Consider the following 40,405-nt stretch of genomic DNA (forward strand, 5'->3'; position numbering starts at 1 on the left):
ACGGTCCGCAGCCGTCGGCGTTCCGAGCGGTAGGCCGCCCGGTCCCCCTCGGGCCGATGTCCCCGGGGGGCCTGCCGCTCCCGCAGGGCGGCCCGCTGTTCCTGCACCTCCGCGCGGAGCGCGACCCGCCGGTCCTCGATGTCGTCCTGGACCTCGTCCGTGCCGGTGACACGGAGGGTGCGGTACGCCATCGCCAGCAGGAACGCCGTGGTGGCGAGGGTGATGACGATGGCGGTGAGCGCGATGGCCTGGGGCAGCGGGTCGGTCACCCGGGAGAGCTCCACCCCCGGGTACAGCAGCGGTGCGGCCCCGGCGGCCCCGCTCGCGCTCAGCATCAGCAGATTGATGCCGTTGCCGAGGATCACCGCGCCGATCAGAATGCGGCTGAGGGCGCGCATCAGCAGCAGTACGCCGCCCACGGCGCACAGCACCCCGGCGGTCACCAGCAGACTGAGGCTGACGGTCATCGGCCCGCCCCCTGCCCGGCGGCCTCCCGCGCCGCGGCCTCCCGTTCGATCTGGCGGTCCACCCGGGCGCCGAGCGCCCGCACGATGTCCAGGACCACCCCGAGCACCAGCAGATACACCCCGGCGTCGAAGACGACCGGTGTCCCGATGTGAAAGTCGCCGATGAGCGGCAGCCGTCCGTCGTAGGAGAGGGCGCGCAGGGCCGTGCCGTCGGCGTACCCGAGCAGCGCCACCGTCGTGGAGAGGAGGAGGCCGAGCCCGGTGACGAGCCCCGGGTGCCAGGGGGCCGCCGCACCGAACTCGAACCGCCCGCCCGCCAGATAGCGCACCGTCACCGCCACGCCCGCCACCAGTCCGCCGACGAACCCTCCGCCCGGCAGATTCTCCGCGCAGAACAGCAGATAGACCGAGAGGACGAGGATGGGGTGGAAGACCAGCCGGGCCACCACCTCGAAGACCACCGACCGGTATTCGGGGGCGAGGGTGCGGCCTGCGGCGAGCCAGGTGCGTTCGGGCGCGTTGTCCTCGGGGGCGGAGACGGGGGTGAGCGCCTGGGAGCCGTACGACCAGGCGGTACGCCCGCCCGGCGCACCGGCCCCGGGCACGGGCGCGGGGACGGGCACGGAGACGGGCACGGAGACGGCGTCGTCGGCTCCGGTCCTGCGGTGGAAGTAGATCAGACTGGTCACCCCCACGGCGGCGACGGCGAGAACGGCCGACTCGCCGAGGGTGTCCCAGGCCCGGTACTCGACCAGAATCGTCGCCACCACGTTCTTCAGACCGTGCCGCGCGGTCTCCTCCACCAGCGCCTCGCCCGCGGGGACCGCCCGCCGGGCCGCGGCCACCACCCACAGGGTGAAGGCGACCGCCGCCGCGGCGGCCAGGGCCAGCGGCACCCGTACCCGCAGCCGCCAGCGGCTGATGTTCTCCTGGAAGTACACCGGCATCCGCCGCATGACCAGCACGAACACCAGCAGTGAGACCGTCTCCACACAGAACTGGGTGAGCGCCAGATCGGGCGTGCCGTGGGCGACGAAGAGCAGGGCCGTGCCGTACCCGGTCAGCCCCGCCATCACCACCGCCTTCATCCGCCGGCTCACCTGGAGACAGAGCAGTGCCGCGGCGCAGGTCAGCAGGGCGATCGCGGCTTGGGCGGGCGAGTCCCAGAGCCGGGGCGGGGCCGCGCCGCGCCACGGCCGGTCCACAGCCAGCACGGCGAGCTGTCCGCCGAGCATCACCAGCAGCACGGTGGACAGATAGAGCGAGAGCGAGCCGCGCTGGAAGAAGCCGGTGACCTGGAGTGCCAGCCGTTCGAGCCCCAGCAGCACCAGGCCGAAGACCCGGTCGGCGGTCGGCAACGCCGTTCTCCGGGACAGCCGGATCACCGGGTCCCGGGCCAGGAACAGCGCCAGGCCGCCCGCCCAGGCGGCCCCGGAGAGCAGCAGCGCCGTGCCGAGGCCGTGCCAGAGGGAGAGCCGGTAGGGGTGCGCGGGGGCCGGGAAGGCGTCGGCGTACGCCCCCAGCAGCCCGTTCAGCCAACTGACGCCGGGGCCGAGGATCACACAGCCCGCCGCGAGCAGCGCGGGCGGGCCGAGGAAGGCCCAGTCGACGCGGTGTACGGGGGTGTCCGCCAGGCCGGGTTTACGGGCGAACGCCCCCCAGAGGAAGCGGAGGGTGTACGCGGTGGTGAGCGCCGATCCGGCGACGACGACGGCCAGGGTCCACCGGTCGGCCGGGCTGCCGTGGGCCAGCGCCGTGAACGCCGCTTCCTTGGCGGCGAAGCCGAGCAGCGGCGGCAGCCCCGCCATCGACGCCCCGGCGACGGCGGCGACCACGGCGACCCGGGGGAGCGCTCTGCCGACTCCGGACAGCTCGCGCAGATCCCGGGTGCCCGCCGCGTGGTCGACGATCCCGGTGACCAGGAACAGCGGCGCCTTGAAGAGCGCGTGCGCGAGGATCATCGCCAGGGCGGCCAGCGCGATGTCCCGGTCTCCGGCGCCGGCCAGGACGGTGAGAAAGCCGAGCTGGCTGACCGTGCCGTAGGCGAGCACCAGTTTGAGGTCGCCCAGCCGCAGCGCCCGCCAGCCGCCCAGCAGCATGGTGAGCGCGCCGAGGACGAGCAGCATGGGCCGCCACGGCGGCGCGTCGGCGTACGCGGGGGCCAGCCGGGCGATGAGATAGACGCCCGCCTTGACCATCGCGGCGGCGTGCAGATAGGCGCTGACGGGCGTGGGCGCCGCCATGGCGTTCGGCAGCCAGAGGCTGAACGGCCAGATCGCCGACTTCGACAGCGCGCCGACCAGGATGAGCGCGATGGCCGTCGACACGGCCGTGGAGGGGGCGGGCGGGTCGGCGACCAGGGCGGAGATCCGGTAGGTGCCCGCCGCGTGCCCCAGCATCAGAAAGCCGACGAGCATGACCAGTCCGCCGAAGGCGGTGACGGTCAGCGCCTGGAGCGCCGAGCGCCGGCTCTGTCTGCGCTCGCTGCCGTGGCCGATCAGCAGATAGGAGAAGACCGTGGTCAGCTCCCAGAACACATAGAGCAGGATCAGGTCGTCGGCCAGGACCAGTCCGAGCATGGCTCCGGCGAACGCCAGCAGATGCCCCGCGAACCGTCCCAGCAGCGGGTCGCCGGCGGCGAAGTACCGTACGCAGTAGACGAGCACCAGCGCGCCCACCCCGGCGGCCAGCAGCACCATGAGCAGTGACAGCGCGTCCAGGCGCAGCGCGAGCCAGACGTCGTACGCGGGCAGCCAGGCGAGGATCCACTCCACCGACCGGCCGGCCGCGGCCCCGCTCCAGTGCGCGGCGGCCCACCCGGTGGCGGCGAGGGGCGGCAGCGCCAGTACGAGGAAGGCGCGGGGTCCGAGTCGGCGGACGAGCGGACCCGCGCAGGCGGCGAGCAGGAAGTGACTGAGGATCAGCGCTGCCATACGGCCCCGGACGCCGGTCCGCCGGCGGCGGTCACCACACTTCGGACAGAAGGCACGCGGTATTGCTATAGGCATTCCGGTCCGCCGCACGCTCCGGCACGCCGATGGGCCCCCGACCGGAGCCCGGGCGACCCCCCGCCGGCCCATCGCCGTGAGCATGCCCGCGGCGCGCTTTCGGCCGGACCCGCATCCCGCTCTCGGTGCCGGTACCGGCGGGGGCTCGCTCAGAGGAGGCTTCTGGCCTCCTCCGCTGTGGGGATGGTCCCCAGAGTGCCTTCGTGGAGATCGCCGAAGACCTCGATCCGCAGCGACTGGTCGATGCCGCCCACCCTGACCGGGTCGAAGCCCGCCGTCCGGATGAGGCCGGCCACCGCGTCACCGGCCTCGGTGTCGTCGGCTGCGTAGAAGCCGACCGCACGGTGCGGGGTGCGGTGGGCCGCGGTGGTCAGGGAGTCGGCCATGAGGGTGCCGAAGGCTTTGACGGGCCGGGCGCCCGGGGGCAGCAGCCCGGCGATGACCGTCCCGGACGATTCGTTCTTCGGGATGGTCTTGGTGAAGCCCCCCTTGCCGTCGGGGGCGATCGGGTTGGAGGGGTCGACGACGATGGTGCCGTTGAGGCGGTCGCCGTAGTGGGCGATGAGTTCCTTGATGGTGTCGAACCACACCGAGAGGATGAGGATGTCCGCGCGTTCGACCGCGTCGTCGGTGCTCACCGCGGTGGCCCGCTCGCCCAGGCGTCCGGCCAGCTCCTGGGCCTTCTCGATGTCGCGGCCTGCGAGCAGCAGGGGCTCGCCCCCGTCGGCCAGGCCCGACGCCAGGCGCGATCCGATGGCGCCGAGGCCCACAATCGCTGTCGTCACGATGTCATCTCCGGATGGGAGGGGAAGGCTGCCGTCCAGAGCCAGTAGACCGGCTCCTCAGGCCGGGTGCACACGGACGACGGCCATCCGGGAGGGGCCCCTGGCGACGGCCCGGCTTCCCCGTGAACGACTCGGGTCCCCCTGGTCACCTCGCGCAACGGCCGCCGGGAGGCCGCCCGGAGCCGTGGGACGCCCCGGAAATCCGTGGCCGACGCACCGGGAGTGCGGGTATGGTCCGGTCACCCGGACAGCCGCACCCGCAGCTGCCATGTCCCGAGGGCGATCCATGACCAGCTGGCACGCGACAACGGCCCGGCGGCGCCCCGCCGGCCCCCGGGAGCTGGACCTCGCCCACGGGCCGAACCGGTGACCCTGGCCGCGTCACACCTGCCCGGGCAGCCGATCCGCCGCCCGGTCCCCGACGGGGACCGCGCCATCAGGGTCGCGAGGGACCGGGGCGTCCGGCACGACGGCGCGGGCCCCGCCCTCCGCGCCGAGGGCGGGGCGGAGTTCGTCAGCCGGTATATCCGCTCCCGCGGACAGCCGGGCGGACCGCCCTTGGGCTCCGGAGAGCCGGCTGAGGATCCCGAAGTGTCCAACGCCCGTACCGCCGACGGGATCCAGGCGGCCCACGCGCTCCGCTGACCCGGGACACCGGCGAACGCGCGGCGGCCGGCGACGCGTCATGGCGACGCCGTCGCCCGCGCCGTGCCCATGACGGCTCCTACGGGCCGGTCCTCCAGCAGGGAGGCCCCGCGCGGCGTGCCCGTGCTCCGGGACGAGCCCACCACACCACTGGGACGGCGCGGCGATCTGTCCCGCGCCGTACGAACCGCGATTCAGGGAGGAAACATGTCCGCGTTGATCAGCGTCGACGGCCTGGTGAAAGAGTTCAGAAAGGTCAAACCCCACGAAGGCAGGCTGGGGTCGCTACGCACCCTCTTCACCCGCCGGTACGAGGTGAACCGGGCGGTCGACGGCGTCTCCTTCGCCATCGACGAGGGTGAACTCGTGGGCTATCTGGGGCCGAACGGCGCCGGCAAGAGCACCACCATCAAGATGATGACCGGCATCGTCATGCCGACCGGGGGCACCGTCCGGATATCCGGCCTCGACCCCTGGCGGGAACGCCCGTGCAACGCGGCGCAGATGGGCGTCGTCTTCGGCCAGCGCACCCAGCTCTGGTGGGACCTGCCGCTGCGGGAGTCGTTCCGGCTCGTCGGCGCGATCTACGGGGTGTCGCCCGCGGACTACCGCGAGAGCCTGGAGCGGTTCGTCGACCTCCTGGATCTGGGGGAGTTCATCGACCGTCCGGTCCGCCAGCTCAGCCTGGGCCAGCGGATGCGCGGTGACATCGCCGCCGCCATGCTCCACCGGCCCCGGGTGGTCTATCTGGACGAGCCGACCATCGGCCTGGACGTGGTCGCGAAGGACCGGATGCGCACCTTCGTCGAGGAGACGAGCCGGGCCGGCGAGACGACGATCGTGCTGACCACGCACGATCTCGCCGATGTCGAGCGGCTCTGCCCCCGGGTCATCCTGATCGACCACGGCCGGGTCCTGTACGACGGGGACGTCCAGGGCCTCAAGGCGACCTACGCCACCCACCGGGAACTCGTCGTCCATCTCGCCCCCGACGAAAGCACCGGCCGGACACCCGCCGTCCGGGCCGCGGACGTTCTCGGGGCCGAGATCGTCTCGCAGGAACAGGGAGTGGCGCGCATCCGGTTCGAGGCGTCCCGGATCGCGGTCCAGCACCTCATCGCGTCGGTGAACCAGAACTATCCGGTGCGCGACCTGTCCATCGTCGAACCCGATCTGGAGGGCGTGGTCCGCCGGATCTACAGTGAGGGCCTCACCCCGTGACCGCATCGGCTCCCGGACTGCGGCGGATCGTCGTCGCCCGGATGAAAACAGCGATGACGTACCGTCAGAACGTCTTGCTGCTCCAAGTGATCGTCATCCTCAACATCTTCATCCTCTCCCGCCTGTGGACCACGCTCTTCGAGGGCCGGGACACGGTCGCCGGCATGACGCTCCACACCTTTCTGCTCTACATCACCGTCGTGAATCTCCAGAGCTGGGTGTTCACCGATCTCACGGTGAACGAGTACACCTATCAGCGGGTCCGGACCGGGGAGGTCGTCTTCGACCTGATGCGGCCGATCGGATTCGTGCCGCAGATGCTGGCGCACATGGCCGGGTCCCATCTGTTCATGGTGCTCTCGGTCGTGGTCGCGCTGCCGGTCGTCCTCGTCGTGGGAACACTGGGCGCACCGGCCTCCCCCGCCGCACTCGCGCTCTACGCGCCGTCGCTGGTCTTCGGATACGTCATCTCGGTGCTGCTGGCGGTGCTGACGTCGATGGTGGCGTTCTGGACGGTGGAGACCAGCGGGTTCACCATGCTCTACCGGCTGATCAACCAGTTCTTCGCGGGCACGATGCTCCCGGTCTCCCTCTTTCCCGAGCCGCTGCGGATCCTCGCCGGGCTGCTGCCTTTCCAGAGCACGGGATACATCCCCGCGACCATCTACGTGGGGCGGACCGAGGGCGACGCGGCGCTGCGGGCGCTGGCGGTCCAGGGTCTGTGGATCCTGATCCTCGCCCTGGCCACCACGGCGGTCTGGCACCGCGCCCGGCGACGCGTCGCCGTCCAAGGAGGGTGAAGGGTGAACCGACCGTTCAAGGAATCACTGTCGCTGTACTGGACGCTCCAGAAGGCCGCGCTGCGGGCGGAGACCGGCTACCGGTTCAACTTCGTGCTGCTGGTCGTCATGGGCATCGTCTACCAGGGCAGCGGAATCGCCTTCGTCTGGGTGATCCTGAGCCAGTTCGACTCGATCGGCTCATGGACCTTCTCGGATGTGGCGTTCCTCTACTCGCTGCGGCTCCTGGCGCACGCCGTCTGGATCGTCCCCTTCAACCAGGTGTACGCACTGGACGAACTGGTCCGTGAGGGACGCTTCGACGTCTATCTGCTGCGTCCGCTGAATCCGCTGCTCCAGGTCATCACCGGCCGGGTGCGGATGAACATCCTCGGCGATGTCATCACCGCCGTGACCATGTTCGGCTTCGCGGTGACGGCGGCGGACGTCGACTGGACCCCGGCGAAGGCGCTCTATCTCGTCCTCGCGGTGCTCGGCGGCGCGGCGGCGGAGGGCGCGGTGGTGCTGCTGGTCTCGGCGCTCTCGTTCCGCTTCCTCCACACCTGGTCGGCGCACTTCCTGGTGGACAACGTCTTCCTGCTCTTCGGCTCCTATCCGCTGCATATCTTCGGCACGGCGACGACCTGGATCCTCACCTGGACGGTGCCCGTGGCGTTCGTGGCCTATGTGCCCGCGAGCGTCCTTCTGGGCCGGACCGGTGATCTGTCCGTCTCCCCCGTCCTGGCCTGGGCCGCGCCGGCGATCGGCTTCCTCTGGATGTACGCCGCGTACCGGATCTGGGTCCGGCAGATGCGCCACTACCAGAGCACCGGCACCTGATCCCGGGGCCGTCCACGGCGTGCCGCCGGGGGCGGCGGCATCGGCCGGTCCGTGCCGGGACCCTGCGTACAGCGGTCCCGGCACGGCCGGGGCGCCGCCACCGGCGCCCCGGCATCTCGCCCCGGGCGGACCACGGAGGAGACGGGGGCCGAAGACCGTATCAGCGGCGCGCTCGCACCCCGACGTGAACCAGCCGGAGTAGGGACGGCACTTCCGGCACTCACGAACCTTCCGGATCAGCGAGTCGGCCGATACCCGCTTGACATGTACCGCCAGCACCGGCGACGAGAGCAGCCGCACCTCACTGTGCCCGGCGGGTCACTGGCTGGAATCACCGTCCGGTCCGAAGTGCCCGATTGACGGGTGATCATGCGTCGGTTTGACTTGCCCACCAGCCGCGCTCCCACTCAGCCCGACCTGATGAGACCGAGCATGCCCACATCCCCCATAGGGCCTGCCGGAGCAGCATTTCTGCACGTCAGCTCACCGTCCACGGAATCAGTGAGAAGCGGAGACATCACGCATGAGCCCTGGTGCAGGAGCACAGCCAGCGACCCTCGACCCGGAGATCACGGGAATCCGGACGCTGGGGCACGCCAACCGAATAGCCACCTGGGACACCGAGTTACGGTACGACGGCCGGATCAGGGTCCCCATGGGGGTGAAGATCAAGCAGGTCAAGTACTCGTACACCGGCAACGGAATCCTGGACATCACCGCCGTCGAGTTCAAGCGCGGACAGGGCGGGATCAGCCAGGAGTACGAGGTCATCGATCTGACCTTCCTCGACGACGCGGATCTGATCACCTTCACCCTGCGCGGTGACCTCAACCTCGACGCCGACGCCCGGCCGGCCTATGGCCGCAAGTACCGCGTCAAGATCGAGGTCACCCTCGACAGCGGGGACATCCGCACCGTGGAGCCCGAGATCGAGGTCCTCAACGGGGCCTGGCAGAAGTCCGATCCCGAACTCACCGGCCGGCCCTTCGTCCGGCTTCCCTGGGACAACGCCTGGGGGCTGACCAGCGGCAACAGCCAGGCGGGCTACGGCCTGGTCACCGACAGCGGCCGGATTCCCGGCGAGAGGTTCATCATCGACCTGGTGAATCTGCGCCAGGGCACCGCGGGCGTCCCCAGCAACAACAGCGACCACGTCTACTACCAGTTCGTGCACGAGGACGGCACTCCTTCGCACTACACCCCGACCCCGCAGATTCACAAGGCGGTGGGACACAGCGGCAGCGGGGTGGCGAACAAGGAGCTTCTGCCGCCCATCGATCTGCGACAGCTCGGCGACAAGACGGGCTACTACCGCTTCCTCGTCTGGCCGCAGTCCAACGATCCGGACGGCTCCCCGAGCAGGCTGGGCTGGGACCCCGACAAGCTGGAGGACGCCTTCCAGATCGGCAGCGTCTACTACCGCTACCAGGCGCCCAAGGCCATCGACACCAGGCCCCGGGCCACCGTCAAGACCACGACGCTCACCGCCACCGCCGGGCAGGATCGGTGGATCTACCCGCCGTTCGTCGTCCGCAACACCGGTCAGAGCACCATCGGCACCCAGCGGATCGTCTTCTCCGCTCCGGAGGGGCTGCGTTTCCTGGAAGACCAGGTGGCTTTCACCCGGTGGTCGGACGAGACTCAGGAGATCGTCAGCGCCGGTGCGCTGTCGGCCGACGGGCGCACCCTGACCTGCCATGCCGTGCCCCTCAACCTCGAACCCAGCGGGCCGGGACGGGACGCCTGGGTCGCGCTGTACCCGGCGATGGGGGTCGACAAGACGGCCACGGGCGAGCTTCAGGTGGGCATCTCGCTGGGCCTGCCGGCCTTCGCCGGCGGCCAGGACACCGTCGTCATCGAGCCGGGGGCCTGACCTCCGGCAAGGCGAGTGGCGGGGGTGCCGCCGCCGTACGCGTCGGCACCCCCGTACGTCCTGTACGTCCTGTACGTCCCGCACGGCGAGCAGCGAGAATCCCAGGAGCCCTCGTATGGACAAGTCGGTCTTCAAGGCCGTGATACGGCGCGTGCGGGCCCGGGAGGCCGGACCGGCGCCGCACATCGTGGCGTTGATACCCGCCCACAACGAGGCGGAGCGCATCGCCGCCGCCATAGCGGCGCTGCACCGCCAGGAGCAACCGCCGCACCGTATCGTCGTGGTCGCCGACAACTGCTCCGACGGGACCGGGACGATCGCCGAGGCGAACGGCGCGACCGTCCTGGAGTCGCGGGACAACCCGCATAAAAAGGCCGGCGCCCTCAACCAGGCCCTGGAGCGGCTCCTCCCCGGACTCGACGGCACGGACCTGGTCCTCGTCCAGGACGCCGACACCGTGCTCTCCCCCGCCTTCCTGGCCAGCGCCATCGAGGCGATGGACCGCACCGTGGGAGCCGTCGGCGGCATCTTCTACGGGGAGCGCGGGGGTGGCCTGCTCGGGGCCCTTCAGCGCATCGAGTTCCACCGCTACGCAAGGGAGATCGCCCGCCGCGGCTATCGCGCCGACGTCCTCACCGGCACCGCCACCCTGTTCCGCGTCTCAACCCTGCGGGAGGTCGAGAACGCCCGGCGGGCGGGCCGGATCGGCGGCGGCTCCTCGTACTACTCGCTGGCCTCCCTCACCGAGGACGACGAGATGACCAAGGCCGTGCGGACCCTCGGCTACCGCACCGTCTCGCCGCCGGGCTGTGCGGTCGTCACCGAGGTCATGAACACCCTGCCCAAACTCTGGCACCAGCGGCTGCGCTGGCAGCGCGGCGCGCTGGAGAATCTGCGCGACTACGGCTGGACCAAGGTGACGGCCCCTTACATCATCCGCCAGGGCCTGATGGGGCTGTCCGTCCTCTGCCTCGCCCTCTATCTCGTCTTCACCGTGTGGATGTTCACCCGGGGCCGCCCGGAGTTCACCCCGTTCTGGATCGCCGTCGGCCTCGTCTTCGTGGCGGAGAAGGTGGTCACCGCGCGCGGCGCGGGCTGGAAGTCCCAGCTTCTCGCGGGAAGCCTCGCCGTCGAGCTCGCCTACGACATGTTCCAGCACGCCGTCTATCTCCGCTCCCTCTGGGACATGCTCGGGCGCCGGGAGGAGCAGTGGCGCGCCACCTGAGCCGCTGAGCCCGCGACGCGCACAGGGCCTGCCAGAACTCGGTGAACAGAGGGGGAACGTGTACGCAGGAGTACCGCCGCTCGGCGCGCTGGGCGCGGGCGGGGCGTCCGCGCTGTCGGTCAGATCGTCGGGCCCGGGATCGCGGTCGGGCTTCCAGACACTCGCCACCGTCGTCGCGGCGACCACGCTGATCATGGCGGGGGCGTCCGTGTGCAAGCTTCTGCCCCGGCGGCGCATCGAGCATGTGCTGAGCGCGGTGCCCGTGCCGCCCCGCCGGAGCCACCGGAGCCGTCCGCCCTCGCACCGTCCGCAGGAGCGGTGGGCGACGGTCCCCTGACCCGGGCCGACCGCGTGGAGACCCGGGCTGTCGAGCCCGGAACGGCCCCCGGCCGTGATCCCGCCGGTCCGCGAATCCCATGCAGTCCAAGGAAACGGAAGGTGCCATGACCGACGACACGAGCGCGCCGGAGCAGCCGGAGCAGCCGGCCGAAGACCCCGGAGCGGGGCCGGAGGACGTCGCCCCGGAGGCCAGGGGACTGTGGATACCACTCCCCTGGATCCCTGTCCCCGCTCAGCCGACACCGCCTCCGGCGACACAGCCACCGGTGACACAACCGCCGGTGACAGCACCTCCGACCACCACGCCGCCGCCCGCGACTCCACCGCCGACGACACCGCCGCCCACGACACCTCCGCCGCCGCCGCTGAAGGCCTCCGTATCGGAGCGGCCTCCCACACCGGCCAAGAACCCGGGGGAATCCTGGGTGTACTCGTCGGTGCTGATCCGGAACACCGGTACGCCGCGGATCGGCTCCGTGCCGGTGACCGTGACGGCCCCGGCGGGAACCCGGTTCACCAGCGCCACCCTCGACATGTACCGATCCGACGCCGCCGGAGAGACCAAGCACACCGGCACCCTCTCCCCGGACGGACGGCAACTCACCCTCACCGCCGTCCCGGTCGACCTCGCCCCCGACCCCGCCCAATGGATCGTCCTCGTCGCCGAACTCCAGATCGACCCCACCGCCGCACCCGGCGAGGCTCCGGTCGCCTTCGTCATCGGAACCCACGCCTTCGCCTCCGGCGCCACCCGGATCAGGGTCCTCCCGCGCCCCTAGGGAGTGTCGTGGACGTCCCGTCCGCCCGGCGTGTCCCCCGGGCGGACGACGCCGCTCGAAGACACTCTCCAGCGCTGTGACCGGCCGGGTGTGCCGGCGCGCTGCCGCCGTCGGCGCTCCGGCCGACCTCCCCCTCTGGAGACGGCCCGTTGCTCCCCGAAGACCAGCTCGACCAGGAACCGGATCTGGTGGCCTACCGGCTGCCCGACACCCCCGACATGCCGATCGTTCCCGCGCCCGTTCAGCGGACCTGGTGGGACGCCGCGCCTCTCCGCTACGCCTACCGGTGTCTGCCTCTCCTCATGGCCAACCAGAACGGCTGGTGGATCCTCAACGACAACACCTTCACCGTGCGCTGGAACGGCGGCGCTTCGACGTCCGCGCTGAGCGTCCGCTACACGGACGGGGAAGCCGACCGCCGCCAGGCCATGAGCCACTTCGGCCACGGCATCCTGACCTTCCATGTCCCGTATCTGTTCCGGACGCCACCCGGCTGGAACCTGTTGGTCCGCGGCCCCGCCAATCTCCCCAAGGACGGGGCGCACCCGCTGGAGGGGCTGGTGGAGACCGACTGGGCGGTGGCCACCTTCACCATGAACTGGAAGATCACCAGACCCGATGCCGACATCGTCTTCGAGGCGGGGGAGCCCCTTCTGATGCTGCTCCCCCAACGGCGCGGGGAGCTGGAACGGTTCCACCCCGCGCATGCCCCCATCTCCCGGATGCCGGACGCGGGCGACCACCGCGCCTGGCACGACAGCCGCATGGCCTTCGCACACGAGATGCTGGCGGCCGACCCTTCCGTGGCGGCGGACATGTGGCAACGCCACTACATGCGCGGAACGCATCCGGCCGCCGCCGAGCCGTTCCCCGCACACCAACGGCGACTGCTGCTCCGTGATTTCACGGTCCCTCCCCCTTCCGGCACGCCCGGCGAAGAGGAGGCCGCGCGGTGAGCCGGATCACCGTCGGCATGGCGACGTACGACGACTACGACGGCGTGTACTTCACCCTCCAGGCGCTGAGGCTGTTCCATGCCCGGGAGCTGGCCGAGGCGGAATTCGTCGTGGTGGACAACCACCCTTCCGGGCCGTGCTCGCCATCGCTCCGCGCCCTCGGGGATCTCATACCGGGATACCGCTACCTCCCCTTCGGGCAGTACGCGAGCACCGCCGTCCGGGACCTGGTCTTCCGAGTGTCCCGGTCGCCCGTCACCCTGTGCCTGGACTCCCATGTGCTGCTCGCTCCGGGGTCGGTCCGCGCCGTGCTGGATTACTTCGAGGCCCGGCCGGACTCCCGCGATCTGCTCCAGGGTCCCATGGTCGCGGACGTTCTCGACGACGAACGCCAGCCGCCCTCGACCCATATGGCTCCGGAATGGAGCAACATGATGCTGGGCGTCTGGGGCGCCGATCCCCGGGGAGCCGATCCCGGTGGAAGGCCGTTCGAGGTGGGCATGCAGGGACTGGGGCTGTTCGCCTGCCGCACCGCGGCCTGGCCCGGTCTCAACCCGCGACTGCGCGCGCATGGGGGAGAAGAGGGATATCTCCACGAGAAGTTCCGGCGTGCCGACGGCCGGGTGCTGTGCCACCCGGGCGTCCGCTGGCTCCACCGCTTCACCCGGCCGCACGGGCCGTCCTTCCCGATCGGGCTGCTGGAGCGGGTACGCAACTACCTCATCGGCCACCGCGAACTCGGCCTCGGCACGGACGGGCTGACGGACCACCTGCGAGAGCTCGTCGGCGAGACGCAGAGCCAGGACGTGGTCGCCCGCGCCCGTCAGCAGCTGGACAGCCCGCTGGCCTTCTTCGACGCGGTCGTCTGTCTGGTGGACGACGGCTCCCCGGCGACCGCGGAGCATGCCCGGCGCGCACTCGACGAACTCGGCATCGGCTGGCTGGCCGAATGGCTGACGCCCCCGGAAGGGCGTCGCGCACACACTGAGCGGGACCGGGCGGCGGCGCTCGCGCAGATCGCCGCGGACGCCGCTGTCAGAGGGCTCGACCAGATCCTCGTCATCGACGCTGGCACGGTCTTCGGTCCGGGTGGTCCGGGTGGTCCGGAGCGCATGGAGCGGCTCGCCCGCGCCGTCGACTCCCTGAGGACCGTCCACTGGAGCCTGCGCCCCCTGGCCGTACCGGGCTCGGACGGAACGGCACTGGCTGTGCACCGCAGGGCGTTCGACCGCATCGTGCGGGGCGATCCCGGGGCGATCTCCACTGCCGGACCCTGGCTGCGTCGCTCCGCCTCATCGGGGTGGCCCCGCAGGTGACGTATCAGAACCGTGGTGACGAGCAGGACCGCCCGCCGGACGCAGTCGCCCGGCGCGCTGCGCGCACGGCCCCGGACAGACAGGTCGAGCACGGACCGGCACCATGGAGATGCCGCGTTCGGTAGCCCCGTCACGCCAGTCGTCGGCGAGCGCGAAGGCGCCGGCCGCGAGCATCGCCGGGCGTGGACCGGAGGCATCGGTGATCAGGCCGCCGATGAACGAACCCACGCCGATGGCCCCGTTGAAGGCGGCCACGTACAGCGATGAGGCGGCCTGGCGCCGCAGAGGCGGCGGGACACGGCTGAACGCCCTGGAGTACGACGGGCCGGACGGCGGCTGGGCGGACGTCGAGCGATATCGGGAGAACCTCCGAAAGACGCTGCTGGAGGAGGTCCTGGCATTGCCAGTGACCATGCTGCGGGAGCAGCCTGATGCAGGCCGGGCGGCCGAAGCCGTACTGGAGGTGCTGACCGCGTGAACGTCCCGTCCGTCTGGCATGCCCCAGGCCACACCGACCGCTACCGTGCGCGGGTGTTCGCCGCACGCGAGCGGCCGGCCGGTGAGAGCACCGATCCGCGCGGCGCACAGCGGCGCGTCCTCGCCGATCTGCTGGGTTTCAACGCCTCCACCGGGTTCGGCGGAGGGCACGGCTTCGGCCGCGTCCGTACGATGGACGATTTCCGTACGGCCGTCCCGGTGCGCGACCACGCCGCCCCCGCGCCCCTGATCGGGCGGACCGCCGCCGGAGAGCGGAACCTGCTGTCCGCCGACGCCCCCGCGGTCTGCTTCACCAGCAGCGGCACCACCGGGCCGCGCTTCATGAGGTCGACGGCCTCTGGGGGCGGCTGACCGGTACGCCGGGCGGCTGACCGCCCCCGAGGCACGTCGGCCGTCCGACGCCCGCACCTCCCCACGACAAGGAGCCTTCCATGGCCCAGCTCAACCCCGTCGAACGGACCGCCCTGCTCACAGCGGCTCTGCGGGCCGCCGAGACCCGCCGCGAGGACCGGCTGTACGAAGACCCGTACGCCGCCCGGCTGGTCGGCGACGCGGGTCCGGAGCTGCTGGCCGAGGTCCGGGCCGCGACCTTCCCGCCCGACCGGCCGCGGACGCTGCCCAGCACTCCGGACTACAACGCCATCCGCACCCGGTTCTTCGACGACCTGCTGCGACGAGCGGCCCAGGAGCCGGAGACGAGCCAGATCGTGCTGGCCCCGGCGGGCATGGACTCGCGGGCCTACCGGCTCCCCTGGCCCGCGCACATCCGCTACTTCGAGGTCGACCGGCCGGCGGTGCTCGACTTCAAGGCGGAGCGGCTGCGGGGCGCCCGGCCCCGGGTCGACCACCGCACGGTCGCCGTCGACCTCACCGCCGCCGACTGGGAGGAGAGGCTCATCGCGTCCGGCTACGACCCCGCCGTCCCCTCGGCGTGGCTGCTGGAGGGGTTGCTGTACTACATCCCCGAGGCCGACGCGCACCGGGTGCTGGAGCGGGTCGCCGCCATCTCCGCGCCCGGCAGCCATATCGCCGCCGACATCGTCAACCGGGCCGCCCTGACCCTTCCCCATATGAGCGGACTGCTCGATGTCTTCGCGAGCTGGGGGTGCCCCTGGGTGTTCGGCACCGATGAACCGGAGGCCCTGTTCGAGCGGTACGGATTCGACGCCCGCGCCGTCCAGCCGGGCGAGCCCGACGCCGACTACGGGCGGTGGCCCGACCCGGTGCCGCCGCGCGAGGTGAGGGACGTACGGCGGGTGTTCTTCGTGCACGGCAGGCGTCGCTGACCATGACGACCACCGTGATCGCGGGAGGCGGTCTCGCCGGCCTCGCCCTGGCCCGGGCGCTCGGCGGGCGCGGCCACCGGGTGCGGGTCCTGGAGCAGAGCGAGCCCCCGCCGGACGGGCCGGTCGTCAAGAGCGCGGAACTGTGGCGGCGTCCCCTGGTGCCCCAGGCCGGCCACGACCACATCCTGAACGCGCTCGGCGTACGGATGCTGCGCCGCTACGCACCGGCCGTACTCGACGCGGCGCTGGCGGAAGGAGCCCGGCTCGCCGATCTCACCGCCGCGGCGCCCCAGGGGCCCGGCGCCGCCCGGGAGCCGGGCGACGAGGACCTCGTCACCCTGCTCGTCCGCCGTCCCGTCCTGGACCTGGTGCTGCACCGGGCCGTCGCGGCCCTGCCCGGTGTGACCGTCAGCCACCGCACCACGGTCGCCGGACTGCGGCTGGCCCCGGCCGGGACGACGGGGCACCGGGTGACGGGCGTCGTCACGGACCGCGGCGAGACGGTCCCCGCCGACCTGGTCGTGGACGCCTCCGGGCGCAGGTCCGCGTCCCGGTCCTGGCTCGCCGCGGCGGGCGTCCCCGTAGCGGACGACCTGACCGGCCCCAGCCGGTTGCGGGCCTTCGGCCGCTTCTACCGGCTGCGCGACCCCGACGGCCCGCCGCCGGGTCCGCTCAACCGGGGCGACGCGGCCGGCGGCGTCTGGGACCACTACTCCGCCGTACTGCACCCGGCGGACAACGACGTCTTCGCCATCACCCTCGGAACGCTGCCCGGCGACCGGGCCACCGCGGCCCTGCGCACACCCGCGGCCTTCACCGCCGCCTGCGGTCTCTCGCCGTTCCTCGCGGCCTGGGTCGACGAGGGCGCCGCGCAGCCGCTCGGCCCGGTACGGGTCACCGGCATGCCGCCGAACATTCTGCGCGGCGCCGCGACCGGCCGGCGGCGCCCGGTCGCCGGACTCCTCCAGACCGGGGACGCCGCCTGCGTCACCGATCCGATGTTCGGCCGCGGCATGTCCCTGGCCCTCGCGCACGCCTTCCTGCTCGCGGATCTGCTCGATGACCGTCCCGTGGCGGACGAACGGCTGAGCCAGGCCGCCGCTGATCTCGTCGAACGGGTGCTGCGCCCCTGGTACGACCTGGGAGTACGCGATTCCTGGTCGCGGGTGGAACGGTGGCGGGCCGCGGCCGGAGCGCCCCCGGCCCCCCAGGCCGGCCGGCCTGCGCCGCTCGTGCCCGGGGGCCTCCCGGCGGCCTCGGCGGCGGCGGTCGCCGACCTCGCCGTATGGCGGGGGCTCACCCGTATCCGGGCGAGCCTGAACACACCCGCGGAGATCTACGCCGACGCGGATCTCCTGGCCCGCGCGAGGGCCGCGGCCGACGCTCCTGCGCCGTCCGTGCCGTCCGGTCCCCAGCCCCCCACCCGCGCCGAACTGCGGCACGCCATCGCCGCCCAGGAAGAACGATGAAGGTCCGGGGCGGGCGCGCGGTTCGCCATGCTCCGCGTCGACACCGACGCCCACCGCCCGGACGAACTCCAGGCATATGCCGGACTGACCACGGAGGTCTGATGTGACATCGCCCCACACCCCTACGAAGGCCCGCGCCTCGCTCCGCCCCATCCGCTTGGGGGTCCACGGCTCCGTGCGGCTGGCGTGCCGCATCGTCGCCTCCGCCGGCTACCCGCAGGCGTCGGTGGAGTACGTCCCCTACGAGGTCACCGAGCCGTTCGACCCGCTCCGTGCCGGACGGATGGACATCATGATCGTCAAGTACGACCCGCTGGAGCCGGACATCGTCATGAGCAGACCCGTCTGCTTCGACGGGCGGGCCGTGCTCGTCGGGGCCCATCACCCCCTGGCCGGCCGCGACACGGTGTCGGTCGAGGAGGTCGCGGAGTACGAGGGGTTCCAGTGTCCCGGTGACTTCCCGCCCCACGTCTGGAACCTGGTCGTTCCGCCGCGGACTCCCCAGGGGCGTACGGTCCGCCGCATTCACTCCGTGACGACGTTCACCGCGATGACGGACCTGCTCCGGAGCACCTCCGCGATCCATGTGTCGTTCCAGTCCCTGGACACCGTCGTTCCGCCGGACATCAAGGTCGTACCGGTGCACGATCTGCCGCCTTCCCCCGTGTCCCTCGCCTGGCTGCGGGGCGATGAACCACCGTGGCATGTCCGGCAGTTCGTCGCCGACGCGGAACGGGCGGCGGACCGGTGAGCGCCGCACGGCACGACGCGGCACACGGAGCACGGCACGACGCAGCGTACGGAAGAGAACGCCCGGAGCCGGGAGAGGACCAGCGCGCTCGCCGCCTCCCGGTCGTCCTGCTCCACGCCCTGCCCCTCGACTCGTCCATGTGGGACGAGGCGGCCCGGGGGCTGCGCGCCCGTGGCCACCGTGTCCTCACCCCCGACCAGCGCGGTTTCGGCGGCGTGCCGCCGACGGACCAGTCGCCCTCGCTCGATCTCGTGGCCGACGACCTGGCCCGGGAACTCGACCGGCAGGGCATCGGCGCCGTCGCCGTCGCCGGCTGCTCCATGGGCGGCTATACGGCGATGGCCTTTCTCCGCCGCCATCCGCACCGCGTCCACGCGCTGGCCCTGCTGGCAGCCCGGAGCACGGCCGACACCGCGGAGAGCGCCGGAGCGCGCCGGCGGTTCGCCGACATGGTCCTCGACGACTCCTCGCGCGGCCGGATCGTCGCGGGGACCGCGCCGTCCCTGCTGGGCGCCACCACGCGCGCCCGGCAGCCCCGCCTCCTGGCGCGGGTGACCGATCTGGCGCTGGCGGCCCGGCCGCACTCCGTCGCCTGGGCGCAGCGGGCCATCGCGGCGCGCACGGACTCCACCGCCGCCCTGCGTGCGGCCGATGTGCCCGCCGTGGTCGTCATCGGCGACGAGGACGAACTCGTCTCCTCCGACGAGGCCCGCCGGACGGCCGCGGCGCTGCCGCGCGGCCGGCTCGTCACGCTCCCCGGCGTCGGCCATCTCGCTCCCCTGGAGGCCCCGGAGGCGACGCTGGAGATCCTGATGGACCTGCTCGCGCACACCGAGACCGCGGGGGCCGGGACATGCTGACGCCGGATCACGCGTCGTGGGGATACACGACCTCCACCGGACTGGCGTTCACCCACGAGGAGATCGTGGACCCGCACTTCGACGCCTGCGCCGCGTACTACCGGGACGCCCTGGACAGCGTCGGCGTCCGGCCCGGCTGGCATGTGCTGGACGCGGGCTGCGGCAGCGGTGCGTTTCTCCCCCGGATCGCGGAACTCGTCGGCGCGGAGGGCCGGATCTCGGCCCTCGACCTGGCCGGGGAGAGCGCGGAACTCGCCGCCGGGCGGATGCGGGACCACCCCGCGCGGGCGCGGCTGGAGGTACGGCAGGGCAGCGTCCTCGACCTGCCCTACGCGGACGGTACGTTCGACGCCGTCTGGTGCGCGAACACCACGCAGTACCTCGACGACGGGGAGCTGACCCGCGCGCTGGCGGAACTGCGCCGGGTCACCAGGCCCGGAGGGCTCGTCGCGGTCAAGGACGTGGACGGCTCCCTGAGCACCGTACGCCCGGCGGACCCCTTTCTGATCACCGACTTCTTCCGCGCGTCCGCCGAATCCCCCGGGTACGCCCGCCAGCTGCTGAGAGGCCGTGATCTCTACCGCCGGCTGCGCGCGGCCGGTCTGACATCGGTACGGCAGCGCACGATCCTCATGGAGCACCATGCTCCGCTGACCCCGTCCGCCCTCCGGTTCTACGGGAACGCGTGCGCCCGTTTCGCCCGGCAGGCGATGAGCGAGGGCATCCCGGGGAACTGGGCCCCCTTCCTCGACCCCGACGACCCGGCCGGCCCGTTGCGCGACCCGGACGGATACATCAGCGAGGGCAACGTCATCGCGATCGGCACGGTGCCTCCGGACCTCCGGGGCGGCCAGGGCCGCCTTCGGGAATTCGGGAAACAGAACGCCTCGGCACCGTAAGAACGGCTTCCGGCCCGCCCGTCCAGGGGGAGCCTCCAGGAGAACGCCGCCCCGACGTATGTCCATCCGTGAAGGGAATCCAGTCACCATGGGAACGGAGATCACGACAGACTTCGGGGCGCTCGGCGAGGAATTCAGCAGGAATCCTCATCCGGTGTACGCCGGGCTCCGCGCCCAGGGCCCGGTGCACCGCGTCCGCGTGCCCGAGGGCGCGGACGCCTGGCTCGTGGTCGGCTACGAGGCATGCCGGTCCGCACTCGCCGACCCCACCCTGTCCAAGTCCTGGCAGGACGCCTCGCCCGCGCTGCCGCTGGCCAGGCTCTCCGCGGGCGAGAATCTGCTGAGCTCGAACCCGCCGGACCACACCCGGCTGCGCAAGCTCGTGGCGAAGGAGTTCACGCCCCGCCGCGTCGAGGCGCTCACCCCGCGAGTACAGGCCCTGACCGGCGAACTCCTCGACGCCATGCTCGCCCGGCCCGCCGGACGGGCCGACCTCGTCGAGGCCCTCTCCCTCCCCCTGTCCATGGGCATCGTCTGCGAACTCCTCGGTGTGCCCTCCCTCGACCGCACGGCCTTCCGCGACTGGGCCGAACAGGCGCTGAGCAGCTCGGACCGGGACACCAGGACGGCCGCCACGGCGGCGATGACGCACTACCTCACCGGCATGGTGGACGACATGCGGAACCGGCCCCGCGACGATCTGATGAGCGCCCTCATCCGAACCACCGACGAGGACGGCGGCCGGCTCTCCCCCGGCGAACTCATCGGCATGGCCTGGCTGCTGCTCGTCACCGGCTTCGAGACCACCGTCCATCTCATCTCCATGGGCGTCCTCGCGCTGCTCCAACACCCCGGCCAGCTCTCCGCGCTCCGCGCGGACCCCTCGCTCATCGACAACGCCCTGGAGGAGATGCTGCGCTATGAGGGACCGGTCGAGACCACCACCTACCGCTTCACCACCGAGCCCCTCGACATCGCCGGCACTCCGATACCCGGTGGCGGCGAGCTGGTGCTGATCGCGCTCGCCGACGCCGACCGGGATCCCGCGCGCTTCCCCGATCCGGACCGCTTCGACATCCGTCGCGCGGCGGGCGGCCATCTCGCCTTCGGCCACGGCATTCACTACTGCCTGGGAGCCTCGCTGGCCCGGCTTCAGGCCCGTACGGCCATCACCGCGCTTCTGGAGCGCTGTCCCATCCTCTCCCTGGACGCCCACCCCGCAGCCCTCGCCTGGCGCGCGGGCCTCCTCATCCGAGGCCCTCGGCGGCTCCCCGTCCGCTGGCTTCCCGGAGCCTGACCGGCGGCCCACGGCCTGCCGATGCCCCCGCTGAACGCGCTGATCGGGCGTGGAACCCGATCAGCGCGTCGCGGACGGCAGGGGTATCAGCTCAGGTGGCGGGTGAAGAACCGCAGCGAGCTGTCCAGTTCGAACATCGGGACCTCCGCGTGTCCGCCGGGGTTGGCGTGCAGCGTCTTCTCAGCTGAGGCGAAGGTGTCGAACAGCGCCAGGCTCGCCGCCCGCGGCACCCGCTCGTCGTCCCACTGCACCAGGAACTCCAGCGGGACGGTGATCTGTGCGGCGGCCTCGGGCGAGGTCTCCGCCCCGTTCAGACCCAGCACCGCCGCGTGGACGCGGGGCTCGGCGGCGATGAACGGAACGCCGAGCTCGCAGCCCAGCGACATCCCCCAGTAGCCCACCGGGCCGGCGCCGACGTGGTCGAGCTTCTGGACCGCGTCCACGACCGCCTGCCATTCCGGGACGCTCTGGCCGGCGAGGAGTGTGTGGAATTCGGCGAGCACCGGAGCCGCGTCCCCGCCGGTCCGCATACGGTTCCGCATCTCGCCGATGAGCCGGTCGTGTTCCTCGGTTCGTGGCCGGTCGCCATGGGCGGGCGCATCGACGGCCGCCACCGCGAAGCCGCACTCGACCACGGAACGGCGGGCACGTGCCACGATGCCGGGGGCCTTCTTGTGCTGGCCGCCGCCGTGTCCCATCAGGATCAGAGGGCGGGTACCGGCGGTGCCGTCCGGCGTCCACAGCACGCCGGGGATCTCACCAAAGGTGAAGGAGGAGGTGAAGAGCTGTTCGGTGACACCGTCGGACGACGTCTGGGAAGTGAAGCGCATGCGCGTGTCAAGCCTTTCGGAATGCCTTACGCGGGCACTCCCCAACCCGTGTAAGCGAGGGAGCCCCGACCTGTTACAGCGTTGATCGGTCCCACCTCCTCAGCTCTCAGCGGCACTTGGCGACGCAGAACGTACCACAACCACTTCTCGCCGGGGCGAACATTTCGCCGAGGAGTCCGCGGAAGCGGCAGAGTGCGATCACCGTTGAGCGGTGGTGCCGGCCCCGTCCAGTGCCTCCCGGATGATGTCCGCGTGCCCGGCGTGCTGGGCCGTCTCCCTGATCAGGTGCAGCAGGATCCGGCGCACCGGCCAGTGGACCGTCTCCGGCGGGGACCAGGGAGTCCTGGGAAGGGGCACGCTCCTGTCCAAGTCCGGCAGTGCGCTCACGGCGTCTTCGACCGCCCGCGCCGCAGTCGCGTAGAGCTCCAGCAACCCCTGGAGCGTCTCCTCCTCGGTCATGCGGTACTGCCCTGTGTCCAGCATGCCGTCCGGCAGCTCTCCATCCGCCTTGACCAGGATCTGCGTCCACACCAGCCCGCCGCGGGCCATGTGTTTGACGATCCCGCCCAGCGTGAGCTCGCTCACGGTCGTGCGCTGCACAGCCTGTACGTCGGTGATGCCGCGGACCGTGAGGAGCAGCAGCTCCCGCTGCTCGGCGAGTGCACGCAGCAGCTCACCGCGCTCGCCGGGAAGAAATGAGGCTGAGGTTTCCGAAGAATCCGAGGAAGTCGTCATGGACTGACCGTAGAAGGCATATAGGCCGGCCCATGTCCTCAATGCCTGGCCGGGCGCTCGTCCTCTCCACGGCTGCCCACGCGGCACCGGACGGCCGGGACAACAGGACGGAAAGATCTCCCTGACCGGATCCTCACATCGCCGCGCCAGGATTCCCCGCACGGTGCTCCGCTCGCTCCGGCCGGTTTCTTTCGGCGCCGTCCGGTCGCATGAGCGGGAGACGTCAGAAGCGTCAGAAACGTCAGAGAGAGGTCCCATGCCCCACCAGCCCGACCGCCGCTCCTTCCCCGCCGGACGCGGCGGTGCGCCCACCCTGTCAACCGGCCTGAAGAGCAGCGCCCTCCGCCTCGGCGGCGCCCTCGCCGCCGTGACCGCCGCGGCCCTGCTCTCCCTGCCCGCCGCCGTCGCGGCCCCGACTGCCACGAGCGGCGGGACCGCCACCGCACCGGGCACGGCCGCCTCCACCGTGGTGCATCCCCTCGCCCCGACAGCCGCCGACGAGAAGGCGGTACGGGACTACTGGACGCCGGCGCGGATGGCGGCCGTCCCCTCCGAGCCTTCGTCGGACCGGCCCCCCGCCGACGGCCCCGACGGAGCCGCCTGGCGGGGCTCCGCCGCCCTCTCCGCCTCCGTCGGCCGCCTCTTCTACACCGACCGCGACGGCGAGGACTCCAGCTGTACGGCCACCCTGGTCGCCGCCGCCAACCGCAGCACCGTCGTGACCGCCGCGCACTGCACCCTCGGACACGATCTCCTCGGCGACAACCACCGCTGGAACACCAACCAGCTCTTCGTCCCCGGCTACCGCGACGCCACCGCCCCCTACGGCGCCTTCGCGGTCCGGCTCGCCGCCGTACACCCCGAATGGGTCAAGAGCGGCGAGAACTCCCCCTACGACCAGGCGTTCCTGGCGCTCGGCCGCAACGCCGCCGGCCAGCGCGCCGCCGACGCCGCCGGATCCACCCAGCGCCTCGGATACGACCGGCCCGCGGACCGGCCGGTCCAGCAGTTCGGCTACCCCCGCGCCTCCGCCTACAAGGAGGAGCACAAGGGCCGGCCGGAGTTCACGGGGAAGCGGCTCGCCCACTGCTGGGGCACGCCCCGGGAGTTCTTCGGAGTGGGCGAAGCGCCGCAGGTCGAGGGCCAGTGGGGTGTCCGGTGCGATATGGGCGGCGGCTCCAGCGGCGGACCCCGGATGGCCGGATTCGACGCCTCCACGGGGAAGGGCGCCATCGTCGGCGTCAACAGCATGGGAGCGCGCATGACCGCGGACGGCCTGCTCTGCGAGTCGCCGGCAGCGGACTGCCACCGATACCTGGTCGGGCCGCAGTTCACCGCCCGGATCACCCACCCCCTGTTCACGGCGGTCCAGAACTCCTGACCCACCCCTCCGCGAGGGTCCGCACGCCCGCCGGTCATCGGGTCGGCGTGGGGAGCGGACACCTCGGAAGTGCCGGACGGTCCTTCGTCCGGACGGCGGGCAACCACGCCCTGGCCTGCGCGTCGGCGTGCGGAACGCGAACACGGAACCAGCGGGTGGACTCCAGGTCCTCCTCGTCGATGATGGACTGGCCCCGCGGGATCTGGCAGTCGATGTCGAGAACGTCACCGTGCCATACCCGTGTCGGCACGACGTTCTCGGCGGTGTAGGGCCGCATGGGGTCGATCGCCAGGCCGAGACTGCACTGCGGGTCCCGGTCCGCGCGGTCCTGGCAGCCCCGCTCGGCATTGAACACCCGGATCTGTGCCGGGAGTTCATCGGACGCGTCCGACGGTGCGGACGGCCCTTCCTCTCCGGCGTACGACCAGATCGCCGCGCCCGCCGCGCCGCACACCGTGACGGCGAGGAAGGCGACACGGGTCCGGCGCCACACGCGTATCGCACGGCTCCTGGGGGTGGGTTCCTCCCTCCCGCCCTCCTGAGCCGCGATTCTCTCGAACAGGCTCTCTGCCGTATGGGCTGCGCGCGCCGTGTGGGTGGGGGCCAGGCAGTCGGCGGCCAGCACGCGCCAGAACTCCGGCACCGCGGTGTCCATCCGTAACGGAGCACGCCCCGCGGCGTACTCCTGCACCGCGGCACCACGCGCAGCCGGTGTGGCGCCGGGGAACGGCGAGGCGCCGGACGCGAACACCTCGTGGATCACGATGCCCAGGGCCCAGATGTCGGCGGTCGGCCGGACCTGCATGCCCAGGTCGCCGAGCGGGGCACGCCACCGCTCGGGCGGGAGGTAGTCCAGGGTGCCCATCGGGGGCGCATGGCCGTGCGTACCGGTGAGTTCGGTGGCGAGCCCGAAGTCCGAGAGCTTCACCGAACCGTCGGCGCCGATGAGGACGTTCTCGGGCTTGAGATCGGTGTGCACCCAGCCGGTACGGTGCAGATGCGCCAGTCCCTCGCAGATGCCGCCGATCAGCCGGCCGCCCTCGGCCTCGGTCACCCCGCCGTCGAGCAGGTCCCGCAGACTGCATCTGGCCCGCTCCATGACGAGCACGATCGCGCCGTCCAGGGACGGGCGCTCGGGCGCGCTGAGGACGAGGGAGTCCAGCAGCCGGACGAGCCTCGGATGCCCCGTCCGGCGGGCGAGTTCGACCTCGCGCCGGGCGGCCTCGGCCACGCCGCGGGCCTGGCGGGGCGCGAGTCCGGCGGTCGGCATGACCTTGAGCGCGACCTCGCCGCGTACCGGCGCCCGGTCGCCGTCCTGATCATGCGGCCGGGGCGTCGGATCCGTGTCGTCCGTCCGATCCGTGCTGTCCGTCCGATCCGTGTCGTCCGTCCGGTCGTGGGCCGATCGCCCGGCGTAGACGGTGGCCCAGCCGCCGGCCCCGATCGGCTCGGCGACCTCCCAGTCCCCCACCCGGTAGCCCCGGGGCAGCAGCTCCGTCCGGTCGCTTCCCCATGAGGCACCCCGACCCTGTACCGGTGCCACGTCCTCTACCACCCCCGCGCGGCCCGGGGCGGCAACAGCGCGAGATGCTCCTCCTGAACGATGCCGAACCTCAGCGCGAGCGCGACCACGGCCTCACGCTTCCCGTTCCGGCGGTCCCCCCTGCCGGTCTCGGCCGTCTGGGGAACGTCGATCCTCAGCTTCTCCTCGGCGAGGTAGTCGATGTGCGAACTGACCGCTCGCGGCGTCAGCCTGGCGCAGGCGGCGTGACCCCTGAGCCGCTCCACGACCTGGGGGGTGGTCGGCACGGCGACCGGTGACTCGTCGCGCAGCCAGGGTTCGCAGAGCACGACGAGCACCAGGAAGTACGTGGCCGTCTCGTCCAGGGAGTACGCCGTGACGGTGCGGCTCTCTCCCGGCCCGCCCATGCCCTGCGGATCCAGGTAGAGGTGGTCGGGCGCGAACACCTGGAAGGAGACCGTGGTGTCGCGGCGGGTGGGCAGAACCACCCGGGAGAACTCGAACGGGATGGGCGCTCCGGCACGCCGCGGCGGCACCCGCAGGTACTCCCCCGCCCCTTCCGGGTTCTCCACCAGATAGCTGTGGGTGGTGCTGTGGTTGCTCAGCTGCCAGTGGTCGTCGGTCGCCCGGATCTCACCGGCCAGCCGTGAGATGGCGGCATCGGCGAGCCGGAGCTCGACCGGCGTGGTCGACGAGCCGCGCCCGAAGCGCGCGCTCTCCCCCGGGCCGAGTCTGAGGGTCACCGCGTCGCCGTACGGCTCCCTGCCGACGCCGCCACCGCTCCCTTGCGGTAGATGGACGACTACGCCGCTCACCGCTCCCCCTGTCCCGCGTGTCGACAGTTGTCATAACACGCCGAACGCTACCGGCTGCACAGGGGAGTCAACCGCGCCGCATCGGCCACTTCCGGGCCTGCGGAGACGCGGGCAACGCCCCGAATCCGGGTGAAAGACCCGTTCGGTACGCGGGAGGGAGGCGCGCGGGGGAGGCGACCGACTCCGTCAGGGGCGGTCATGGCACCGTGCGCGACGACGAGTGCCCACCCGTGTGGTGCGGCGAACCCGACGATCACGTTCCACGGGCCGGCCTGGGCCTTTGGCGTGTGGCTCGGCCCGCGTGTGTGAACGTGTCGGCGAGGCGGGGGACGCGGTCGGCGAGGGCCTGGGCCCCGGCAGCCGTCATCGTGGTCGCCTTTACCCCCCGATGAGGGTGAAGCGGCGTCGCCGTGGTTGACGCATCGGCTCGGGATCCCCGGCTGGTTCAGGGAGGCGACGTGACCGGACAGGCCGAGCCGGGCCGGGCCCCGGGCCCCGGGCCCCGGGCAGAAGCGCCCTCGTACCACGCGGCGACGCGTGCGGCGTCGCCCACCGGCCCTCAGTAGGCGGGAGCGCCCGAACGGACGGGGGCGACCGCGCGATCGCCGAACGCGGTCCACGGGCGCCAGCCACCACTGGGCCGGGCCTGCACACGGGTGCGTATCCCGCCCTCGGCGGTGACGGCGAAGACATGAATCCGTCCGGTGGCGTCGGCCGCGGCCGTCGGTGTGGCGGCGAGGAGGACACCGGGCTCACCGAAGTCGTCACCGGGATCCCAGCTGCCGCCGGGCGTGATGTGCCAGCGGTGGCCGAGTCGCTCACCGCCGGGGGACAGCGCGAATGCCTCAAGTCTGCCGTCGGCGCCGGGGGCGAGCATCGGGGCCCCGGCCGTCCAGCCGAACAGCGGTTTCCAGCCGTCCCACCCGCCGCTCGGCACTGCCTGTCGCCGGTAGAAGGCCGCCAGGCCGGACGGGGCGATCGCGACGACGGTGAGCCTTCCGCTGCCGTCGCGGGTCACGCGCGGCGCGGCGCCGGCCGCGGTACCGAAGCGTTGCCACCCAGCCCAGCGGCCACCGGGCGACTCCTGCCACCGGTGATTGATCCCGGAGCCACCGGGGGCGAGGGCGAACACCTCAAGCCTGCCGTCGGCGTTGGCCGCGACGACCGGCGGCGTGCCCGCCGGCCCGCCGAATCCGGCGTCCCACGCGTCCCATGTCAGCGATCCGGGCGACCACTGCCGCCGCCGCGCGATGCCGCCGCCGCCAGGGCTCAGCGCGAAGACCTCCAGCCTGCCGTCGGCGTCGCGGCCGACAGCGGGAGCGGAACCGGCCGGGCCGCCGAACTCCTCCCAGTCGTACCAGCGGCCGTCCGGCCGCTGCACCCGGTGGTGCAGGTCGACGCCGCCCGGGGCGAGGGAGAACACCTCAAGCCTGCCGTTGGTGTTACGGCCGAGGGTGGGAAGCGCGCCGGCCGGGCCGCCGAAACGCTCCCACGCCGACCAGGTGTCGGACTCCGGGTCGATCTGGACGCGCCGCAGCATCGAACGGTCACCGGCGTCGAGCGCGAGCACGGTCAGCCGGCCGTCGACGTCCAGGGCGGCGACCGGGTTGTCCATGCTCTGCCACGGGGGTGGTGTGTCCCGCCAGTGCAAGGGCGCCAGGTACAGGCCCTGGTGGAACCACCCCGCGGCGCTCGCGTACCACTCCTGCCCGTCGGTCACCACCTCTACGGCATGACCGGGCACATGACCCGCGTAGTCGTCGAGGGTGAAGCGGAACGGGTCCCGGGACGCGAACACGTCCGTACCGTCATAGCCATTGCGGGGGCCGATGAACAGGTAGTACCAGCCGTCCCGTTCGACCACGTACGGCGACTCGGTGACCGATACCGTGGCGTCGGTGGTCTCGTCGGTGAACGCGGTGCCCGGCTCGCTCCAGTGCACCAGATCATCGGACCGGCGGAAGGACACGATATGCCGGCCGCCGGCGCCGGACAGTTCGGTGTAGTACATCACCCATTCGCCGCCGATCCGCAGCACCATCGGGTCGCGCGCCGCGAGTCCCCGGAACAGCGGGCCGGACGGTATGCGGGTCCAGGTGAACAGGTCGGTCGACGTGGCGAGGTTGATCGCGACGCCGCCCTGACCGCCGGCGGCGTAGAACATCCAGAAGGTGCCGCCCGCCTCGACGACATGCGGCGCCCACAGGTGTTTCTCGCCGAAGTAGGTGGGGGCGACGGTCAGCGCGTCGGCGTGTGCGGTCCACGGGCCGTGTGGATCCGGCGCGGAGGCATGGGCGAAGGCGACCTCGGCCGCGCTGTCCGGGGATTCGCCCGGCGGTGCGCTGTCGCCGACGATGCTGAACAGGTGCCACCGGCCGTTCGCCTTGATCAGTGCGTGGTCGTTGAGATAGCGCCGCCGTCCGGGGGTGGACGGATCGTAGACGTGTGTGAAGGGTCCCGCGCCGATCCACCGGTGCGGCGGGACAGCCGTGGCGGTCGCGGCCGTCGATCGGCCGGCGCCCAGGAGCGTGAGCGCGCCGCCCCCTGCGGAGCCCCGCAGAAGGCGCCGTCTGCTGATGGGATACATGAGCTTCTCCAGAGGAACCCGCGGCCGGCCGGGTCGGGCCGACTCGGCCGGCCGCGGGGGCGGGATCAGTCGACGGCGGGGCCGGAGGTGTTGTTGAGCCAGACCCAGTCGGACCAGGTCGTGAAGCCGGTCTGCCACTTGTGATACACACCCGCACGGCTGGTCCCGAACACTTCGATACGACCGTCGGCGTTCGTCGTGGCAGTGATCTCGGTCCCGCCCTCGCCGAAGCCCACCCAATCGCCGTAAGGCGCGTTCACCCCGGTCTGCCAGGTATGCATCGCGACACTCCCATTGATCGCGAACACCTCCACCCGCCCGTCCGGAGTCCGCTCACTGGTCAGCTGAGAATCCGCCGGACCACCCGCCGCCTCCCAACCCGACCAACTCGACGCCCCCGTCTGATACCGGTGGAACACACCCACCGGACCCGACGCGAACACCTCCAACCGCCCATCCGCATTGTGATCCACCGTCAGATCACGCCCACCCGTACCGAACGACTCCCACGACGACCAACCGCCGTTCACCGCCGTCTGATACTGATGCTCGAACACCTCACCGTTCAACGCGAACACCTCAAGACGGCCATCCGCCGACTTCTCCATCTCCAAACGGCCGCCCGCCGGACCACCGCCCGTACCCTCCCAACCCGACCAACCACCCGCGGTCTGATACCGGTGAAACACCCCCACCGAACCAGAGGCGAACACCTCCAACCGCCCATCCCCATTCGCCCCCACCGCGACATCACGCCCACCCGTACCGAACGACTCCCAGCCCGACCAACCACCCGAAGGCGACACCTGCCACCGATGCTGAAGAACATCCCCATTGATCGCGAACACCTCAAGACGACCATCCGCATTCGGCGCGATCGCCAACTCCGCACCACCCGGCCCGCCCAACGACTCCCACGCGGACCAACCCCCGTTCGCCGCCAACTGCCACGCATGATGAACCCCATCAGCACCAGCCGCGAACACCTCCAACCGCCCATCCGCCGAACGCGCCGACACCACCCGCCCCGACTCCACCGGATACACCAACGGCACCGGTCGGGGGCCGCTGCCAGGTGTGCAGGGCAGCTCCACACCGCGGGCTTCGAGGTAGGGGACGGGGTTGGTCCGGTGGTTGGTGGTTCTGTCGCCCCACACGCGCAGATGGAGGTGGGGACCACTGGACTGGCCCTCGGAGCCCATCAGCGCGATGCGCTGACCGGCCACGACATGCTCGCCGACGGCGACGTACCGCTGATACATATGCCCGTACTCGGTCACCGTCCCATCGGGATGCAGGATGCGGATCCACTGGCCGTAGCCGGAGATGGGGCCCGAGTCGATCACCTCGCCGTCGCCTACGGCATGGATCGGGGTGCCGTAGTCGTTGGCGATGTCGATGCCGTTGTGGGAATCGCTGTAGTACTGGGACACGAACCCGGAGGCCGGGCACGAGCCGGCGAAGCCGGCGGATTGAGCGGCGGCGGCCGGCGCCGTCGTCACCAGAGCCGGCAGTAGAGCGGTCGTCGCCGCGAGAACGAGGCGCAGCGCGCGTCGGGAGAGACCCGGAAGCACGTGACCCTCCTCCCTCTTGGTAGTCGTCTCGAACATATGTGGGATGTGAGTGCGGCTGGCGCGAACCGTCGGTCCCGACGGGAGTCACGGGCGCCCCGACGCGGGCGCCCGGAACGCCGCGCCGGGGCGCCGACGAGAGCGTCCCCCGAGCTCATGGGAGAGCCTTCAGGGACGCGCTCCGCCCGTCATGCCTTATGCCTTGCGGAGCCGCGCGATGACGCCGTCGATGTCGCGTTCGAGCGCCCAGCGGCGTACGAAGTGCCCGCCGGGCACCTCGTGCGACTCATGGGGGATGCCGACGGAGTCGAGCGTGGCCCGGAACTCCCGCTGTCCGGCGAGCACCTGGGTCTCGTTGAACGTCTGGAACCAGTCGATCGGGTCGGGACTGGTCCCGGCGACCAGGAAGATCCGCTTGTTCCGGTAGCTCTCGATGCGCTGCATCGGGTTGTCGTCGGTGACCCTGCGCTCGTCCCACTGCGGCATGCCGTAGATCGAGCCGCCGCCCAGGTCCACCCCCGCGGAGGTCAGGTTGGCCCAGTGGACGACCGCGCCGCCGTCGCGGCGCAGGCTGGCCGGGCCGGAGTGGGAGCTCACCGAGGCGAAGTGGCCCCAGTACTTGGCCGTGTACTTCAGCGCGCCGAAGCCGCCCATCGAGAACCCGGAGACGGCGCGGCCGTCGTACTCGGCATATGTCCGGAAGTTCGCCTCGATCCACGGGAGCAGCTGGTGCATATGGAACGTTTCCCAGTTCCGCGGGCCGACGTTGGTGTGGACCGGGTTGGAGTACCAGCCCGTGCGTCCACCGTCGGGCATGACCACGATGAGCCGCTTTCCGGCCGTCAGGGCGCGGATGTCCTTGTGGTCGAAGCTGATGAAATCCTCCATACCGCCGTGGAGGAGGTAGAGGACGGGGTAGGTGCGTCCGCTGGTGTGGTAGTCGTCGGGGAGCAGGACGTTCACCGCGGGACCGGGGTTCCAGCCGATCTCGGCGGTCGCGAACCGGTAGTACCACATGCGGTGGTCGTTCTCGTTGCGGTCCACGATGCGCAGGCCGAATCCGTCACCGGCCGCCGCGGCCGACGGCGCCGCCGCCATGACGCCTCCGGCGCCCAGGGCCATCGCGGCCGAGAGCCCGCCTGCGGACTTGAGGATGCTTCTGCGGGTGGGGTGGTGCGCGGTCAACGCGACCTCCTGGTCGAGAGCGTGACGAAGGAACGGTCTCGCGTCGCGGGCCGTGCCCGTCCGCGGGGGACGTGCGGCACTGGTCCGGGTCCGTGACGCGACGGAGCCGTCCGACTGGCGGATTGGACCGTATCGACGGGGCCACGGCCGGAGAACCCGGAACCTTACGGACTGACAAGCGCGGTCGCCTCCGATAGGGGGTGGGATATCGCGGTGGCCGGTATGTCCCGACCGGACACGACCGGCTCGCCGGGCTCAGGACGGAGACCCGCTCGTCCCGCGCCCGGGCATGACCTCCCGCCGGAATCCCGTGAGGCTGCCGGTGTCGACGGCGTGGCCGAGCAGGTGCAGCGGTGCGGCGCCTGTCCCAGCCGCCTCGGCCGCCGCCCAGTAGGCCAGGCCGGTCGGCCCGTCGACCAGACCGCGCACCAGGGGAACGTCCGCGCCGGAGGCGTGCAGCAGGGACTCCAGCCGGCAGGAGGCGACGGTGCCGGGGAGCCACGGCTGGGCGAGATAGCCGGACGCCGCCACGGCCGGCAGCCCGTCGGCTGTCTGCCGTTCGGCCTCGCCGACCGCCAGCAGCCCGCCGCCGACGACCAGTACGTCCCCCCGCTCCCGCATCCTGGCGAGCGCGCGGCCCGTGTCGAAACAGTGCGGGAAGGAGTCGTCGACGACCGTCGTGCCGGGCAGCAGCCGGTCGATGTCGAGCAGCGCGCCGCCGCCGCTGACCGCGGTGACGATCAGACCGGCCTCGTACACCGCTTCGGGAAGCCCGGCATCGGACTCCAGGACCTCCACGGCATCGGCCAGTCCCCGTGCGCGCAGGCCCGACGCCAGCTCCCTCAGCCGCGGCCCGCTGCCCGGCACATCGCACAGCAGCAGCCGGGCGGGCGGGCGCCGGGTCCGGGACCCGGCCTGGGCCCGGGTCAGCAGCAGTTCCAGGGACGAGGCGCCGATCGAGCCGAGCCCCACGAACGCGACGGTGAGGCCGCCCAGCTCCTGCCGGGTGGCGTCGAGTGCGGCGTGCACCGTCTTGACGACGGACACCACGGTCGCCGCGTGGCCGGTGGTGACGGCGGCGGTCGCGCCCCCGGCGCCGGTGGCGCGGAGGACGTCGAATCCGTAGCCGGTCAACGAGGGGATCATGCCGGCGAGGGAGACGGACCGTGCGCCGAGGGACGAGGCGAGCTCCACCCCCCGGACGGTGTGCCGGAGCAGGGCTTCCCCGGAGGCGAGTTCATCCGCGAAGACGGGGACGCACACGAACCCGGACCGCCCGAGCGGTGTGTCCAGGGTTTCGAGAAGGCGCGGCCGGCCGTCGGGGAAGAGCAGGGCCCGCAGCTCCTCGCGCGGCAGCGCCCCCTCCGGCAGGCACGCCAGCCGGGCGAGATGGGCCGGGGACGGCAGATAGCCGACGAGCGCGGAGTCCATCCGCTGCTCCGGCCCCGGCACGGCCGCCTGGCTGTGCGGGCTCCGGGCCGGAGCGGTCCGGGCCGGGGCCGATGGGTCCGGAGCCGATGGGTCCGGAGCGTGGCGGGCCACCGCGTGCGTCAGCCCGGCCCGCACCGAATCCGCGAGCGCGGCCAGCCCGTCGGGTGAGAACGCCGCCCCGGACGCACGCACGGTGACCCGGAGGCGTCCCCCGTCGAGGCGTGCCGCCATGAACACATCCGTGCCGACCGGCGGCGGTGTGAACTCGCTGTCGCTGTCGTCCCAGGTGACCGTCAGCGTCCGGCCGCTCTCCGGCCCCAGTGCGGAGAAGTCCAGAAACGTGAAGAAGAACTGCGCGGTCATGGGCAGACCGCTGGGCAGGAGGGGCACCGTGCCCTCGTAGGTCCGCGCCGCGACGGCTTCGGCGACGACCCGCCGCAGATCGTCGCCGAAGGCCGGATCGGCGGACCGTACGGAGCCCGGACCGGCCGGCCGTACCGGCACAGCTGTGGCGAACGGGCCGAAGACCCGGTTCACATCCGGCAGCGGGTGGTCCCTGCCGGACACTGCGAGGCCGAGCACCAGGTCCGCCCGGCCGGTCGCCGCCGCCAGCGCCCGGTAGTAGGCGGTGAGCAGGGGCGCGTAGAGGGTGGCGCCGGTACCGGAGGCGAGTGCGCGCAGCTCTTCCACCTGCCCCGCCTCGATCACGAACCCTCGGGAATGAAAGGAGGGGACACGGGCGGGGCGGTCGGCGGACCGGACTCCCCCGTCCTCTCCGCCGGGGTGGCCCGCCGGTCGCCGTCCGCCGGTGTCATCCGTCCGCAGGACCGGCATCCGGTACGGGGCGCTCAGCCGCGCCCACCGGTCCGCGGCACCGTGGTCTGCGGTCGATGGGGCACCGGGCTGTGGGACCGGGCGGGCCTGTTCTCCGGCGGTGGCTTGCGCCTGCCGGGCGAGATGGGCGGTGTAGTCGCGGAAGGTGCTGCGCGGCGCGGGAGTCTCCGGCCGTTCTCCGCGGGTCAGCGCGTCGTACCCGGCCATCAGCTCCCGTACCAGGAGCGCGGCGCTGTAGCCGTCGCCGATGACGTGGTGGGCGTGCACCACCAGGACGTGTTCGTCCGGCGCCAGCGTGAGCACCCGCAGGCGCAGCAGGGGCCAGGCCCACGGTTCGAAGCGGCGCGCTCGCTCGGCGGCGATCCGCTCGTCCAGCTGGTGCGGCCCGGTGAGCGTCTCGAAGTCGACCGGCAGCCGCAGCGAGGGGGGAAGTTCCTGCTGGACGGCCGGGCGTGCCCCGGCGGGGAAGACCGTACGCAGCATCGGATGGCGCGCGACGAGCAGATCCACCGCCGTCTGGAAACGTTCGGTGTGCAGGGGGCCGTGCAGGCGCAGCCGGGTGAGCCACGCCGATCCGGCGCCCGGCGCGATGGCCTCGGCCAGCAGGAAGCCCCGCTGGCCGGGCGTGAGCGGGAACGGAGCGGGTGCCGGGTGGGACGCCCCGCCGGCGGCTGCCGGATCCGTGGTCCGGTGCCCGGCGTCCACGGCTGTCGCACCGGGATCGACCCCTGCCGTGTCGACGGCCGCCGAGTCGACGGCCGCCGAGTCGATGGCCGCGGCGAGAGCCGCGAGCGTGCGGTGCCGGTAGACGACGGTCGGCCGGGGCAGCGGTCCGCCCTCTCTCTCCAGCCGGGCGAAGACCTCCAGGACGAGCAGCGAGTCGCCGCCCAGCGCGAAGAAGTCGTCCTCGCGGCAGACCTCGCCCGTCTGGAGCAGCACGGACCAGATGCGGGCCAGCCGGACTTCGGTCGGTGTCACCGGCGGCGTACGGCGTACGGCCTCCGCCGGTCCGTTCGGCTCATCGGTCCCCGTACCGGTACGGGGGTCCGCGCCGGCGGGCCCGTCGGCCGGCCGGAGCGCGAGCAGCCGATGCCGGTCGACCTTGCCCGTACCCGTGAGCGGCAGTTCGTCGACGGGAGTGATGCGGGCCGGAAGCATGTACGGCGGCAGCGTCGTCGCGAGATGGAGCCGGAGCGCGACGGCGTCCGGCCGGGGCGCCCCGGGCCTGGAGGTGACAGCGGCGATCAGGCGGCCGTCCTGGACGAGGACGACGGCGTGCGCGACATCCGGATGGGTCTGGAGCACGGCCTCGATCTCACCCGGTTCGACCCGGTGCCCGCGGATCTTCACCTGGTCGTCCAGCCGTCCGAGGAACTCCAGTGTGCCGTCCGGGGAGCGGCGGACCCGGTCGCCGCTGCGGTACCAGCGCCGCCCTCCGCGTACCGTGAACGCGGCCTCGGTCAGCGCCGGTTCGCCGAGATAGCCGGGGGTCAGACCGGTCCCGGCGATGAGCAGTTCACCTGCTTCGCCGGGCGGCAGGGCCGCACCGTCGGGCCCGGCCACCTCCACTTCCGTGCCCGTCACGGGGCGGCCGATCGGCAGCCGCCGCACCTGGTCGTCGGGGCGGGCGTCGATGACATGGCAGGTCGTGTTGACGGTCGCCTCGGTCGGCCCGTACAGATTCGCGATGCGCTGGCCGCTCCCGAAGAGGTCGAACCAGCGGCGGACATGAGCGGGCGACAGCGCCTCGCCGCCGACATGGATCCACCGCAGCGCCGACAGATCCGGCCGCCCGGCGCCGCGCCGTACCCGGTCCTCGGCCGCGGTCAGCAGCTGCGCCCACAGCGTCGGGACGGAGCTCCAGACGGTGATCCGGGTGCGTTCGACATGTGTCAGCAGGAGGTCGGGGTCGCGCACGAGGCGCCAGGGGACCGCCACCACCGTGGCCCCGACGAGCAGCGGGGCGAGCAGCTGGCGGACCGAGGCGTCGAAGCAGATCGACGCGGTCTGGGCGAGGCGGTCCCGCTCGTCGTATCCGAAGGCGCCGATCGCCCAGTCGAGATAGTTCTCCATCGACCGGTGGGTGATGGGCACCGCCTTCGGGCGGCCGGTGGAGCCGGAGGTGAAGATGGTGTAGGCGATCGAGCCCGCGTCGACGGGACCGTCCGGCGCCGGAGTCGCTAGTACGTCCACCGGGGACGGTCCGTCGACCGGCACCAGGGTGACATCGGCGCCGAGCGCGTCGCCCGCCGCACGGGTGGGGGCGTGGCAGACCACCGTACGGGCGCCCGACCGGGCGATCTGGTCCGCGAGGCGCGCGCTCGGGTGGCCGGCGTCCAGCGGTACCCAGCCCGCGCCCGCCCGCAGCACGGCGACGACCGAGACGACGGTGTCGGCGCCCGGCTCGGTGAGGAGCGCGACCAGGCTTCCGGGTGTGACGCCGTGCGCCAGCAGCCGGGTCGCGAGGGACCGGGAGGCCCGGTCGAGTTCCGCGTACGTCAGGGTGGCCGTGCCGGTGTCGACGGCGACCGCGTCCGGGGTGGACCGGAACCGGGCGAGCAGCCGGCGGACGATCGTGGCGGAGCCGGTCTCCTGCCGGGGTACGGCCGCCGGGGGGAGTGCCGGGCTGGGCCCGGTCCGGACCGGGCCGGTGGGCGGCGTGGGCGCATCGGGCCGGGGCGGGTCCATGGGCGCACCGGGCCGGGGCGGGTCCATGGGCGCACCGGGCCGGGGCGGGTCAGTGGGCCGGGGTCCGGCCAGTGCGGTCAGCTCCTCCTGGAAGTCGTGGGCCAGACGGGCCACCGTCGTCGGGTCGAAGAGCCGGACGGGGAAATTCCACGAGAGGCGCAGGATCGTTCCGTCCTCCCAGCACAGCAGCGTCAGACGGGTCGCCGCGGTGGCGGTCCCGGCCGCGGTCGGACGTACCGCCACCGGGCACTGACCGTCCAGGGTCGCCGGGAAGCGGGCGAAGCTGAAGCCGGCCGGGCTCACCGTCCGGGGCCCGTGGCGGTCGCCGGGCAGCAGCCGGGCCAGATCGAGGCCGCTGGGCATCGCGTGCTCCTCGCTCTCCAGCCAGCTGTCCCGCAGCCGTTGGGCCAGTGCGGGCACCGGCTCGTCCGGGTCGGCCTCGCACAGGAGAGGGAGGGTGTCGGCGAGCGGGCCGACGAGCCGGTCCAGACCGGCGAGCCGCGTCTCCCGCCGGGCGCGGGCGACGTTGACCGCGATCTCGCGCTGTCCGCTCCACCGGGCCAGACAGCGCACATGGACGGCGAGCAGCAGATGGAACAGGGTCACGCCGTGTGCGGCGGCCCGCTCCCGCAGCGCGGCGGTGAGCGCCGGGTCGAGGGCGCTCTGGTGGGTGGCGAGGGGGGCCGTGGGCGGAGCGGTGGGATCTCCGTCGTACGGCAGCCGCAGCACCTCGCGCCGGGAGGCCAGCCGGCCCGACCAGTAGCGCTGATCGGTGGCGAAGGCCGCCGAGGAGCGCTCATCGGCGACAGCGGCGGCGTACCGCGCGAAGTCCGTGTCCAGGGCCGGCAGCGACGGCTCACGGCCCAGGGAGAGCGCGGTGTAGAGCGACCAGAGTTCCTCGCCGAGGATGTTGAGGCTGTATCCGTCGCCGGCCGCGTGGTGGATCACCAGCACCAGATGGGCCAGGTCCGTGCTCTCCCGGGCGAGCACCGCGCGCAGGGGGGATTCGGCGGAGAGGTCGAAGGGCCGGTTGCACAGGGCGGCTTCGAGGGCCCGGATGCCGCCGGGGCACTCGCGTACCTCGTACCAGGTGGACAGGGCGGCGGGGGGTGCGACGTACTGTCTCGGCTCCGTTGTGCCGTCGTCGCCCGTGGTGTTCCCGATACGGATCCGCAGCATGGTGTGCCGGTCGGCGAGCGCGGCGAGCGCCCGGCCGAGCAGGTCGGCGTCCAGGGGGCCGCGGATGGTCTGGCGGACGTAGCCGTGGGCCGGTATGTCCGGGTGAAGCCGGTCGGCGGTGTGGAGGGCCAGCTGTACGGGGGTGAGCGGGAACGGTGTGCCGTCCGGGACGGGAGCGGCGGCAAGGGGCCGGACGCCGCGTTCCCCGGCCGCGTCGGCCGATGCCGGTACGGGCGGCGCGCTGGGCGATGCGCCGGGCAGCAGGTCGGGCGATGTGCCGAGGTGCGCGGCCAGTTCGCGGACGGTCCGGTACTCGAAGAAGAGCGTGGCGGGCAGAGGGACGCCCAGCTCCCGTTCGAGCTGCTTGACGAGGTCGACGGCGGCGAGCGAGTCGAGGCCGAGGGAGAAGAACGGCTCGTCGTCGGAGATGTCCGCGGGAGGCAGGCGCACTGCCGTGGCCAGCAGCCGGCGCAGCGAGGCGGCGATATCCGCGCCCACGCCCGGTCGGTCGCCGGGCGGGGTGCGGTGGTCGTGTACGGGGAGCCGCTCCGCGGCCTCCGGTACCGCCGGTACGGGCCCCGGGCTCGCTTCCGGTACGGCTCCCGGCTCCGGTGCGGGCGATGCCTCGGCTTCGGCCGGGGCCGACGGATACGGATACGGGTGCGGCGGGGAGGCCGGTGTCAGGTCGGCGATCAGCAGGTGCGCCGCATCGACCGCGCACGCGGTCCGGAGCGCCGCCAGCGCGGGAGCGGTGGCCAGAGGCCGGCCCCCGGCGCGCGGCGCTCCGGCCGTTCCCGGGCCCGTGCCCGTGCCCATTCGCGGTCCCGTGCCCAGGGCGGCGGCCAGTCCCGTCTCGGCGAACGCGGCGAGGCTCACGGACTGCCACGGCCGGCCGGCCCGGCGTTCCGACGCGGCGAACGCGTCCAGGAAGGCGTTGGCGGCGGCGTAGTCGCCCAGCGCGCCCGCCAGGCCGGGCAGTACGGAGGAGACCGAGGAGAACGCCACACAGACCGCCGGGCTCAGGCGATGCCGCCGCAGGGCCCGGGAGAGCAGCACGCTGCCGCGTGTCTTGGCGGCCAGGACCCCGGCCATCTCCTCGGGCGTCTTGTTCCGCAGCGTTCCCGGCCGCACCACGCCCGCGGCGTGGAAGACGGCGTCCAGGCCGGGCAGATCGGTGAGGAGGGCGTCGACGTCCCGCTCCACCGATACATCGGCGACCCGGTAGTGGACGGTGGCGCCGAGCGCGCCGAGTTCCTCGATCAGCCCTGCCGGGGGACGGGGGGAACGGCCCGCGAGGACGAGGGTCGGGCGGCCGAGTCCGGCGAGGTCCCGGGCGAGCGCGGCGCCGATCCCGCCGCCGCCTCCGGTGATGAGGAAGACGCCGTCCGGCGGCAGCGGCGGGGGCGGCGCCGTACCGGTCAGCGGTGCGACGGTACGGGTGAGCCGGTGTCCCGCCCGCCAGACGACCGTGGCGGCCGGGCCCGCCGCGCCGGCCGTCGTACTGCCCGCCGCACTACCGGTCGTACTGCCCGCCGTACTACCGGTCGTACCGCCCGCCCGCAGTTCGGTCAGTACCGCCGCCAGCCGCTGCGACGGGGTGTCGAGCGAGCAGAGGTCGACGCCGGTGACCGCCAGTCCTGGTGTCTCCTGCGGGAGCGCCAGGGCGAGTCCGGTGAGGAGGGCGTGGGCCGGGCGCGGCCGTTCGGGCGCCGTCCCTGTGGTGTGAACGTCCTCGGTGAGCAGCAGCAGCCGGCCCGCCCCTGTCTCGTCGAGCAGCGAGACCGCCGTGCGGAAGGCCGCCAGCGCGGTGTCCCGCGCCCGGTCGAGCACGCCGGGGTCCGTGAGGTCGGGAGCCGCCCCGGCCACCAGAACGACCGCGTCCGGCGGACCGTCACCCGTCCCGTGCGTCCGGATGCCCTCGGCGGCGAGCTGTTCGGCGAGCGCGCGCACGGACGCGGCGTCAGGGCCGGTCAGCAGCACCGAGCGTACGTCGGCGCGGCCGTCGGGCAGGGCGGTCTCCTCCCACCCGACCCGGTGCAGCAGGGCGCTCATCGGCGGGTCCGCCCAGTGCCGGCCGCGCTGGAAGGGGTAGGGCGGCAGCGGGACACGGCGGTGACCGGCGTCCAGCGCCGTACGGTCCAGCGGCACGCCGAGCGACCACAGCCGGCCGACGGTCTCCAGGAGTTCCCTGGGTCCGCCGCCCCCGCCGCCGGGGTGCGCCCCGGAAGCCGAGCGCAGGTCGGAACCGCCCGGCAGAGCGGGGATCGCCGTCACCCGGCCGTGGGGTCCGGCGGGTGCATCGGACCCATCGGACCCATCGGACCCATCGGATTCGCCGGATCCGCCGGCCGGTG

At 72.5% G+C, this 40,405-nt stretch carries 31 protein-coding genes; 20 read left to right on the forward strand and 11 right to left on the reverse strand.

The annotated features are described in order from the left end of the window. From FF041_RS02155 to FF041_RS02165, 3 genes are all read right to left on the reverse strand, one after another. Nucleotides 1–467: Na(+)/H(+) antiporter subunit C (locus FF041_RS02155; protein WP_153520766.1), on the reverse strand; the 467-nt coding region annotated here is incomplete at its 3' end. Continuing rightward, on the reverse strand, nucleotides 464–3,400 hold the full coding sequence (locus FF041_RS02160; RefSeq protein WP_153520767.1) for a Na+/H+ antiporter subunit A: 2,937 nt from the start codon (nucleotides 3,398–3,400) through the stop codon (nucleotides 464–466). The genes FF041_RS02160 and FF041_RS02155, both read right to left, overlap by 4 nt. A gap of 224 nt (nucleotides 3,401–3,624) precedes the next feature. Continuing rightward, nucleotides 3,625–4,260: an NADPH-dependent F420 reductase gene (locus tag FF041_RS02165; protein ID WP_194291904.1), complete on the reverse strand. Its 636-nt coding sequence runs from the start codon at nucleotides 4,258–4,260 to the stop codon at nucleotides 3,625–3,627. A 366-nt stretch (nucleotides 4,261–4,626) separates the two neighbouring features. On the opposite strand from FF041_RS02165, the gene FF041_RS02170 reads away from it, so the two are divergent. From FF041_RS02170 to FF041_RS02260, 19 genes are all read left to right on the forward strand, one after another. Next, the gene (locus FF041_RS02170) at nucleotides 4,627–4,905 is read left to right on the forward strand and encodes a hypothetical protein (RefSeq protein WP_153520769.1); all 279 of its coding nucleotides are present in this window, start codon (nucleotides 4,627–4,629) and stop codon (nucleotides 4,903–4,905) included. Between the two features lie 207 nt (nucleotides 4,906–5,112). Next, nucleotides 5,113–6,126, forward strand: a complete 1,014-nt coding sequence (locus tag FF041_RS02175) for an ABC transporter ATP-binding protein (protein ID WP_153520770.1) — start codon at nucleotides 5,113–5,115, stop codon at nucleotides 6,124–6,126. After that, nucleotides 6,123–6,926 (forward strand): ABC transporter permease, encoded by an 804-nt coding sequence (locus FF041_RS02180; RefSeq protein ID WP_153520771.1) that lies wholly within the window; start codon nucleotides 6,123–6,125, stop codon nucleotides 6,924–6,926. The genes FF041_RS02175 and FF041_RS02180 overlap by 4 nt, the downstream gene beginning before the upstream one ends. A 3-nt stretch (nucleotides 6,927–6,929) precedes the next feature. Continuing rightward, a complete protein-coding gene (locus tag FF041_RS02185; protein WP_153520772.1) occupies nucleotides 6,930–7,745 on the forward strand; it encodes an ABC transporter permease in 816 nt (271 codons plus the stop codon). 523 nt (nucleotides 7,746–8,268) lie between these two features. Beyond that, a complete protein-coding gene (locus FF041_RS02190) occupies nucleotides 8,269–9,618 on the forward strand; it encodes a hypothetical protein (protein ID WP_153520773.1) in 1,350 nt (449 codons plus the stop codon). Nucleotides 9,619–9,733: 115 nt separating this feature from the next. Next, complete coding sequence (locus FF041_RS02195) at nucleotides 9,734–10,843, forward strand: glycosyltransferase (RefSeq protein ID WP_153520774.1); 1,110 nt, start codon at nucleotides 9,734–9,736, stop codon at nucleotides 10,841–10,843. Between the two features lie 58 nt (nucleotides 10,844–10,901). Continuing rightward, nucleotides 10,902–11,180, forward strand: coding sequence for a hypothetical protein (locus FF041_RS02200; protein ID WP_153520775.1), 279 nt, complete (start codon nucleotides 10,902–10,904; stop codon nucleotides 11,178–11,180). Between the two features lie 427 nt (nucleotides 11,181–11,607). Then, nucleotides 11,608–11,961, forward strand: coding sequence for a hypothetical protein (locus FF041_RS02210; RefSeq protein ID WP_228387983.1), 354 nt, complete (start codon nucleotides 11,608–11,610; stop codon nucleotides 11,959–11,961). 149 nt (nucleotides 11,962–12,110) lie between these two features. Next, nucleotides 12,111–12,917, forward strand: a complete 807-nt coding sequence (locus FF041_RS02215; protein WP_153520778.1) for a DUF6065 family protein — start codon at nucleotides 12,111–12,113, stop codon at nucleotides 12,915–12,917. Beyond that, entirely contained in the window at nucleotides 12,914–14,233 is a 1,320-nt protein-coding gene (locus FF041_RS02220) for a glycosyltransferase family 2 protein (RefSeq protein ID WP_153520779.1), read from the forward strand. Before FF041_RS02215 ends, FF041_RS02220 begins: the two co-directional genes overlap by 4 nt. A 214-nt stretch (nucleotides 14,234–14,447) precedes the next feature. Beyond that, nucleotides 14,448–14,711: a hypothetical protein gene (locus FF041_RS02225; protein WP_153520780.1), complete on the forward strand. Its 264-nt coding sequence runs from the start codon at nucleotides 14,448–14,450 to the stop codon at nucleotides 14,709–14,711. Beyond that, a complete protein-coding gene (locus tag FF041_RS02230) occupies nucleotides 14,708–15,082 on the forward strand; it encodes a GH3 family domain-containing protein (protein ID WP_323390987.1) in 375 nt (124 codons plus the stop codon). Before FF041_RS02225 ends, FF041_RS02230 begins: the two co-directional genes overlap by 4 nt. Nucleotides 15,083–15,162: 80 nt before the next feature. Further along, complete coding sequence (locus FF041_RS02235) at nucleotides 15,163–16,017, forward strand: class I SAM-dependent methyltransferase (protein ID WP_153520781.1); 855 nt, start codon at nucleotides 15,163–15,165, stop codon at nucleotides 16,015–16,017. A 2-nt stretch (nucleotides 16,018–16,019) separates the two neighbouring features. Next, nucleotides 16,020–17,486 carry an NAD(P)/FAD-dependent oxidoreductase gene (locus FF041_RS02240; protein WP_153520782.1) on the forward strand — a complete coding sequence of 489 codons (1,467 nt, stop codon included), beginning with the start codon at nucleotides 16,020–16,022 and terminating at the stop codon, nucleotides 17,484–17,486. A gap of 27 nt (nucleotides 17,487–17,513) precedes the next feature. Next, nucleotides 17,514–17,588 carry a DUF6182 family protein gene (locus FF041_RS40525; RefSeq protein ID WP_407698094.1) on the forward strand — a complete coding sequence of 25 codons (75 nt, stop codon included), beginning with the start codon at nucleotides 17,514–17,516 and terminating at the stop codon, nucleotides 17,586–17,588. Nucleotide 17,589: 1 nt separating this feature from the next. Then, on the forward strand, nucleotides 17,590–18,237 hold the full coding sequence (locus FF041_RS02245; protein ID WP_323390988.1) for a LysR substrate-binding domain-containing protein: 648 nt from the start codon (nucleotides 17,590–17,592) through the stop codon (nucleotides 18,235–18,237). Continuing rightward, entirely contained in the window at nucleotides 18,234–19,097 is an 864-nt protein-coding gene (locus FF041_RS02250) for an alpha/beta fold hydrolase (protein WP_323390990.1), read from the forward strand. The genes FF041_RS02245 and FF041_RS02250 overlap by 4 nt, the downstream gene beginning before the upstream one ends. Then, nucleotides 19,091–19,996, forward strand: a complete 906-nt coding sequence (locus tag FF041_RS02255) for a class I SAM-dependent methyltransferase (protein ID WP_153520783.1) — start codon at nucleotides 19,091–19,093, stop codon at nucleotides 19,994–19,996. The genes FF041_RS02250 and FF041_RS02255 overlap by 7 nt, the downstream gene beginning before the upstream one ends. A gap of 88 nt (nucleotides 19,997–20,084) precedes the next feature. Continuing rightward, complete coding sequence (locus FF041_RS02260) at nucleotides 20,085–21,293, forward strand: cytochrome P450 family protein (protein ID WP_153520784.1); 1,209 nt, start codon at nucleotides 20,085–20,087, stop codon at nucleotides 21,291–21,293. 86 nt (nucleotides 21,294–21,379) lie between these two features. Here the strand turns inward: FF041_RS02260 and FF041_RS02265 are convergent, their stop codons facing one another. Together FF041_RS02265 and FF041_RS02270 are read right to left on the reverse strand one after the other, a co-directional pair. Further along, nucleotides 21,380–22,123 carry a dienelactone hydrolase family protein gene (locus tag FF041_RS02265; protein WP_153520785.1) on the reverse strand — a complete coding sequence of 248 codons (744 nt, stop codon included), beginning with the start codon at nucleotides 22,121–22,123 and terminating at the stop codon, nucleotides 21,380–21,382. A gap of 198 nt (nucleotides 22,124–22,321) precedes the next feature. Further along, complete coding sequence (locus tag FF041_RS02270; protein ID WP_153520786.1) at nucleotides 22,322–22,858, reverse strand: DinB family protein; 537 nt, start codon at nucleotides 22,856–22,858, stop codon at nucleotides 22,322–22,324. A gap of 256 nt (nucleotides 22,859–23,114) precedes the next feature. On the opposite strand from FF041_RS02270, the gene FF041_RS02275 reads away from it, so the two are divergent. Next, a complete protein-coding gene (locus tag FF041_RS02275; protein ID WP_153520787.1) occupies nucleotides 23,115–24,239 on the forward strand; it encodes a trypsin-like serine peptidase in 1,125 nt (374 codons plus the stop codon). Between the two features lie 34 nt (nucleotides 24,240–24,273). Here the strand turns inward: FF041_RS02275 and FF041_RS02280 are convergent, their stop codons facing one another. From FF041_RS02280 to FF041_RS02305, 6 genes are all read right to left on the reverse strand, one after another. Further along, nucleotides 24,274–25,782, reverse strand: a complete 1,509-nt coding sequence (locus tag FF041_RS02280; RefSeq protein WP_323390995.1) for a serine/threonine-protein kinase — start codon at nucleotides 25,780–25,782, stop codon at nucleotides 24,274–24,276. 5 nt (nucleotides 25,783–25,787) lie between these two features. Further along, the gene (locus FF041_RS02285) at nucleotides 25,788–26,576 is read right to left on the reverse strand and encodes a serine/threonine protein kinase (RefSeq protein WP_323390997.1); all 789 of its coding nucleotides are present in this window, start codon (nucleotides 26,574–26,576) and stop codon (nucleotides 25,788–25,790) included. 559 nt (nucleotides 26,577–27,135) lie between these two features. Further along, complete coding sequence (locus tag FF041_RS02290) at nucleotides 27,136–29,163, reverse strand: family 43 glycosylhydrolase (RefSeq protein ID WP_153520789.1); 2,028 nt, start codon at nucleotides 29,161–29,163, stop codon at nucleotides 27,136–27,138. A gap of 65 nt (nucleotides 29,164–29,228) precedes the next feature. Next, entirely contained in the window at nucleotides 29,229–30,737 is a 1,509-nt protein-coding gene (locus tag FF041_RS02295) for a peptidoglycan DD-metalloendopeptidase family protein (RefSeq protein WP_323391001.1), read from the reverse strand. Between the two features lie 192 nt (nucleotides 30,738–30,929). Next, the gene (locus tag FF041_RS02300; protein WP_153520796.1) at nucleotides 30,930–31,856 is read right to left on the reverse strand and encodes an alpha/beta hydrolase; all 927 of its coding nucleotides are present in this window, start codon (nucleotides 31,854–31,856) and stop codon (nucleotides 30,930–30,932) included. Between the two features lie 318 nt (nucleotides 31,857–32,174). Next, nucleotides 32,175–40,405, reverse strand: an 8,231-nt coding sequence (locus FF041_RS02305) for a non-ribosomal peptide synthetase (RefSeq protein ID WP_153520791.1), incomplete at its 5' end; no start/stop codon positions are given.

Origin of the sequence: Streptomyces jumonjinensis, from assembly GCF_009600885.1 — a bacterium.
GTDB classification, from domain to species: domain Bacteria; phylum Actinomycetota; class Actinomycetes; order Streptomycetales; family Streptomycetaceae; genus Streptomyces; species Streptomyces jumonjinensis.

Bases quoted from the DNA above. Each gene is read 5' to 3' on its own strand.
- FF041_RS02160 (WP_153520767.1), bottom strand. From the start codon at position 3,400: ATGGCAGCGCTGATCCTCAGTCACTTCCTGCTCGCCGCCTGCGCGGGT.
- FF041_RS02175 (WP_153520770.1), top strand. From the start codon at position 5,113: ATGTCCGCGTTGATCAGCGTCGACGGCCTGGTGAAAGAGTTCAGAAAG.
- FF041_RS02190 (WP_153520773.1), top strand. From the start codon at position 8,269: ATGAGCCCTGGTGCAGGAGCACAGCCAGCGACCCTCGACCCGGAGATC.
- FF041_RS02195 (WP_153520774.1), top strand. From the start codon at position 9,734: ATGGACAAGTCGGTCTTCAAGGCCGTGATACGGCGCGTGCGGGCCCGG.
- FF041_RS02225 (WP_153520780.1), top strand. From the start codon at position 14,448: ATGAACGAACCCACGCCGATGGCCCCGTTGAAGGCGGCCACGTACAGC.
- FF041_RS02235 (WP_153520781.1), top strand. From the start codon at position 15,163: ATGGCCCAGCTCAACCCCGTCGAACGGACCGCCCTGCTCACAGCGGCT.
- FF041_RS02240 (WP_153520782.1), top strand. From the start codon at position 16,020: ATGACGACCACCGTGATCGCGGGAGGCGGTCTCGCCGGCCTCGCCCTG.
- FF041_RS02255 (WP_153520783.1), top strand. From the start codon at position 19,091: ATGCTGACGCCGGATCACGCGTCGTGGGGATACACGACCTCCACCGGA.
- FF041_RS02260 (WP_153520784.1), top strand. From the start codon at position 20,085: ATGGGAACGGAGATCACGACAGACTTCGGGGCGCTCGGCGAGGAATTC.
- FF041_RS02265 (WP_153520785.1), bottom strand. From the start codon at position 22,123: ATGCGCTTCACTTCCCAGACGTCGTCCGACGGTGTCACCGAACAGCTC.
- FF041_RS02270 (WP_153520786.1), bottom strand. From the start codon at position 22,858: ATGACGACTTCCTCGGATTCTTCGGAAACCTCAGCCTCATTTCTTCCC.
- FF041_RS02275 (WP_153520787.1), top strand. From the start codon at position 23,115: ATGCCCCACCAGCCCGACCGCCGCTCCTTCCCCGCCGGACGCGGCGGT.
- FF041_RS02290 (WP_153520789.1), bottom strand. From the start codon at position 29,163: ATGTATCCCATCAGCAGACGGCGCCTTCTGCGGGGCTCCGCAGGGGGC.
- FF041_RS02300 (WP_153520796.1), bottom strand. From the start codon at position 31,856: ATGGCCCTGGGCGCCGGAGGCGTCATGGCGGCGGCGCCGTCGGCCGCG.